General features: G+C 61.0%; 51 protein-coding genes and 1 pseudogene (1 of these 52 only partly in view). 38 read left to right on the top strand and 14 right to left on the bottom strand.

Features of this window, described 5'->3' with window-relative positions; translation table 11 throughout:
* Positions 1 to 189: 189 nt before the first annotated feature.
* Together ACYQ1P_RS15630 and ACYQ1P_RS15625 are read left to right on the top strand one after the other, a co-directional pair.
* Entirely contained in the window at positions 190 to 1,113 is a 924-nt protein-coding gene (locus tag ACYQ1P_RS15630) for an EDSAP-1 family PEP-CTERM protein (protein WP_460021271.1), read from the top strand.
* Positions 1,114 to 1,540: 427 nt separating this feature from the next.
* Positions 1,541 to 2,464: an EDSAP-1 family PEP-CTERM protein gene (locus ACYQ1P_RS15625; RefSeq protein WP_460021271.1), complete on the top strand. Its 924-nt coding sequence runs from the start codon at positions 1,541 to 1,543 to the stop codon at positions 2,462 to 2,464.
* A 70-nt stretch (positions 2,465 to 2,534) separates the two neighbouring features.
* On the opposite strand, the gene ACYQ1P_RS15620 is transcribed toward ACYQ1P_RS15625, so the two are convergent.
* From ACYQ1P_RS15620 to ACYQ1P_RS15610, 3 genes are all read right to left on the bottom strand, one after another.
* The gene (locus ACYQ1P_RS15620; RefSeq protein ID WP_460021270.1) at positions 2,535 to 3,986 is read right to left on the bottom strand and encodes a lipopolysaccharide biosynthesis protein; all 1,452 of its coding nucleotides are present in this window, start codon (positions 3,984 to 3,986) and stop codon (positions 2,535 to 2,537) included.
* Positions 3,987 to 4,114: 128 nt separating this feature from the next.
* Positions 4,115 to 5,011, bottom strand: coding sequence for a response regulator (locus ACYQ1P_RS15615; protein WP_460021269.1), 897 nt, complete (start codon positions 5,009 to 5,011; stop codon positions 4,115 to 4,117).
* 307 nt (positions 5,012 to 5,318) lie between these two features.
* On the bottom strand, positions 5,319 to 7,505 hold the full coding sequence (locus ACYQ1P_RS15610) for a cyclic nucleotide-binding domain-containing protein (RefSeq protein ID WP_460021268.1): 2,187 nt from the start codon (positions 7,503 to 7,505) through the stop codon (positions 5,319 to 5,321).
* 459 nt (positions 7,506 to 7,964) lie between these two features.
* Here ACYQ1P_RS15610 and sat point away from each other — a divergent pair, with 459 nt between their 5' ends.
* On the top strand, positions 7,965 to 9,146 hold the full coding sequence (sat, locus tag ACYQ1P_RS15605) for a sulfate adenylyltransferase (RefSeq protein WP_460021267.1): 1,182 nt from the start codon (positions 7,965 to 7,967) through the stop codon (positions 9,144 to 9,146).
* Between the two features lie 52 nt (positions 9,147 to 9,198).
* On the opposite strand, the gene ACYQ1P_RS15600 is transcribed toward sat, so the two are convergent.
* Positions 9,199 to 12,324, bottom strand: a complete 3,126-nt coding sequence (locus tag ACYQ1P_RS15600) for an EAL domain-containing protein (RefSeq protein ID WP_460021266.1) — start codon at positions 12,322 to 12,324, stop codon at positions 9,199 to 9,201.
* A 343-nt stretch (positions 12,325 to 12,667) separates the two neighbouring features.
* Between ACYQ1P_RS15600 and aprB the strand changes: the two genes are divergently transcribed.
* From aprB to ACYQ1P_RS15575, 5 genes are all read left to right on the top strand, one after another.
* Complete coding sequence (gene aprB / locus ACYQ1P_RS15595) at positions 12,668 to 13,093, top strand: adenylyl-sulfate reductase subunit beta (protein WP_460021265.1); 426 nt, start codon at positions 12,668 to 12,670, stop codon at positions 13,091 to 13,093.
* A gap of 27 nt (positions 13,094 to 13,120) precedes the next feature.
* On the top strand, positions 13,121 to 15,013 hold the full coding sequence (gene aprA, locus ACYQ1P_RS15590) for an adenylyl-sulfate reductase subunit alpha (protein WP_460021264.1): 1,893 nt from the start codon (positions 13,121 to 13,123) through the stop codon (positions 15,011 to 15,013).
* A gap of 17 nt (positions 15,014 to 15,030) precedes the next feature.
* The gene (locus tag ACYQ1P_RS15585) at positions 15,031 to 15,867 is read left to right on the top strand and encodes a YkgJ family cysteine cluster protein (protein WP_460021263.1); all 837 of its coding nucleotides are present in this window, start codon (positions 15,031 to 15,033) and stop codon (positions 15,865 to 15,867) included.
* 120 nt (positions 15,868 to 15,987) lie between these two features.
* On the top strand, positions 15,988 to 17,154 hold the full coding sequence (locus ACYQ1P_RS15580; protein WP_460021262.1) for an NnrS family protein: 1,167 nt from the start codon (positions 15,988 to 15,990) through the stop codon (positions 17,152 to 17,154).
* Positions 17,155 to 17,189: 35 nt separating this feature from the next.
* Positions 17,190 to 17,690, top strand: coding sequence for a C-GCAxxG-C-C family protein (locus ACYQ1P_RS15575; protein ID WP_460021261.1), 501 nt, complete (start codon positions 17,190 to 17,192; stop codon positions 17,688 to 17,690).
* A 93-nt stretch (positions 17,691 to 17,783) separates the two neighbouring features.
* Here the strand turns inward: ACYQ1P_RS15575 and rpsU are convergent, their stop codons facing one another.
* The gene (rpsU, locus tag ACYQ1P_RS15570) at positions 17,784 to 17,987 is read right to left on the bottom strand and encodes a 30S ribosomal protein S21 (protein ID WP_460021260.1); all 204 of its coding nucleotides are present in this window, start codon (positions 17,985 to 17,987) and stop codon (positions 17,784 to 17,786) included.
* Positions 17,988 to 18,148: 161 nt separating this feature from the next.
* On the opposite strand from rpsU, the gene def reads away from it, so the two are divergent.
* Entirely contained in the window at positions 18,149 to 18,691 is a 543-nt protein-coding gene (gene def, locus ACYQ1P_RS15565) for a peptide deformylase (RefSeq protein WP_460021259.1), read from the top strand.
* Positions 18,681 to 19,367: a COQ9 family protein gene (locus ACYQ1P_RS15560; protein WP_460021258.1), complete on the top strand. Its 687-nt coding sequence runs from the start codon at positions 18,681 to 18,683 to the stop codon at positions 19,365 to 19,367. Before def ends, ACYQ1P_RS15560 begins: the two co-directional genes overlap by 11 nt.
* Here ACYQ1P_RS15560 and ACYQ1P_RS15555 read toward each other — a convergent pair.
* Together ACYQ1P_RS15555 and purE are read right to left on the bottom strand one after the other, a co-directional pair.
* Positions 19,351 to 20,445, bottom strand: coding sequence for a 5-(carboxyamino)imidazole ribonucleotide synthase (locus ACYQ1P_RS15555; protein WP_460021257.1), 1,095 nt, complete (start codon positions 20,443 to 20,445; stop codon positions 19,351 to 19,353). The genes ACYQ1P_RS15560 and ACYQ1P_RS15555 overlap by 17 nt on opposite strands.
* A 2-nt stretch (positions 20,446 to 20,447) precedes the next feature.
* Positions 20,448 to 20,942, bottom strand: coding sequence for a 5-(carboxyamino)imidazole ribonucleotide mutase (purE, locus tag ACYQ1P_RS15550; protein WP_460021256.1), 495 nt, complete (start codon positions 20,940 to 20,942; stop codon positions 20,448 to 20,450).
* A gap of 105 nt (positions 20,943 to 21,047) precedes the next feature.
* Here purE and ACYQ1P_RS15545 point away from each other — a divergent pair, with 105 nt between their 5' ends.
* Positions 21,048 to 21,803: a GGDEF domain-containing protein gene (locus tag ACYQ1P_RS15545; RefSeq protein ID WP_460021255.1), complete on the top strand. Its 756-nt coding sequence runs from the start codon at positions 21,048 to 21,050 to the stop codon at positions 21,801 to 21,803.
* Here the strand turns inward: ACYQ1P_RS15545 and ACYQ1P_RS15540 are convergent.
* Together ACYQ1P_RS15540 and ACYQ1P_RS15535 are read right to left on the bottom strand one after the other, a co-directional pair.
* A complete protein-coding gene (locus tag ACYQ1P_RS15540; RefSeq protein ID WP_460021254.1) occupies positions 21,793 to 21,993 on the bottom strand; it encodes a YdcH family protein in 201 nt (66 codons plus the stop codon). The genes ACYQ1P_RS15545 and ACYQ1P_RS15540 overlap by 11 nt on opposite strands.
* Positions 21,994 to 22,205: 212 nt before the next feature.
* Positions 22,206 to 22,805 carry a PEP-CTERM sorting domain-containing protein gene (locus ACYQ1P_RS15535; protein WP_460021253.1) on the bottom strand — a complete coding sequence of 200 codons (600 nt, stop codon included), beginning with the start codon at positions 22,803 to 22,805 and terminating at the stop codon, positions 22,206 to 22,208.
* 431 nt (positions 22,806 to 23,236) lie between these two features.
* Here ACYQ1P_RS15535 and nhaA point away from each other — a divergent pair, with 431 nt between their 5' ends.
* A complete protein-coding gene (nhaA, locus tag ACYQ1P_RS15530) occupies positions 23,237 to 24,409 on the top strand; it encodes a Na+/H+ antiporter NhaA (protein WP_460021252.1) in 1,173 nt (390 codons plus the stop codon).
* Here nhaA and megL read toward each other — a convergent pair.
* Complete coding sequence (megL, locus tag ACYQ1P_RS15525; RefSeq protein ID WP_460021251.1) at positions 24,406 to 25,635, bottom strand: methionine gamma-lyase; 1,230 nt, start codon at positions 25,633 to 25,635, stop codon at positions 24,406 to 24,408. The genes nhaA and megL overlap by 4 nt on opposite strands.
* A 108-nt stretch (positions 25,636 to 25,743) precedes the next feature.
* Between megL and ACYQ1P_RS15520 the strand changes: the two genes are divergently transcribed.
* Positions 25,744 to 26,226: an Lrp/AsnC family transcriptional regulator gene (locus ACYQ1P_RS15520; protein WP_460021250.1), complete on the top strand. Its 483-nt coding sequence runs from the start codon at positions 25,744 to 25,746 to the stop codon at positions 26,224 to 26,226.
* Between the two features lie 113 nt (positions 26,227 to 26,339).
* Positions 26,340 to 26,513: a hypothetical protein gene (locus ACYQ1P_RS15515; RefSeq protein ID WP_460021249.1), complete on the top strand. Its 174-nt coding sequence runs from the start codon at positions 26,340 to 26,342 to the stop codon at positions 26,511 to 26,513.
* 54 nt (positions 26,514 to 26,567) lie between these two features.
* On the opposite strand, the gene ACYQ1P_RS15510 is transcribed toward ACYQ1P_RS15515, so the two are convergent.
* Together ACYQ1P_RS15510 and ACYQ1P_RS15505 are read right to left on the bottom strand one after the other, a co-directional pair.
* Positions 26,568 to 27,026: a hypothetical protein gene (locus ACYQ1P_RS15510; protein WP_460021248.1), complete on the bottom strand. Its 459-nt coding sequence runs from the start codon at positions 27,024 to 27,026 to the stop codon at positions 26,568 to 26,570.
* A 71-nt stretch (positions 27,027 to 27,097) separates the two neighbouring features.
* Positions 27,098 to 27,568 (bottom strand): thermonuclease family protein, encoded by a 471-nt coding sequence (locus ACYQ1P_RS15505; RefSeq protein WP_460021247.1) that lies wholly within the window; start codon positions 27,566 to 27,568, stop codon positions 27,098 to 27,100.
* Between the two features lie 184 nt (positions 27,569 to 27,752).
* Here ACYQ1P_RS15505 and ACYQ1P_RS15500 point away from each other — a divergent pair, with 184 nt between their 5' ends.
* Together ACYQ1P_RS15500 and ACYQ1P_RS15495 are read left to right on the top strand one after the other, a co-directional pair.
* Positions 27,753 to 28,778: a TAXI family TRAP transporter solute-binding subunit gene (locus tag ACYQ1P_RS15500; RefSeq protein ID WP_460021246.1), complete on the top strand. Its 1,026-nt coding sequence runs from the start codon at positions 27,753 to 27,755 to the stop codon at positions 28,776 to 28,778.
* A gap of 50 nt (positions 28,779 to 28,828) precedes the next feature.
* Entirely contained in the window at positions 28,829 to 30,901 is a 2,073-nt protein-coding gene (locus ACYQ1P_RS15495; protein ID WP_460021245.1) for a TRAP transporter permease, read from the top strand.
* A gap of 28 nt (positions 30,902 to 30,929) precedes the next feature.
* Here ACYQ1P_RS15495 and ACYQ1P_RS15490 read toward each other — a convergent pair whose 3' ends face one another.
* Together ACYQ1P_RS15490 and ubiG are read right to left on the bottom strand one after the other, a co-directional pair.
* Positions 30,930 to 31,913 (bottom strand): MDR family oxidoreductase, encoded by a 984-nt coding sequence (locus tag ACYQ1P_RS15490; RefSeq protein ID WP_460021244.1) that lies wholly within the window; start codon positions 31,911 to 31,913, stop codon positions 30,930 to 30,932.
* 3 nt (positions 31,914 to 31,916) lie between these two features.
* Positions 31,917 to 32,672: a bifunctional 2-polyprenyl-6-hydroxyphenol methylase/3-demethylubiquinol 3-O-methyltransferase UbiG gene (gene ubiG / locus ACYQ1P_RS15485; RefSeq protein ID WP_460021243.1), complete on the bottom strand. Its 756-nt coding sequence runs from the start codon at positions 32,670 to 32,672 to the stop codon at positions 31,917 to 31,919.
* Positions 32,673 to 32,784: 112 nt separating this feature from the next.
* On the opposite strand from ubiG, the gene ACYQ1P_RS15480 reads away from it, so the two are divergent.
* The 22 genes and pseudogenes from ACYQ1P_RS15480 to ACYQ1P_RS15375 all read left to right on the top strand — a co-directional run.
* Complete coding sequence (locus ACYQ1P_RS15480; protein ID WP_460021242.1) at positions 32,785 to 34,011, top strand: aspartate kinase; 1,227 nt, start codon at positions 32,785 to 32,787, stop codon at positions 34,009 to 34,011.
* Between the two features lie 4 nt (positions 34,012 to 34,015).
* Positions 34,016 to 35,041, top strand: coding sequence for an NAD(P)H-dependent flavin oxidoreductase (locus tag ACYQ1P_RS15475; protein ID WP_460021241.1), 1,026 nt, complete (start codon positions 34,016 to 34,018; stop codon positions 35,039 to 35,041).
* 3 nt (positions 35,042 to 35,044) lie between these two features.
* A complete protein-coding gene (gene ptsP / locus ACYQ1P_RS15470) occupies positions 35,045 to 37,306 on the top strand; it encodes a phosphoenolpyruvate--protein phosphotransferase (protein ID WP_460021240.1) in 2,262 nt (753 codons plus the stop codon).
* Positions 37,307 to 37,453: 147 nt separating this feature from the next.
* Positions 37,454 to 38,599 (top strand): RodZ domain-containing protein, encoded by a 1,146-nt coding sequence (locus ACYQ1P_RS15465; protein ID WP_460021239.1) that lies wholly within the window; start codon positions 37,454 to 37,456, stop codon positions 38,597 to 38,599.
* A gap of 88 nt (positions 38,600 to 38,687) precedes the next feature.
* Positions 38,688 to 39,914, top strand: coding sequence for a flavodoxin-dependent (E)-4-hydroxy-3-methylbut-2-enyl-diphosphate synthase (gene ispG / locus ACYQ1P_RS15460; RefSeq protein WP_460021238.1), 1,227 nt, complete (start codon positions 38,688 to 38,690; stop codon positions 39,912 to 39,914).
* Positions 39,915 to 39,945: 31 nt separating this feature from the next.
* Positions 39,946 to 41,193: a histidine--tRNA ligase gene (gene hisS / locus ACYQ1P_RS15455; RefSeq protein ID WP_460021237.1), complete on the top strand. Its 1,248-nt coding sequence runs from the start codon at positions 39,946 to 39,948 to the stop codon at positions 41,191 to 41,193.
* A 7-nt stretch (positions 41,194 to 41,200) separates the two neighbouring features.
* Positions 41,201 to 42,478: a glutamyl-tRNA reductase gene (hemA, locus tag ACYQ1P_RS15450; protein ID WP_460021236.1), complete on the top strand. Its 1,278-nt coding sequence runs from the start codon at positions 41,201 to 41,203 to the stop codon at positions 42,476 to 42,478.
* On the top strand, positions 42,475 to 43,536 hold the full coding sequence (gene prfA / locus ACYQ1P_RS15445) for a peptide chain release factor 1 (protein ID WP_460021235.1): 1,062 nt from the start codon (positions 42,475 to 42,477) through the stop codon (positions 43,534 to 43,536). The genes hemA and prfA overlap by 4 nt, the downstream gene beginning before the upstream one ends.
* Positions 43,533 to 44,378, top strand: a complete 846-nt coding sequence (prmC, locus tag ACYQ1P_RS15440; RefSeq protein WP_460021234.1) for a peptide chain release factor N(5)-glutamine methyltransferase — start codon at positions 43,533 to 43,535, stop codon at positions 44,376 to 44,378. Before prfA ends, prmC begins: the two co-directional genes overlap by 4 nt.
* Positions 44,379 to 44,597: 219 nt before the next feature.
* On the top strand, positions 44,598 to 45,068 hold the full coding sequence (locus ACYQ1P_RS15435) for a DUF4167 domain-containing protein (protein WP_460021233.1): 471 nt from the start codon (positions 44,598 to 44,600) through the stop codon (positions 45,066 to 45,068).
* 146 nt (positions 45,069 to 45,214) lie between these two features.
* Positions 45,215 to 47,794 carry an ATP-dependent chaperone ClpB gene (gene clpB / locus ACYQ1P_RS15430; RefSeq protein ID WP_460021232.1) on the top strand — a complete coding sequence of 860 codons (2,580 nt, stop codon included), beginning with the start codon at positions 45,215 to 45,217 and terminating at the stop codon, positions 47,792 to 47,794.
* Positions 47,795 to 47,866: 72 nt separating this feature from the next.
* A pseudogene (locus tag ACYQ1P_RS15425) lies at positions 47,867 to 48,085 on the top strand (tyrosine-type recombinase/integrase); the annotation flags it as partial.
* Positions 48,086 to 48,160: 75 nt separating this feature from the next.
* A complete protein-coding gene (locus ACYQ1P_RS15420; RefSeq protein WP_460021231.1) occupies positions 48,161 to 48,649 on the top strand; it encodes a hypothetical protein in 489 nt (162 codons plus the stop codon).
* Positions 48,650 to 49,125: 476 nt separating this feature from the next.
* Positions 49,126 to 50,071 (top strand): IS630 family transposase gene (locus ACYQ1P_RS15415; protein WP_460018340.1). Its coding sequence is split into 2 segments (ribosomal slippage): positions 49,126 to 49,464 and positions 49,466 to 50,071, totalling 945 coding nucleotides; the frame shifts between segments, so codons are not numbered across the junction.
* 543 nt (positions 50,072 to 50,614) lie between these two features.
* Positions 50,615 to 51,163 carry a flagellar basal body-associated FliL family protein gene (locus ACYQ1P_RS15410; protein WP_460021230.1) on the top strand — a complete coding sequence of 183 codons (549 nt, stop codon included), beginning with the start codon at positions 50,615 to 50,617 and terminating at the stop codon, positions 51,161 to 51,163.
* 59 nt (positions 51,164 to 51,222) lie between these two features.
* Positions 51,223 to 52,347, top strand: a complete 1,125-nt coding sequence (gene fliM, locus ACYQ1P_RS15405) for a flagellar motor switch protein FliM (protein WP_460021229.1) — start codon at positions 51,223 to 51,225, stop codon at positions 52,345 to 52,347.
* A 2-nt stretch (positions 52,348 to 52,349) separates the two neighbouring features.
* Positions 52,350 to 52,919, top strand: coding sequence for a DUF6468 domain-containing protein (locus ACYQ1P_RS15400; RefSeq protein ID WP_460021228.1), 570 nt, complete (start codon positions 52,350 to 52,352; stop codon positions 52,917 to 52,919).
* A 17-nt stretch (positions 52,920 to 52,936) separates the two neighbouring features.
* On the top strand, positions 52,937 to 53,698 hold the full coding sequence (locus ACYQ1P_RS15395; RefSeq protein ID WP_460021227.1) for a MotE family protein: 762 nt from the start codon (positions 52,937 to 52,939) through the stop codon (positions 53,696 to 53,698).
* A 117-nt stretch (positions 53,699 to 53,815) separates the two neighbouring features.
* Positions 53,816 to 54,205, top strand: coding sequence for a response regulator (locus ACYQ1P_RS15390; protein ID WP_460021226.1), 390 nt, complete (start codon positions 53,816 to 53,818; stop codon positions 54,203 to 54,205).
* 75 nt (positions 54,206 to 54,280) lie between these two features.
* On the top strand, positions 54,281 to 55,027 hold the full coding sequence (locus ACYQ1P_RS15385) for a hypothetical protein (RefSeq protein WP_460021225.1): 747 nt from the start codon (positions 54,281 to 54,283) through the stop codon (positions 55,025 to 55,027).
* Positions 55,024 to 55,749, top strand: coding sequence for an OmpA/MotB family protein (locus ACYQ1P_RS15380; RefSeq protein ID WP_460021224.1), 726 nt, complete (start codon positions 55,024 to 55,026; stop codon positions 55,747 to 55,749). Before ACYQ1P_RS15385 ends, ACYQ1P_RS15380 begins: the two co-directional genes overlap by 4 nt.
* Positions 55,749 to 56,965, top strand: partial view of a tetratricopeptide repeat protein gene (locus tag ACYQ1P_RS15375; protein ID WP_460021223.1) — the 5' portion only. 2,191 nt of this gene lie beyond the right edge of the window; only the first 1,217 of its 3,408 coding nucleotides appear in the window; it begins with the start codon at positions 55,749 to 55,751; its stop codon lies beyond the right edge, outside the window. The genes ACYQ1P_RS15380 and ACYQ1P_RS15375 overlap by 1 nt, the downstream gene beginning before the upstream one ends.

The following is a 56,965-nucleotide window of genomic DNA, read 5'->3' as shown; positions in this document are numbered from 1 at the left end:
CCAGTTTGGTCTTGTGTTGGGGGGGTGTTGGGGGTCTGTTTTTCATTAATTCATTGAAATATAATAAGAAACGAAAACTGGCACGGGTCGTGCATTACTGTTGGTGTGGCTCAGGCCAATGGAATTGCTGGCGAAAGAAAAATTCACGCACGCCGGCTGCAACCGACAACGTGATTTGGAGTTTTTGAGATGACCAAGATGCAAAAGACCTTGATGGCCACCGTCGCCGGTGCTTTCGCCCTCAGCATGGCCGCCACCGACGCCAAGGCCGACGCCCTGGCTTATGGTTCGTTCTCCATCAGCAATGCCCAGCTGATCCTCAACACCGATGCGGGTTCGACCCAGCTCGACCTGGGCAACATCATTCCGCTGACCCTGAACAACACCACGGAAGCCGCGGGCAGCATTCCCGGTATGAGCCACTCCACCTCCGACGGCTCCATGGCCTGTGTCGGTTCCTGCGGAAGCATCGCCGAGAACACCTTTGGTCAAGCGGCGACCGGCCCGACCTTCAGCCGCGCCGACACCGACCTGCAAGGGTCGCTGCTGGCCTATTTCGGTGCGCCGAGCGCGGTGAGCGCCTCGATCGTCAGCGAGACCTCCATGGGCGCGTCCATCCCGGCGGTTTCCGGTTCGGCCAATGCCGATACGGGCAACACGTCTCAGATGGTTTTCACCGCTCAGTCCAGCGGCACCCTGACCATGTCGTTCGACGCGACCATGAGCATGGTGGCCGACATCACCGGCGACCGGGCGCGTCCGGGTGAGCTGGCCCGCGTGACCTCGACCTTCGCCGTGACCCTGGTGGATTACTCCACCGGCGAGACCCTGATGAACTACAATCCGAGCGCCTTGAATGTGGGCACCGGTGGTTCTCTGCCGGTTATTGCGACCGCCTTCACCTCGCCGCTGGCGACCTACGATGTGGCGCTGACCCACTTTGAAACCACCTCCAGCCTTGCCCTGCAGCAGGGTCACCTGTATGCCTTCACCCTGACCCAGCAGGTCAACACCAACGCCACGGCCGTTCCGGAGCCCGCCTCCCTGGCCCTGATGGGCATTGGCCTGATCGGTCTGGGCGCCGCCCGTCGTCGGATGAACAAGGCCGCCTAACGGCCCCGCTTCTCCGCACCCAATTCAAAGGCCGGATGTGCAAACATCCGGCCTTTCTCGTTGTCAGGTTCAGGAGGCATCGTCGGGATTCTTGACAGTGTCGAAATTGAGGCCACGCACCCGGAAATCCGGATTTTTGCATGAGCCCGTGCTGTGAAATGTCATTCCAGAGCTAAAACCTATCCTAAAAGTGTAAACCAGGACCGTGACCTACGCGAAGAGAGTGTCAGGATCTTTTCCAGTTTGGTCTTGTGTTGGGGGGGTGTTGGGGGTCTGTTTTTCATTAATTCATTGAAATATAATAAGAAACGAAAACTGGCACGGGTCGTGCATTACTGTTGGTGTGGCTCAGGCCAATGGAATTGCTGGCGAAAGAAAAATTCACGCACGCCGGCTGCAACCGACAACGTGATTTGGAGTTTTTGAGATGACCAAGATGCAAAAGACCTTGATGGCCACCGTCGCCGGTGCTTTCGCCCTCAGCATGGCCGCCACCGACGCCAAGGCCGACGCCCTGGCTTATGGTTCGTTCTCCATCAGCAATGCCCAGCTGATCCTCAACACCGATGCGGGTTCGACCCAGCTCGACCTGGGCAACATCATTCCGCTGACCCTGAACAACACCACGGAAGCCGCGGGCAGCATTCCCGGTATGAGCCACTCCACCTCCGACGGCTCCATGGCCTGTGTCGGTTCCTGCGGAAGCATCGCCGAGAACACCTTTGGTCAAGCGGCGACCGGCCCGACCTTCAGCCGCGCCGACACCGACCTGCAAGGGTCGCTGCTGGCCTATTTCGGTGCGCCGAGCGCGGTGAGCGCCTCGATCGTCAGCGAGACCTCCATGGGCGCGTCCATCCCGGCGGTTTCCGGTTCGGCCAATGCCGATACGGGCAACACGTCTCAGATGGTTTTCACCGCTCAGTCCAGCGGCACCCTGACCATGTCGTTCGACGCGACCATGAGCATGGTGGCCGACATCACCGGCGACCGGGCGCGTCCGGGTGAGCTGGCCCGCGTGACCTCGACCTTCGCCGTGACCCTGGTGGATTACTCCACCGGCGAGACCCTGATGAACTACAATCCGAGCGCCTTGAATGTGGGCACCGGTGGTTCTCTGCCGGTTATTGCGACCGCCTTCACCTCGCCGCTGGCGACCTACGATGTGGCGCTGACCCACTTTGAAACCACCTCCAGCCTTGCCCTGCAGCAGGGTCACCTGTATGCCTTCACCCTGACCCAGCAGGTCAACACCAACGCCACGGCCGTTCCGGAGCCCGCCTCCCTGGCCCTGATGGGCATTGGCCTGATCGGTCTGGGCGCCGCCCGTCGTCGGATGAACAAGGCCGCCTAACGGCCCCGCTTCTCCGCACCCAATTCAAAGGCCGGATGTGCAAACATCCGGCCTTTCTCGTTGTGTCCGGTCAGGATGAGAGCGATTTTTTGATCGTATCCAAGGCGGCTTTCATGTCCCCCAGCAGGGGGTGACGGAACAGGATGACCCCGAGCAGCCATCCTGTGGCGGCGGCGGACACGGCGATGGCGAAATGGGCCAGATAGGTGTCATCGTTGTAGCCCAGGAATAAATAGACCACAGCCGGGCCGGCGATGCTGAGACCCGCGACGGCTAGACTGCGCCAGCAACTGAACAGCAACTCAAACGGCCCCAGTTGCAAATGACGGCGCAGGAAGTAAGCGTAAATCACAAAGCCCAGCAGATAGACGCCGATCAGGCTGGCGGCCACGGCTTCCAGTGAATGGAAGGCCGCAACGAAAATCGCCCCCACCCGAACCCCCTGAATGAGGGCCGTGGCGCGTAAATTGGCGCCCACATGTCCCAGAGCGACCAGCACATGGGTTCCCATGCCGAACAACGGCTTAATCAAGGTCGCGACACACAGGATCTGGACCAGAGGGATGGCGGCATCCCATTGCGGTCCGAACATGATCCGCATCACCGGCATGGTGGTGAGAATCAGGACACCGAAGAAGGGCCAGGCAAATATGGTCAGATACTCGACGGAGCGAACATAAGTCGCCTTGAGGTGTGTGCCTTCGCGATTCTTCGAAGAGAAGGCCGGGAGCATGACCGATTCGACGGCCTCCATGAACCGAATGTCGAACAGATTGATCAGCCCCAGGGCGCGACTGAGCAGACCGACGGCGGTGAAATCAATCAACCGGCCGATGATCAGGTCGTTGGAACTGTTGCCCAGGGTTTCGAAAATCCGCGCCACGCTGACTCTGCCGCCAAACGACAACACATGCCGCCAGTGCTTGAATCCGGGCAGGACCATGGCGGCATCCGGGCGGAACAACATCCCCAACAGCACATTGGCCAGAATTTGCGCCACCGAGGCCCAGGCCAGGCTGTAATAACCGAAGTCCATATAGGCCAGGGTCACCCCGACAGTCCCATGCACGATGGCCGACAGCACGTTAATCTTCAACAAGGCCCCAAAGTTCATGTCCCGGCGCAACAGGGCGAAGACGGGGGAACTGAACGGCAACAGCAGGAAATTGAGGCAGAGAATCTGGATGACTTCCTGGACACCGGCCTCATGGTAGAAGTCGGCCAGAAAACCACTGAACCCGTACAACAGGGCGGCCAGACTCCAGGCGGCGGCGGTGGTGATGCCCAGGGCCGTTTTAACGTGGTCGCGGGTCAGGTTGGGTTCCTGGATCAAATAGGAAACCACGCCGAAGTCTCTTATTGTATGGGCGATGGCGATCACCGCATAGCCGACTGAGAACACGCCGATTTCAGCGGGAGTCAACAACCGGGCCAATATGAGCACCGAGATGGTGCTGATGGCCGTGGCGCTGAATTTGCTCAGAAATGAGGTGGCGACCGCGCGACGAATGCTGCTGCTCATGAAATTCCCTTAAATCCAGGTGTCTGCGGAGGCGGGTCGCACAAAAACAGCGTCCCGAGGCCTTTCGGCCTCAGGAATACGATATTGGGGAATACTAGAAGGTTCTCGCGGTCGTGGAAAGCCTCGCTCTAGGCGGGACGATGGAACGATTGAGCGATTTTTTCCAACAGCAGTTGGAACTGTTGGACATCTTCGCCGGAATGGGCCTCGCCCTTGAGGCGCTGGGTCAACCCGTGCAGGTCGCGGAAAAGGTCGACCTTGTCCGCATGCTCCGTATCCACCACTCGCCGTCCCAGATCCTCGGCTATGGTCGCCATCTCCCTCATTTTGTGGTTGAGGAGGTCGCCGTGCAAACCGGCTTCCAACATGGGCAGGACGGTACCTGAAATTTCGGCGATCTTCTCCACGTGACGCTGGATTTTTTCCCCGTTGACCCAGGTCAACATGGATTGGATATCCAGCCGCAACTGGTTGACTTCGTAAGCCCCGGTGGCCTTGGCTTTGAGAGAATTAGGCACTTTCATCGGCACGACCCTGGACTCGCCACCGCGCGGCTTGGCGCGGCGTTCCGGGCCGGTATAATCGCTGGTCACCACGAAGGGCTTGCGATTTTCGATCAGGCCAAGCAGGCGCTTGAGAATCTGGGCCGGAGATACCGGTTGCAGCAGAACGTCATCCACGCCCGCCTGAATCCAGGCCATGATCTCTTCCGGTTGTGGCGCATCAAGCAGCACCATGATGACCATGAACGGGTTATCACCCAGGCGATGGTTGCGGATATCCTTGATCCGCTCCACGACAGCGTCGCCTTCGAGCTTGCAGTCGACAATCAACAAGTCGGGCATGGTGGCCTTCAGATGCTCCAGAAGGGCCTCCTCACTGGAAAGTCCTTGGATCTCCTTGACCCCTTCGCGGTTGAGGATTCCGTAAATGGTGCGCCGGATTTCCGTGTTGCCGACCCCCAAGGCGCTTTGCACCCGTTGCATCTGGTAATTCTTGCCGGAAACCGAGCTACTCCATGTCACGACTGAATTCAGGACATGTCCTTTTGCTGGATGCGGGTTTGGGCTTTTCTGGAGCATGATGGACCTCTCGGGTTCTGCCTAGGTACCATTATAACACCCGCCGAACCGGGGCCTGTGCGCTGGGTCACAGCACAGTAAAATTTATTTCGAAATAGAAATAAAATATGGCGAAGGACAGACATATTCGGCAGAAAACCTACGATTTCCGAGAGGCAATCACATTTGAGTGATCGGAATCTGAAGGCTGTTTCCCCTTCTCTTTGAGGGAGGGGGCGCGTCCTTGAAGCCGTCCGAGGTCGGAATCGCCTCAGCTCGACGAGCGTTCGTAGGCTTCCAGCAGTTTCCACATGATGATGGGGATCTGGCGCAAGATGTCGGAGGGGATTTCCAGAACGACGACCGGGGATTTGACCTTGAAGGTGGTCGGGCGGGGCGGTTGCGAAATAATGGATTCGCCGCCCATGAAGTCGCCGGCCTTGAGGGTGGTGACCGGCAGGGTGCCGATCATGCATTCCGCTTCGCCGGACTTGACCACGAACAGCGATCCGGCGTGGGCCTCGACGGTGGCGCCGATCGTGTCATAGGTATGGACGATGGTCCGTTCGGCGATGGTGTTGTGGGTGCTGTAGGATACTTCCTCGCCGAACAGCCATGTGCCCTGGAGGAAGGTACGGGTTTCGTGCAGCCGCTCGATGCGATCATGGAAATCGTTCTGATGCACGAAATCGGCATACATAGTGCCCGGGATGCGCAGGGCCTGGACGAAACTGGCGGTGCGGTAGGTGGCGTTGCAGGGCAGCCCGTGCAGGCCGGAATACTCCCCGACCAGAGTGCCTGCCGACAGCGGATAAGCGGTCGGCGAGTCCGACTTGATCATCTCCACGATGCCCGACAGGATGAGCAGGATTTCCGTGTTCTGCTCGCCCTCGCGCATGATGATGGTGCCCGGGTTGAGGGTGAACAATTGGTTGTTCATGATGTTGCGCATGGTATGGCGCACGGCGTCAGGAAAATAGGCGCGCAGATATTCGAAGGCGGTGCGCCGGGAGATGTCCGTATGGTCGGGAATCAGAATGTGGGTGATCCCAAACGGCGCGTCGGAACCGATCTCCTTTTGCCGTGACGTCAGGTCCAGGGAGGTATGGGACAGGATGATCATGTCCGAGGGATCGTCCTTGAAATCCTCCGCCGTGCCGTGGATCAGACCGCCGCCGATATCAATTTTCTTGATGTTGGCCGGATGCAGATAGTCGGTCTTGGTTTTTTGCAGCATTTCCAGGGAGATGCCGATTTCCTGGCCGTCCTTGCGCACCATGCCTTCGAGAATGTTGAAGGAAGAAATGTCGGCGAAATGGGCGTAGGAGCGATGCCCTTCCTCGCCCAGGGTGCGGAACAAGAACAGATTGGTTTCCACCGGATGCGGGGAATGCAGGGGCATGACTTCCATGCCCTCCACGTCGTTCCACTGGTCGAACTTCAGATCAACCACCTCGAAGAAATCGCCAAAGCGTTCCTCGGAGATTCCCAGCAGGGCGGTCAGTTTCTTGGTCACCGAATGACGCACCAACGGCGTGGCGTAATATTTCATCCTGAAACCGGACTGGATCAAGGTGGTGATGCCGGCGAAGTGGTCGTCATGGGAATGAGTGTGGAAAATACCCTTGATCTCGTTGGTGCCGATGCCCAGCGCGGTCAGGCTGTGCAGCAGATTCGGTCCGGCGTCGATGAGATATATATAGCCCTGATACATGAGAATGCTGGCGGTACAGGGCCGGTTGACATCCCAGCCGTCGCCGTCGCCGGAATGGATGATCCCGAAATGCTCGCGCTTGATCTCGTGAAAGCCCATGCGGTAGGGCGGGCGGTAGCGTTCGTCCTCCTTCAGGGTCAGGTCGACAGTGACCTTTTCCTTTTTGTAGGCGAACTCGAAGACGTTGAAGGAAATGCGACGGACCGTCACCCCATTGCGGATTTCCACCGGATCGACGCCGACACAGCGGTGATCCAACAATTCCGAGGAGTCTCGGATTTTGCCAAAAGCGAACTTCAGCTTGAGGTTCATCATGTCACTGGCCTCAGCGGGCGTCATGCCCGCCTGTTCCAGTTCCTCGGTGGAGATCAGGCCGTAGTTGCCGCGGAAGATGTATTCCATCTGCGCCTGAACCTGACGTTCAGAACCCAGCAGGATCGGACGGATGCCCCGATTGTTGGGGTGGTTGGGCAGAATCATGCCCTGACGATAGAGCATCTGAAGCACCGGGAATTCCGCCAGATTGGCGAAATGGCCGTTCTGAATCATGGCGTCGGAAAGCAGAATGGCGTTGGGGCCGGATTCGAACTTCACCCCATCGCGCTCCATCGGCACGATCAGGCCACGCAGCATCAGATGTTTGACGCTGTCGGCCGGAGAGCCGCAGAGCACATAGAGACCCGCCTCAGGAACCTCTATCCAATGAACTCCAGTGGAGACCTGAATTTTTCGCAGAGACGCCATTCGTTCACTTCTCTAGTTCACGACAACAACCACGCCACGGCGGGATATGCCGTAACACATTGGAACAATTCTAACTTATAAGACCCACACTGTCGCATTAAAGGACCATCAATGGTTCCTGACAACCCCTAACAAACACCAAAGAGCTTAATATTTGGTGGCTTTCGGATGAATTGCATGGAGAAAATATGTTGCAGTCCCATATTCGGGGCTCTTCAAGGGATACAGGCCACGATCTCAGCGGCCAAGTGCGGAATTTCCAGCCATTATTCCGACTGGAAAAAAGTGCGAAATCGGCCCGGTATGCCTCAAAAAAACGTTGATTGCGGAGAGTCTTAATTAGAGGAACGTAATTTTCGTGGTGCGCGGGCCGTTGCTTCTGGTATGGTGCCAGTCCGTTGCGCATCGTCCAGTGGGGGGGATGCCACGACCAGCAAAACTAAAGCAGGGGGAATAACCATGTCCACTTTGGTCCCGCCGCATGGCGGTGGAGAGCTCAATCCGTTGTTGATGCCGGAAGTCGAACGCGCCTCCGAGAAAGCGCGTGCCGCAGGCCTCAAAAAGGTGCCCATGAGCAGCAAGGAAACGTCTGACGTCCTGATGTTCGCCATGGGAGCTTACACACCGCTGAACGGCTTCATGAACAAGGCCGACTGGAAAGGCGTCTGCGCCGAAATGAAAATGGCCAATGGCCTGTTCTGGCCGATCCCGATCACCCTTTCCGCCGACAAGGCGCTGGCCGACAGCATCGGCGAAGAAGAGGAAGTCGCTCTGGTCGATGAGGAAACCGGTCTGGTCATGGCGATCATGCAGGTCTCCGAGAAGTACGAATTGACCGATGCCGACAAGGCGTTCGAATGCCAGCATGTCTATACCACCACCGATCCCGAGCACCCTGGCGTGCAGAAAGTCATGGGACAGAAGCCGGTCAATCTGGCCGGTCGGGTGATGGTCGTTGACGAAGGGGACTTTCCGGCCAAGTATGGCGATCTGTACATGCGCCCCGCCGAATCCCGGGCCGCCTTCGCCGAGAAGGGCTGGTCCAAGGTCGCCGCCTTCCAGACTCGCAACCCGATGCACCGTTCGCACGAGCATCTGGCCAAGATCGCGGTCGAAGTCACCGACGGCGTGTTCATCCATCAGGTGTTGGGCAAACTGAAGGCGGGCGACATTCCGGCCGAGACCCGCACCAAGGCCATTCAGGCGATGATCGACAACTACTTCGTCAAGGGCACCGTGATTCAGGCCGGGTATCCGATCGAAATGCGCTATGCCGGTCCGCGCGAGGCGCTGATCCATGCGTTGATCCGTCAGAACTTCGGCTGCTCGCATCTGATCGTCGGTCGCGATCATGCCGGTGTGGGCGACTACTATGGCCCGTTCGATGCCCAGCACATCTTCGATACGCTGTGGGACGGCGCTCTGGTGACCGGCGCTCTGAAGATCGACATCACCTTCTACTGCAACAAGTGCATGGGCATGGCCACGGCCAAGACCTGCCCGCACGACAAGTCCAACCATGTGTCCATCTCCGGTACCAAACAGCGTGAAATGCTGGCCGCCGGTCAGGACATTCCGCCCGAATTCTCGCGGCCGGAAGTGGTGAAGATCCTGCAAGAATATTATGCCGGTTTGAAGTAAGTCCGGTATTTTCCGACAAGGAGGGGGAGAGGCTCAGGCGTCTCCCCCTTTTTCATGCCTCTGACAGGGATTCCTCGCCGTTGAACCGGCGCACGAACTCTTCGAAATCCTGTGGTGGCAGGGGGCGGCTGAAAAAATAGCCCTGGATATGGTCGCAGTTCCTGGCGCGCAGGTAGGCCACGGTTTCGGCGCGCTCGGCTCCCTCGGCTACCACCGTCATGCCGAGACCATGGGACATGGTGATGATGGCCTCTACCAGGGCGGCATCGGCCGGGTCTTCCGCCGCTTCGTCGATGAAGCTGCGGTCGATTTTCACCACATCGAACGGGTAGCGCTTGAGGTAACTGAGCGACGAATAGCCGGTGCCGAAATCGTCGATGGACAGGTGCAGGCCCAGGTCGTGCAGGGCATGCAGAACCCCGGCGCTGCCGCTGGTGTCTTCCAGAATGACCGTCTCGGTGATTTCCAGGGTCAGGAACCCCGGGTCCAGTCCAATGCGTTCCAGAATATGACTGACCCGATCCTCGAATTTGTCCAGGCGGCATTGTTTCGATGAAATGTTGACCGAGACGCGGCCGATGGGCAGTCCGGTGTCCTGCCAACTCTTGATCTGGCTGCACGCGGTCCACAGCACCCATTCGCCGATTTGGGTAATCAGGCCGGTTTCCTCGGCCAGCGGTATGAACTCGGCCGGGTTCATGGGGCCTTTTTCCGGATGGGTCCAGCGCAGCAGGGCTTCCGCCCCGGACACCAGGTTGGCTTTCAAATCGACGATGGGCTGGTAAACCACCGACAGTTCCTCGGCCCCCAGGGCGTGACGCAGGGCGTTTTCCATCTCCAGGCGGACCCGGACCTTCTCGTCGATATCGCCGGTGAAGAAGCGGAAGGCGTTGCGCCCCCCCGCCTTGGCTCGATACATGGCCGAATCGGCGTTTTTCAGCAGGGTTTCCAGATCCTCCGCATCGTCGGGATACACGGTGATGCCGATGCTGCCGGAGATGAAGACATCGGTGTTGTCAATGAGGAACATGGTCGAGAGTTCCTCAAGGATCTTGCTGGCCACCCGTTCCACGTCCCGGGTATGGTTGATTTGCGAGAGGATGACGGTGAATTCGTCGCCGCCGAGGCGGGCCACCGTATCCGATTCGCGAACACATTTGACCAACCGCGCCGCCGCCTGCTGCAAAAGCTGGTCCCCGGCGGCATGACCGAGGGTATCGTTGACCCATTTGAAACGGTCCAGATCAATGAACATCAAGGCCAGCCGGAAACCGCCACGGCGGGCCTGGATCATGGCACTGTGCAGCCGGTCGAGGAACAAAGTGCGGTTGGGCAATTCGGTCAGGGCGTCGAAATTGGCCTGATGGCGGATCACCTCTTCGGCCTGTTTGCGCTTGGTGATGTCGCTGAACAGGGCCACGTATTCGATGATGTTTCCCTGTGGGTCGCGGATGGCCGAGATGGTCATCCATTCGGCATAGATCTCGCCGTTCTTGCGGCGATTCCAGATTTCGCCTTCCCAATGCCCTGTTTCAACAAGGGTCTCCCACATCTGCCGGAAAAACGGGGCGTCATGGCGGCCGGAGTTGAGCAGGCTGGGGTTCCTGCCGAGCACTTCCTCGGCCGACCACTGCGTAATCCGGGAAAAGGCCGGGTTGACGGCGGTGATGCGGTTTTCGCCATCGGTCACCATGATCGCTTCGGCGGAATTTTCAAACACCGCCGCCGACAGGCGCAGGCTTTCCTCGGCTTTCTTGCGTTCGGTGATGTCGGTGATAAAGGCGAAAAACGAGGTCGGGGTCTTGGGATCATCAACCAACGAAGTGGCGCTGAAACGGGTGTGGACCGTCCGTCCGTTGGAGGCATGCAAGGCCAGTTCGAATGAGGCTTGACGATCGCGGTTCAGGCGGGCCAGTTGGGTGGCGAGATGGAGCCTGTCCTCCGGGCTGACAAAATCGGCAAGAGGATGACCCAGCAGCTTTTCCTCCTCGCAATCCAGCATGCGACAGAGGGCCGAGTTGACTTCCTCGGTATGGCCTTCGGGGGTGAAGCGCCAATAGCCCTCGGCCGCCGTGTCGATGATCGTACGATAGAGCCGTTCGCTGGCTTGCAGCGCCTGATTGGCCTGGACGCGGTCCTCTACGTCCTCGAAAATGATGATGGTACCCTGACCGGGATCGTCCGCCTGCACGGCCCGGCTGATCAGGCGGCACCAGAACAGGTTGCCGTCCTGTCGGCGCAGTCGCAATTCGGCGCGATAGCTCCGGTTGACCACATGCAGCCGTTCCGCCTCCTGGACCATGGCCCGATAGGCATCTGGGCCGGAGAACAATTGAGCGACCGGCAGATTCTCCGCCGGAGCGGCCCCGAGCCGGAACAGAAACCGGAACCGGTTGTTGGACCATTGGACGGTATCCCCAACGACCCGGGCGATGCCCACCGAGGCATTTTGCAGAATGGCCTCGCGTTCCGAGGCTATCTGGTTGAGGTGTTCCTGGGTCTCTATGGTCTGCGTGACGTCGGAATAGATCCCCACGATGCCGCCGCCGGGAGTGGCGTGCTCGCTGATCTGCACCCATTGCCCGTTGGGCAACTCCTGCAAATAGCGTTCGGCATGGGTCCGGTGGCGTTGCGTCCGCTCGTCGATCCACTGGTCGCGCTCCGCCTCCTGAGACAGCATGAGAGCTTGCTCCCGGATGATATCGGCGAAGGAGGTGCCTGGAACGAGCAGCGGTTCTGTAGTGGGAAAAAGTTTGCGGTAGTTGTCGTTGCAGAGGACAAAACGATCCTCCGAATCCCACACCACCAGGGCCTCGCCAACGCTGTTGACCGCCTCCGACAGGAGGGTTTCCGCCGTGGAAGCCCGGTTTTCACTGTCCCGCACGGCGCTTTCACTGCGCTGGCGTTCGATGGCGTAGCGCAGGGCGCGGGCGATCAGCCGACCATCGCCATCGCCCTTGACCAGAAAGTCCTGCGCCCCTTTCTGCATGGCTTCCATGGCGAATTTTTCGTCATCGAGTCCGGTCAGCACGACGATCGGCAGATCGGGGGCTTGGGCGATGACTTTTTCGAGGGTGGCGTGACCCTGGGAATCGGGCAGGGAAAGATCCAGCAGAACCACATCGAAGGAGTCCCGGGCCAGATGTTCCAACGCCAGGGCCAGGGTTTGCACATGCACGAAACGAAACGCCTCGCGCCCCCCCCTGGGACTCCTGGACCAGGATTTCGACCAGACGGGCATCCCCCAGATGGTCCTCGACCAGCAGGACTTGAATGGTTTTTGATGTCACGACGTCCCGTATCCCTGCCACACCCGAATTCCACAACAAAGTAAGCGATATCCGAGAATTGGCCTAGCCCGAAAAATCCGCCCTGTCCGTAACAGGCGACAGGACGGGGGGAATTCTCAGTATTTGACAGGCCTTCGGAGGCTCGTATATTGGAGAGATCGAATATATGCGTCTTCGCATCCGTCGCTTCCAGGACCGTATTCATGGGAGCATCGAAACAGGGAGAGCGCGATGCCCACTTTTGTCCATACCGAGAAATGCGATGGGTGCCGGGGGGCCGAAGTTTCCGCCTGCATGTCCATCTGCCCGAACGATCTGATGAAGCTCGATACGGGGCGGATGAAGGCTTTCAATCAGGAGCCCGAGCAGTGCTGGGAATGCCAGTGCTGCGTCAAGGCCTGCCCGCAGCAGGCGATCGAGGTCCGGGCCTGTCAGGATGTGGTGCCGATGGGGGGCGCCTGCATTCCGCTGCGCACTGACAATGCCATCATGTGGACCATCAAGTTCCGCGATGGCGAGGTCAAGCGCTTCAAGTTCCCGGTGCGGACCACGGCGGTCGGCTCCATCGACCCCTATGGCCACAAGCCGCTGGCGGGCAACCTGGACGACCAGTTGTTCTTCACCGAGGTTGGCAAGACTCTGCCGACCCCGGCGTAAGCGGTTCCGAGAATGGAGGAAGACCACATGGCGGGCACCTTCGGAGATCCTGAAGTCATTGAAGTCAAAACCGACATCCTGATTGTCGGAGGCGGCATGGCGGCTTGTGGCGCGGCTTACGAGGCCGTGCGCTGGGCCCCCGAGGGGCTGAAGATCACCCTGGTCGACAAGGCCGCGATGGATCGTTCCGGCGCCGTCGCCATGGGTCTGTCAGCCATCAATACTTATCTCGGCGACAAGGATCCGGCGGATTACGCCCGCATGGTCTCGGCGGATCTGATGGGGATCACCCGGGACGATCTGGTCTATGACGTCGGTCGTCATGTGGATGACAGCGTGCACCTATTCGAGGAATGGGGCCTGCCGATCTGGAAAGACAAGTCCACCGAAGGTATTCCGCTGAAAGAGGGCGGCAAACCTGTCCGTTCCGGCAAGTGGCAGATCATGATCAACGGCGAAGGGTACAAGACCATCGTCGCCGAGGCCGCCAAGAAGGCGCTGGGGATCGAGAACATCATGGAACGGGTGTTCATCGTGAAGTACATCCTCGATGCCAAGGAAGAAAACCGCATCGCCGGGGCGGTCGGATTTTCGGTGCGCGAGCACAAGCTGTATGTTTTCAGAGCCAATGCCATCCTGAACGTGGCGGGCGGCTGCGTGAATATCTTCCGCCCGCGCTCCCTGGGTGAAGGCAATGGCCGGACCTGGTATCCGGTATGGAATGCCGGTTCCACTTACGCCATGGCGGCGGAAGTGGGGGCCGAGCTGACCATGATGGAAAACCGTTTCGTGCCGGCCCGTTTCAAGGACGGTTATGGCCCGGTGGGGGCTTGGTTCCTGCTGTTCAAGTCGCAGGCCACCAACGGCTACGGCGAGGACTATCTGAAAAAGAATGCCGATATGCTGGCCGATTACGCCCCCTACGACAAGTCCTACCCGACCTGTCTGCGTAATCACGCCATGCTCAAGGAGTTGAAGGAAGGACGCGGCCCGATCTATATCGACACGCCGACCGCCATGAGCAAGCTGGCCGAAACCATGACCCCGCAAGAGATCAAACATCTCGAAGCCGAGGCCTGGGAGGATTTCCTGGACATGTGCATCGCGCAGGCCGGTGTCTGGGCGGGCATGAACATCCGCCCGGAGCAGTCCAAGTCCGAACTGATGCCGACCGAGCCCTATCTGCTGGGGTCGCACTCCGGGTGCTGCGGCATCTGGGTTTCCGGTCCGGAAGATATCGCGCCGCCCGAATGGCAGTGGGGGTACAACCGCATGACCACCGTGAAGGGCCTGTTCACCGCCGGGGACGGCGTCGGCGCTTCCGGGCACAAGTTCTCCTCCGGCTCCCATGCCGAGGGCCGGATTGCCGGTAAGGCCATGGTGAAGTTCTGCCGTGACCATGCCGGATACACGCCTGCCTTCCTCAAGAGCGCCACGGATATGGCCGAGGAAATCTATCAGCCGGTGCGCAACTACATCGAGCACAAGGACAAGACCACCGACGAGGACGTCAACCCCTTCTACATTACCCCGAAGATGTTCCAGATGCGGTTGCAGAAGTACATGGACGAGTATGTGGCCGGTGTGGCGACCTACTACCAGACCAACGGCGAAATGCTGAAGGTCGGTTTGCAGCATCTCACCTGGCTGCGGGAAGATGCCAAGAACCTGCGCGGCAAGGATCTACACGAATTGATGCGGGCCTGGGAAAATTACCACCGTCTGTGGGCGGCGGAAGCGCACCTGCGGCACATCCAGTTTCGTGAAGAGACCCGTTACCCGGGCTTCTATTACCGGACCGACCATCTGCCGCTCGATGACGCGAACTGGAAGTGCTTCGTCAACTCGCGCCATGACCCGCTGACCGGCGAATGGGAGATGAAAAAGGTCCCGCACAGGGATCTGGTCGAGAAGCCCTGAGCGGACCGGGGTCTTCCATGAGCGAAGCCGACGGACACCCGATCCAGCCGACCCGGTTGAAGACTGAAGACCGCTTTTGTTTCTCCTGCCACCCTGCGGTGAGCTGCTGGAACAATTGCTGTCACGGGTCCGACATCACTCTGACGCCGGGCGATGTCCTGCGCCTGTCCAAACGACTGATGATGCGCCCGAGCGCGTTTGTGGAAAAATATACGCTGCCCGCCCTGTGGCCCAAGGCCGAACTGCCGGTGGTCAAACTGCGCATGGGCGGCGAGGACGGCCGGGGAGCCTGTGTGTTCCTGCGCGAGAGCGGCTGTTCGATCTATAAGGCACGTCCCGAAACCTGCCGCCTGTATCCCCTCGGACTAGCCTCGGCCAAGATGACGGACGAGGCGCAACAGGTGGATTTCCACTTCCTGATCCAGGAAACCCATTGCCAGGGCCACAAGGCGGCGCGTGAACTGTCGGTCGAGGCCTATCGGATCGAACAGGAGGTGGGGGCCTATGCCGATATTGATCGGGCCTGGATTGATATCCTTATGAAGATGGTCTCCTGGAACGGGGTGGGCGGGGTGAATGGCAAGGCAACCCCGACGCCCACCAAGCGCATGTTCTACACAGTGGCCACCGATCCCGATGCCTTCCGGCGCTTTGTCTTCGAGACCAGATTCCTGCAAACCTACGCGGTGGACGAAGGCATCCTCGACATTCTGAAACGCGACGACCGGGCGCTGATGCGGCTCGGATTCGACTGGATGAACAACGTGCTGTTCAATGAGCCGACCCTTTCCCTCAGGCCCGAGGTGTTGCAGGCGGCGACGGCCAAGGCGCGCGAGGACTACGGCGCCATGTAGACGGTGCTTCCCCCCCCCTGTCGGCCATTGCGGCGGGGATTTGACGAAAATCAATACCTATCGGTTTTTTTTCTTGGCATACTGCCCGGACGTTTTGGACCCTCGAACGGATCTTGCCCCATGCCCCCTATTCCCTTGACCGAACCGAAACCGGATAGCGGGCCAATTCTGTTGCGTGGCGGCTTCCGATTGTTTTTTCCGCTGGCGGCCCTCTATGCCGTGGTGGCGCTGTCGCTGTGGATATTGATTCTCTCTGGAACGGTGAGCCTGCCCCTGGCGTTCGATCCCATTGACTGGCACATCCATGAGATGCTGTTCGGGTTCATCGGCGCGGCGGTGGCCGGTTTTCTGCTCACTGCGGTGCCCAACTGGACCGGCCTGGCTCCGGTTGCAGGCTGGAAGCTGGCCCTGCTGGGGTTGTTATGGCTGGTCGGACGGCTGGCGGTGACCTTCGGCCAGGGGCTGGAATGGTGGCTGGTGGCGGTGCTCGACCTGGGATTTCCGGTACTGCTGGTCTGGCTGATTGCGCGGGCAGTGATTGTGAGCGACAACAGCCGGAATTACTTGGTCGTGCTGGTCCTGTGCCTGTTTCCCGCCGGTTTGCTGTTCTTCCATCTCAATGGCGGGGTGCATATGGCATTGGGGCAGCGGCTGGGCCTCTACAGCATCATCTTTCTATTGAGCATCGTCGGGGGGCGGGTGGTGCCCAACTTCACCGGAAATTGGCTGGCCCGCTACGGCGGCCCCAATGTCCGCCCCTTCGGCACCATCGACATGCTGGCCCTCGGGACGACGTTCCTTGGTGCGCTGCACGACATGGCCTTGAGCGACCATCCGTTGGGCCATTGGCTGCTTGTTTTTGCCGGGCTGCTGCACCTGTTGCGGCTGTCCGGTTGGCAGGGCTGGCGCGCGTTGTCGGAACCGATCGTCTGGGTGCTGCATCTGGGCTATCTGTGGCTGGCCGTGGGGCTGATCTTCCTCGGCCTCTCGGGGGTGTTCGAGCAGGTGCCGCGGGCCGGGGCGATCCATGCTCTGACCGCCGGGGCCATGGCGACCATGATCATCGCCATCATGAGCCGGGCCATCCTGGGCCACAGCGGGCGCGAGATCCGGGCGGCGCGGTTTACCGTCTTCGCCTATGTTCTGCTGTCCATCGGCACCATCCTGCGGATCATGACCGCCTGGATGCCGGAACTGCTGCATGCGTCTGCCGGGGTCTGGATGCTGGCTTTCGTGTTGTTCCTGGTGGTCTATATGCCGGTGGTGACGCAGCCCCGGGCGGAATAAACTACTTCCTTCGCGACTCGCAGGAGATTCTTCCCATGACGACTGACGACAAGAACCCGGACGACCTGAGCCAGAAGGCCTATGCGCGGGCCTTTGAACTGGATGCCAAATACGGCTGTTGTCCGCAATGCGTCCTGACGGCGGTGGCCGAAACCATCGGCGGCGTGTCCGATGAAACCATCAAGGCCAGCCACGGTCTTTCCGGCGGTGGCGGGCTGATGGGGCAGGGGGCCTGTGGCGCCCTGTCCGGCGGTTTGATGGCCCTCTCGACCCGCAAGGGACGGGAGGCGGACAAGCTGGACAAGGGGCGCGGCATGGCCAACTTCAATGCCGGTCGCAAGCTGACCGAACGTTTCGTAGCAGAATTCGGCGGGGTGACCTGCGAGGATCTGCAAAAGCAATTCAGCGGCCGCACCTGGGATTTCTGGAAGCCGGAGGAATACAAGGGGTTCTCCGATGCCCGCGCCGACCGCTGTGCCCACGCCACCGCCACCGTCACCAAATGGGTGGTCGAGATGGTGGGCGACAAGAGCTGACCGCAACCGGACACAAATGACGAAACCGCCGCGCCCCGGGGGCGGGCGGTTCAGTGATTCTGTGGGGAAAACAGGGCCCGAGGGCCGTGCCGTCTAGAAGCCTTCGCGTTCGACGCGCTTGCGTTCCAGCTTGCGGGCGCGGCGGACGGCCTCGGCCTTTTCGCGCGCCTTCTTCTCCGACGGCTTCTCGTAGGAACGACGAAGCTTCATTTCACGGAAGATGCCTTCACGCTGCATCTTTTTCTTCAGCGCCTTCAGGGCCTGATCGACGTTGTTGTCGCGAACGATAACCTGCACGGTTTCCCAACTCCTTACGCGGAATGTCTATGGTCAATATAAGCCCACCCGTCCACAGGAATGGGGACGCGAAGGAGGGCGTTGTCTAGCACAAGCCATTCCGCTTGTGAAGGAAAACCTCGGCATTTGACCCAATTGATTCTCTCAGCCATATTCTAGGCATGGCTATCTTGAAAATCGCTCGCATGGGGCACCCCGTTCTGACCCGCATCGCCGATCCCATCGCTGATCCGATGGCACCGGAAGTGGCCGATTTGGTCGATGACATGATTGATACCCTGGCCGAGGCGGGCGGGGTCGGACTGGCCGCCCCGCAGGTCCATGTGCCGTGGCGGCTGGTGATTTTTCACGTGCCAGCGGCTCGCGCCGAGGATGGGGTGGCGGTGCCGCTGACGGTCTTGATCAATCCCGTAATCACGCCGCTCGGCGAAGCGCAACAGGAAGACTGGGAAGGCTGTCTGTCGCTTCCGGGGTTCAATGGCCGGGTGCCGCGCTGGACCGCGATCCGCTATGCCGGAGTCGGCCCGGACGGTCAGCCGATCGAGCGCGAGGCGCAAGGTTTTCATGCCCGGGTCGTGCAGCATGAATGTGATCATTTGGATGGGCGATTATATCCCATGCGCATGCGGGACTTGAGCCAGTTCGGATTCAGCGAGGAAATTTTGCGGCCTCGGCAGCTACAGGAGACTTCCCATGACTCGTGACATGACGGACATGTTGGCGATTCGCGACGATATCGTCGAGGCCATGTTGCCGCATGTGCTGTTCGACGGCTGGTCCTCGCGTAGCATGGCGGCGGCGGTGGGCGATCTGAAACTGGACCCGAGCCTGACCCTGCGTGCCTTTCCCGGAGGACTGGTGGAGGCGGTGGAACATTACTGCGACTGGCTCGACCGCCGCATGATGCTCGAACTGGAGACCCGCGACCTGGTCAATATGCGCATTCGTGACCGCATCGCTACGGCGGTTCGGGTGCGTCTGGAACTGGTCGCCCCGCACCGGGAATCGGTACGGCGAATCGTCGCTTTTCTGTCTTTGCCGCCCCATGCCATGCTGGCCGCCAAATGCACCTACCGGGCAGTGGACAATATGTGGTACGCCGCCGGAGACACGGCGACCGACTGGAATTTCTACACCAAGCGGGGCCTGTTGGCCGGGATCTATACTTCGACCCTGCTCTATTGGCTGGGCGATTCCTCGGAAGGTTCCGAGGATACCTGGGGCTTTCTGGCCCGGCGGATCGACGAGGTGCTGCGGCTGCCGAAGTTGCAGACGCAGGCGATGAAATCCCTGGGGCGGTTGGTCAATCCCTTGAAGGCCTTCCGTTTGCGGCGGCGGCGCGGCTTCGGCGGGCGGCGGAGTTTCAGCCGCGGCGTTTGAGCCAGGTCACATGACCCATCTTGCGGCCCGGGCGGGCCTCCGCCTTGCCATACAGGTGCAGCTTGGCAGAGGGGTCATGGAGCAGCTTCAGCCACTCGTCGGCCTGATCTCCCAATAGATTGCGCATTTCCGCATCGGAATGACGGAGTGGGCTGCCCAGTGGGAGCCCGCAGACGGCGCGCACGAATTGTTCGAACTGGCTGGTGACGCAGGCATCAAGGGTCCAGTGGCCTGAATTATGCGGTCGCGGTGCCAACTCGTTGACCAGCAAGCGTCCGTCCCCGGTGACGAACATTTCCACCGCCAGCAGTCCGACCAGCCCCATGGCTTCGGCAATGTGATGGGCCATGCGCCGGGCCTCGCGGTCGGTCGCCTTGGAAAGGGCGGCCGGGGCGATGGTGCGGTCGAGGATATGGTGACGGTGAATGTTCTCCACCGGATCGAATGCCGCATGGGTGCCGTCGGGGCCGCGCGCGATGATCACCGAAATTTCCCGTTCAAAACCGACGAAACCTTCCAGAATGCCCTCGCTACCGCCCATTTCGGCCCAGGCCGCTTCGGCATCCTCGCCGCCGCGCAGCAACACCTGACCCTTGCCGTCGTAGCCCAGGCGGGTGGTCTTCAGTACGCTGGGGCATCCCAGTTCGTCGGCCGCCAGGGCCAGGGACGGTGGGCCGTCGATGCGCCGATAGGGGGTGGTGGGAATGCCGATGCGGTTGAGGAAATCCTTTTCGTCGATCCGATGCTGACAAATTTGCAGGCATTCCCAGTTCGGGCGGACGCAGACCCGCTCGGCCAGATGGCGCACCGATTCATGGGGAATGTTCTCGAACTCGAAGGTCACCACATCGACCGCTTGCGCGAAACGTTCCAGGGCGGCGAGGTCATTGAACGGCGCCATGGTGAGGGCGGTGGCGACCTGGGCCGCCGGTTCGTCCGGCGATTGGCAGAACACATGGCTGCGCAGGCCGAGACGGGCCGCCGCCAGGGCTGTCATGCGGCCCAACTGGCCGCCGCCGATGATTCCCAGGGTGCCGCCCGGAGGAACGGGCGTTGTCAGGTCAACAGGAGGTGCCATGGTCAATCCCGTTTCGGCTTCTCGGCCACCGCCGCCGTCTGCGCGGCCCGGTAGCCGTCCAGGGCCTTGGCCACCGTCGGGTCGCTCAGGGCCACCACTGCCGCCGCCAGCAGCGCCGCATTGACCGCTCCGGCACGCCCGATGGCCGTGGTCCCGACCGGAACGCCGGCCGGCATCTGGACGATGGACAGGAGGGAATCCATGCCCTTCAGGGCCTTGCTTTCCACCGGCACGCCGAACACCGGCAGTGGGGTCAGGGCTGCCGCCATGCCCGGCAGATGGGCTGCGCCCCCGGCTCCGGCGACAATGCAACTCAGGCCCCGTTGGCGGGCCGTCGAGGCGTAATCGAACAGCCGCTGCGGGGTGCGATGGGCGGAGACAATGCGCACCTCGTGGGGAACCTTCAGTTTCTCCAGGATCTCGACCCCGTGGCGCAGAGTGTCCCAGTCCGATTGGGACCCCATGATCACGCCGACTTTCGGCTGCTGGTCTGTCATTGGTTCGACCTCCTCGGGGCGCGAAAGGGCGCCATTATAGGGCTGCGCGATCCCGGCGCAAGCCTTGCCATTCCGAAACAGCGGATCTCATGCTACCTTTGAGCCATGACCGAGATTACGCCCACCTTTGGCATCGCTCCGTCCCGCCCCCCCGGCCAGCGCCGACAACGGGAGCCTTCCGGCGATCCCTATCGCAAGCCGGGGCAGGAGGCGGACCCGCCGGAAGTGAAGTTGGAGGACGTCAAGGTGGAGGCCTCGGTGCTTGGCATCGCCGCCGAGGACCTGACTCCAGAAGTGGTGGTGGCGATCCGCAGTCTGATGGAGGAAGCTGAGGGGTTGCGCCGGGAACTGGCCGCCACCCGCCGCCACGAGGCCCATCTGGGGCGGCTGGCCGACAATCACTCTTATCTGCCCCTGTACAACCGCCGGGCCTTTCTGCGCGAAATGTCCAAGGCCCTGGTGCGGGCCGAACATGCGGGGGTGCACTGTACCTTTCTTTATCTTCATTTGGCCAACCTGCGGGAGATCCGCGCCGTGCATGGCCGGGCGGCGGGGGATCAGGCGATGGTCCATGCGGCCTGGATTCTGCGCAATCACCTGCGCGATTCCGATCTGTTGGGCAGCATGGATGGCTACGACTTCGTGATCCTGTTGATGCTGACCGGCGGCGAAGCGGCGGCGGAAAAGGCGCAGACCCTCATCTCGGCGGTGGAGGCCGATCCCTTTCGCTGGTTCGATACCTATCTTCCGCTACGCCTGAAGCTCGGTATGCATTGCTTCCAGGCCGGGGAGAGCGTCGATCAGGTGATCGACGCGGCGGAGGGCGACCTGCTGCGACAGGAGGTCAGTCTCAAGCGATGATATCCGGAGTCAGCCGGTCTTCCAGGCGGGCAATCTCATCCTTGAGCAGCAATTTGCGTTTTTTCAGCCGCTGAATCTGCAACTGGTCCACCGGTCCACTGTCGCCCATATGCACGATGGCGGCATCCAGATCCCGATGCTCGGTCTGAAGGTCGACCAGCTTGCGGCGCAGTATTTCTGTTTCTTCCATCGGGGTTCCGTCTCCTGGAGGGCGGAAGTTTAGCAAAGGGAAAACCCTTTGGGGAGCCCTCCCGGACCGGCTTGAGAGAATTGTTTCTCTGGGGGCTGATCTGACGAGAGTTGTTTTGCACAGTCTGCCGTCTGTCGGTGGCATGAAGCAGGCGCAAAAAAAGGAGGCCCCTTCTGGAGCCTCCCCTGATATTTTCCTTATTTGGAAATCCGTTATGCGGCGGTCTTGGCACTGCGGCGGCGGGCAAAGCCCAAACCGGCGAGGCCCGCACCGAACAGGGCCAGGCTGGCCGGTTCGGGAACTGCCGTGCTCGGGGTCGCGTTGGTGGTGAACTGATAGGTGCCCGCAGAACCCAGGGACGACAGGGCCAGGGAGTAGGTGCCCGCACTCAGAAGCGAGGTAAAATGCGGGTCGCCGAAGGGGCCGCCCAAGCCATCGTCGTGGCTGTCATCGTAGTAGGTAACATAGGTCAGATTCGAGTTGTAGGCTGCCGCGCTGGAATAGCTGAACCAACCTCCGGCCCCGGCGGCAACATAATCAAAGCCGGTGGTATCGCCCCGGTACAGCCCGGCGATCAGGTCGGGGGCCGCCACGGTGCGGTCAAACCAGAAGCTGATGGCGTTGACCCCATCGGACTCAAACACGAACCAATCCACCCCATCCACGTCGGAGGCTTCTCCGACGGAAAATCCAGTGTTCAGGCCAGGACCAAAGCTTTGAGGTACGACCGGCGTGGCCTGAGCGGTCAGGGTGACACCAAAAGTCATGCTTGTGGCAAGCAGTGCTGCTCCGAGGATTTTCTTGAATGCCATTTCTTGGTTTCCTTATTGAGAAGAAATTTTTGTTTCTTTGTTGAGTGAAGCCTGTCCCGAGAATCAGCAAGAGTTATGCCAAAAATAATTATTTGTTATATCTATTTGATTTATAAGTGAAAATATTGTGTATGCGGAGGGTAGTCTTATGTATTCGTATGGTTGGTGTAAGAAAAGTTGACACTCTGATTGATCTGGCGTCATGCTTTTGCGGCAGGTTCATCCAAATCCCTTGGAAAATAGCCCTTTTTCAAGGTGTCGGCGATTGTGACCGTTGGTGTTTAAGAGCTTTTTCTCGCTATCATCACGCCCTTGATATCCATGGAACCGCTGAAAATATCTTGCAAAAAAGCCTCTTGGACTTATCAACGCGGCGATTTTAAGTATGATGGGCAAGAACAACTATCGACGCCGGTAAGGAGAGACCCGCTATGCCCGTTTCCGCAATCCGTGAATTTCTCAAGCTTGAGGCGGCCGGGGGGATCATGTTGATCATCGCTTCTGCGTTCGCCCTGATCCTGGCGAACTCGCCGTTGAGCAGTCTGTATAGCGCGACGCTCGATATTCCGGTTTCCGTCCAGGTGGGGGCGCTCATCATTGCCAAGCCTTTGATTCTTTGGATCAATGACGGGTTGATGGCGGTTTTCTTTTTTCTTGTTGGTTTGGAGATCAAGCGGGAATTCATGGAAGGGGCCTTCGCCAGTGCGGCGCAGATCCTGCTGCCTGCCATGGCGGCTCTTGGGGGGATTGCCGTGCCCGCCCTGATCTATTTGGCGATCAATCAGGGCGATCCGGTTCATATGGAAGGCTGGGCCATTCCGACAGCCACTGACATCGCCTTTGCCCTGGGGATTCTAGCGCTGGTTGGCAGTCGTGCCCCCCTGTCCCTGAAAATTTTGCTGACCGCCATCGCGATCATCGACGATTTGGCGGCCATCGTCATTATCGCGATTTTCTATACGGACGGCCTGTCTCTGCCGGTGCTGATGCTGGGCGGGGGATTCGTGGTCGCTCTGTTCATTGCCAATCGGCTGCGCGTGGCCCGTCCTGCTGTCTACATTCTGCTCGGGATCGGATTATGGGTTTGCGTTCTGAAGTCCGGGGTGCACGCCACCCTGGCCGGGGTGATTACCGCCTTTGCCATCCCCATGCGGACAGGAGACGCCGATGGCCCCTCGATGCTCGAAGACCTCGAACATATTTTGCATCCCTGGGTCGCCTACTTGATTCTGCCGGTATTCGCCTTTGCCAATGCCGGGGTGTCCTTCGTTGGTATCGGCCTGTCCAGCTTTATTGAGCCGGTCAAACTGGGCATTTCCCTCGGGTTATTCTTTGGCAAGCAGATCGGAGTGTTCGTCATGCTCTGGCTGGGCATCGTTCTCGGCCTTTCGCCCATGCCGGAGGGAACCTCTTGGCGACAGCTCTACGGATTGTCCCTGCTGTGCGGCGTCGGCTTCACCATGAGCCTGTTTATCGGCTCGTTGGCTTTTGAACATAGCGCCTTTGATGTGCCGATCCGGCTCGGGGTGCTGAGTGGATCCATCGCCTCAGCTCTGTGCGGATATCTGCTCCTGAAGTCCGGACCGCCTGCCGAAGGGGCTTAAAACCACGCCGATTTGCTTGATGTGCTGAGGCGGTCCAGGGCACCCAGGATGTCCGAGAGAATATCCGCATAGTCTTCCAGGCCGACGGAGATGCGGATCAAACCATCCGTAAAGCCATGAAACTGGCGCTCTTCGGGGCTGTAGGTCGAGTGGGTCATGCTCGCCGGGTGCTGCACCAAGGTTTCCGCGTCGCCCAGGCTCACGGCCGAGGTCACCAGGGACAGTCCATCCATGAATCGTCGGCCCGCCTCGATACCGCCTTTGAGCTCCAGTGCGATCATGCCGCCAAAACCCGACATTTGGCGTCGGGCAAGGTCGTGATAGGGGGACGACGGTAGACCTGGATAGTAGATTTCCTGGACCATCGGATGCGTTTCCAAGGTCTGTGCGAGTTTAAGCGCGCTGTCAGAATGCCGATCCATGCGGAGACTAAGTGTTTTCAAGCCACGAAGTAACAAGTAGGCATCGAAACTGGAAATCACGGCCCCGGTCAGTTCCTTGATTCCGACGAAGCGGATTTGATCAATCATTTCCTGTTGGCCTAAGACGACGCCCGCCAGCAGGTCCCCATGTCCCGACAGATACTTGGTCGCGGAATGCACGACCAGATGGGCTCCAAGGTCGATCGGACGTTGCAAATAGGGGGTGCAATAAGTGTTATCCACGATGAAGGTGGCCCCATGCCGGTTGCAGATATCGGCTGTTGCGGCAAGATCGCACAGGCGCATATTCGGATTGGCCGGGCTTTCACAAAAGACAATCTTGGTCTTTTCGCTGATGGCCGACGCCAATTCGGCGGGGTTGGACAGATCAATGAAACGTGTGGTGATGCCAAATTTTTTGACGTGGTGGCGCAACAAAGAATAGGTGCAGCCGTATAGGGTTTTGTCTGCAATGACCTCATCTCCGGATTCCAACAAGGTCCAGAAAACAGCCGTGATGGCTCCCATTCCCGAACTGGTGGCCAGACCGGCTTCCGCGCCCTCCAGGTCGGCCAGACGCCGTTCCAGGATGTCAACGCCAGGGTTTCCAACGCGATGATAGATATATCCTTGCTGGGTTCCGGCGAACCGCTCACTGCCCTCGATGGAGCTGCTGAAAGAAAAGGTTGAGGACAGGAAGAGCGGGGGGTTGATCGCGCCATGATATGCCGCCGAGTCATAGCCATAATGGATGGCGCGGGTCGAGAAGCCGGATTTCTCAGGATGTGTCTTGGATGAGGTCATGATGGGTTCTCCTTGACACTATAATACCTAATAAAATTGCTTTTTGTCCCCTAATATGACTATGTTATCCGTAATAATTGGTGATATTAGCTAATTTTATGGACTGAAATGGTTATTATGAGCTTAGACAGAACCGACTTGAAAATCCTCGACGCCCTGCAAACGGATTCCCGACAAACGAATCTTGCCTTGGCGGAAAAGATTGGCCTTTCCCCGACCCCGTGTGCTCGGCGTGTGCGACGCCTTGAGGAGGAGGGGGTTATCAAACGCTATAAAGTTGATATTGATCTGGCGCGTGTCGGACTCAACCTGACAATATTCGTTGGCGTGAAAGTGGAGCGTCACCAGGATGACGAGGCCAATTCTTTTGTCGATGCGGTCACCAGTTGGCCGGAAGTGATCGCCTGCCACCTGGTTTCGGGAGATATTGATTTCCTGCTCGAGGTTGTGACCTCGAATATGGAAGTCTACGAGCGATTTGTCTTGCAGCGTCTACTAAAAATAAAAAGTGTCAAAGACGTTCGTTCAAATTTTGCCATGAGGACGTATAAGACAAACGGACATCTGCCCGTCCATCTCTTGCATGATTAATTTGAGGGCTAGGGATTTTATTTTGGCAAATAGTCTCGCAATATGGGAAGACGTATCCCATATGACTTCTACGGCGGTCCCACTTTGTCCCCTTGACCGCCAAGGAGTTACCCATGACCACTCCCCATTGTGCCCTTGCTACAGAATCCGTTCGCAAGGAGTCCGGTAAAATTCTTTCCGCCCTCCGTGCCAAAGGGACCAAGGATGCCCGCGGACGGATCGACGAATCCGCCGTGGCCGTTGAAATGAAAATCTGGTGGACCGCTCAAGGGTATCGTTACCCGTAAGCGCTTCCCCATGTGAAGCAAGCCGGGGCGTCCTTTGGGGCGCCCCCTTTGTGTCTACTCCCGCACCGTCACCGGATAATCCGGGGTCGGGTTGAGCGGGCAAGAGAACAGATAGTCGCCCGGTTCCAGAGTGACCGCATAGTCCTGGGAAACGCCGGTCGTCAGTCCGCCGCCGGAGACGCTGACCTTGGTCAGTTTATGCAAAGGATTGCGCCAGTCGTAGTCCTTGTCGCGGAACCAGAATCCCAACTCGTAGGGGACGTTTTGGTTTTTCACCCGGAAAACATAGTTACCCGGTTTGAGTTCCAGCGGCTTGAAGGCGGCGCGTCGGGCCTCTCCTCCGGTAGCATTGATCTTTTCGCAATCGGCCTTGGAGGTGCTGGTATAGCCGTGATCGGCTTCGGTCTCCAGGAACTGACAGGGCACCTGGGTCAGGTCGATGACGGTGGGGGACTCGGCGGCCCGGGCGGGTGCGGCGACGAGCAGCGCGCCAAGGATGAGCAAACGGAACATGGGCGGATCTCCTATGATGTCTGTTGATGAGACCATAGGCGGAACGCCCGGCGACGGCCAATCAAGCGGGCTCACTTGTCGGTGATCGGGCCGCCATTGGTCCAGATGCCATACCCTTTTTCACGGGCCTTCGACTCATATTGCAGGAGGTGCGGGGCGGTCAGCGGATCGGCCTTGGCCCAGCCCGTGTAGACCATGCCCTCGGACAGGTCGCGGCGACCGACGGCACAACGGGCCAGCGGACAGCCGTCGGCCCGGCGGTCGCCGAAGGAACGGCAGGTGACCTGGGCTCCGGCGGTCAGATCCATCAGACCGGTGGCGGCGATTCTGCCGCAATCGAAGGTCTTGCCCGAGGGGATATAGCAGGACTGGCCCGGTTCCGGGGCCCGCACGCCGATCAGGCAAAACACCTGACCGTTGACCCGCAGCACATCTGGGCCAAGCACCTGGGCTCGCCCGCTGGCAACGGAAATATCCATGGCAGAGGCCGCGCCGGAGGCCAGGCCCAGCCACAGAAGAGTGAGACTCAAAAATCCGCGCATGATCCATTCTCCTCTTTGAACGTCACATCCTTATTCTGAACCTCGGGTCGGAAAAAATCCACAGTCCAGGCCCGGAAAACATGACAAGTTTGCTTCGGTGCGTGTAGAATTCCCCCACACTGGCGGAAAAACCCACCAAACAAGTGTGGGCCGCCCCCCGATCAATGCTTGGGAGGACTCTCATATGACATTTTCCACATCCTTGAAGACTCTGGCCGGTGCGCTGACCGCTCTGTCCGTTCTGACCGTTGGGCTGACGGCGCAGGCGGCGGACGAGCGCAACTATCTGCTGGCCACCGCCAGCACCGGCGGCACCTATTATCCGGTCGGCGTGGCCCTTTCGACCCTGGTCAAGGTGAAGCTGCAACCAAAAGAGAAGATCGGCATGTCGGCCATCAGCTCCGCCGGGTCCGGGGAGAACATCAAGCTGCTGCGCGACAACGAGGTGCAGTTCGCCATTCTCCAGGGGCTCTATGGTCACTATGCCAAGACCGGCACCGGGCCGATCGCCGCTGACGGGCCGCAGAAGGACCTCCGTTCAGTGTCCATGCTGTGGCAGAATGTGGAGCATTTCGCCGTTCAGCGCGAGTATGCCAAGACCGGCACCATGGACGACATGGCCAACGTCAAGGGCAAGACTCTGGCCATGGGCAAGAAGAACTCCGGCACCATCGGATCCAATCAGACGCTGCTGATGAATCTCGGCTATGACATGGAGAAGGATTACAGCCTTATGTACGGCGGCTACGGCCCAAGTGTCGACGCCCTGCAGAACGGCCAGGTGGCCGGATTCGGGATTCCGGCCGGCGTGCCCGCCGGGGCGGTGACCAAGGCGATGGCCAACATGGCCGACAAGATGGCCATCCTCGACTTCACCGACGATCAGGCGGTGAAGGCCGACGGCGGCATGAACTTGTGGACCCGCTACGTCATCCCGGCGGGCACCTACCCGAACCAGGCCAAGGACATCAATACCATCGCCCAGCCTAACTTCCTCGCCGTGCGCAGCGACGTGGACGAAGATGCGGTCTATCAGATCACCAAGGCGACCTACGAAAATCTCGCCTTCCTCAATGCCATCCACGGGGCGACCAAAGCCATGGCCATTGAAAAGGCCATCGCCGGATTGCCGCTGCCGCTGCATCCGGGAGCGTTGAAGTACTATCAGGAAGTGGGCCTCAAGATCCCCGATCACCTGATCGCCAAATAAGAAGGCGTGGGGGGGACGGTGCGCACCGTTCCCCCAGCTCCGATTATTTCATGACGACGACCACTTTCGCCGCCCCCCGATGGGCCGACCAGAGCCAGCGCGAGCGCCTCCTGATGGTGTTGGGGGTCTGCATCTCGTTGATGCACATCTGGTTCAATGTCATCTCCCTGTTGTCAAATCTGTGGCAGAATGCCCTGCATTTTGCCGGGTTTGCCCTGATGGCGGTGATCCTCTATCCGCTCAAAAAAGACGGCGGCCCTGCCTGGCGGGTGAGTGACGCCGTGGTGGGTCTTCTGGCTGCGTTTGCAGCGCTGTACATGATTGGCATGGAAGACGCCATCTATGCCCGCGGGGTACGTTTGGCTCTACCTGAATGGATTCTCGGCATTGCATTGATCCTGGTCGCCATCGAACTGACCCGGCGCACCACCGGCTGGATCATTCCCATCCTGATCATTCTGGCCCTGAGTTACGTCGGCTGGTGGGGCGGCCTGATTGGCGGGGTGTTCAAGTTCGCCGGTCTGACCCCGGAAACCATTTTGTTCCGTTCGGTCTACGGGGATGATGCGCTGTTCGGCAATATCGCCCGCATTTCCTCCACCTATGTCTTCATGTTCATTCTGTTCGGGGCCTTCCTGCTGCGTTCGGGGGCCGGGGAGTTCGTCATCGACATGGCCCGCGCGGTGGCCGGAAAGACGGTCGGCGGGCCGGGGCTGGTGGCGGTGATGGCCTCGGGGCTGATGGGCACCATTTCCGGCTCGGCGGTGGCCAATACGGCCTCCACCGGGGTCATCACCATCCCGTTGATGAAACGGGCCGGGTTCCCCGGGAAATTTGCCGCCGGGGTCGAGGCGGCGGCCTCCACCGGCGGTCAATTGATGCCGCCGATCATGGGAGCCGGGGCCTTCGTCATGGCCACCACGACACAGATTTCCTACAACACCATCGTGCTGGTGAGCATCCTGCCGGCCATTCTGTATTTCGCCACCGTGGCCTTTTTCGTCCGCATCGAGGCCCGGCGCAGTCAAGCCACCCTGGTTGATGACGAACAGGTCTCTCTGATGCAGATCATGCGCCAGGGCGGCTTGTCCTTCGTCATCCCCGTGGCGGTGCTGATCGGCCTGTTGATCTATGGCTTCACGCCGACCTATGCAGCAGGACTGAGTATCGTTGCCGTGATTCTCGCCTCCTGGCTCGGTCCCAACCGCATGGGGCCGATAGCGATCATCGAGGCGCTGGCCCTGGGGGCGCGCAACATGGTGATGACGGCGGTTTTGCTCTGTGCCGTCGGCCTGATCGTCAATGTCATCGCCACCACCGGCATCGGCAATACTTTTTCGTTGATGATCACTCAATGGGCCGGGGACAGTCTGGTCATCGCCATCGTCCTGATTGGCTTGGCCTCCTTGGTGCTCGGCATGGGCCTGCCGGTGACCGCAGCCTATATCGTCCTCGGCACTCTGTCGGCCCCGGCGCTCAATGCGTTGATTTCCGACGGCCAGATGTTGCAGGCCCTGATCGCCGGGAACGTCCCCGAGGAGGCCAAGGCGCTGTTCATGCTGGTCGCCCCGGACCGGCTGGCGGAACTGGGGCTGCCCATGTCCGAAGAGGCGGCGCGCAGTCTGATGGCGCTCATCCCACAGGATCTGTCGAGCACCCTGCACGAGATGATTCTCGGCCCGCAGGCGCTGCTGTATTCCCTGTTGTCGGCCCACTTGATCGTGTTCTGGCTCAGTCAGGATTCCAATGTCACTCCGCCGGTGGCACTGGCTGCCTTCACCGCCGCCGCCATCGCCCGAACGCCGCCCATGGCCACCGGGATGCAGTCCTGGAAGATCGCCAAGGGCCTTTATATCGTGCCCCTGCTGTTCGCCTATACACCGTTGATCGGCGGGACCTGGAACGAAGTGTTCCTCATCTTCGGGTTCGCCCTGCCGGGACTCTATGCTTTTTCGGCGGCCATCCAGGGACATATGGAAAATCCGCTGTCCTGGCCCCTGCGCGGGGTGACCCTGGGGGCCGCCGCGGCCCTGCTTTGGCCGACGACGCTTGTGGTGCATGGAGCCGGATTGCTTGTATTCGGCGGGGTTTTATTCTTGAACATCCGTAAAAAAATGGTCTGAGGGCAGCCCCGACTTTCGTTTCCGCGACCTATCGCAGCTTGATCACCGTGCGGCCCTGAATGCCGCCCTTGAGGATCTTCCCGGCCAATTCTGGAAGGTCCTCCAGTTTGGCCTCGTGGGTGAGCTCGTCGAGCTTTTCCAGCGGCAGGTCGTGGACGATCCGCTGCCAGGCTCTTTTCCGTCGCTCCAGGGGGCAGAGCACCGAATCGATGCCCAGCAAATTCACCCCGCGCAGCAGGAACGGAATAACCGTGGTCTCCAAGGTGCTGCCACCAGCCAACCCAACGGCGGCCACGGACCCCCCGTGTTTGACCTGAGCAAGCACCCGCGCCAGGGTGGTGCCACCCACCGAGTCGACACAGCCCGCCCAGCGTTCCTTGTCCAAGGGCCGTTGCGGCGGCTCGGCCAATTCGGTCCGGTCGAGAATCGTTGTCGCGCCAAGATCTTTCAGGTAGGCGTGGGTCTCCGCCCGACCAGTGGAGGCCGCCACCTGATAGCCCAACCGGGCCAGGATCGCCGTCGCCACCGAGCCGACGCCGCCCGCTGCGCCGGTGACTAAGACTTCGCCCTGATCCGGGTTCAGTCCCTGTTCCTCCAACCGCAGGATCGCGAGCATGGCGGTGAATCCGGCGGTGCCCACGGCCATCGCCTGTTTCAGGCTCAGGCCTTCGGGCAGTGGCACCAGCCAATCGCCGCGCACCCGCGCCTTTTCCGCGTAGCCGCCCCACTGGACTTCGCCGACCCGCCAGCCGGTCAGCACCACCGCATCACCGGGCTTGTAATCCGCATGATCGCTATCGATGACCGTGCCGGAAAAGTCGATGCCGCCCACATGGGGATAGTCGCGCACCAGCCCGCCCAAACCGTTGAGGACGAGTCCGTCCTTGTAATTGAGTGTGGAATAATCGACCGCGACGGTGACATCACCCGCCGGAAGCGAGGCCTCATCGAGCTCGCGGAGGCTGTTGGTGACCGTTTTGCCGGTCCGATCGGTGATCAGGGCTTTGAACATGGCTCAATCCTTTGTGCAGAAGGCGAGATAATTGACATCCAAGTCGTCGGTCAGGTCCCAACGGTCGGACAGCGGACGGAAGCTCAGACCTTTCAGCGCCCGGATGTGGACTCCGTGAGGGCGCAGGCCGTGGGCCAATTCAGACGGGCGGACGAACTTGCGCCAGTCATGGGTTCCGGCGGGCAGCCAGCGTAGCAGGTATTCGGCCCCGATCTTGCCCAGCGCCAGCGCCTTCAGGGTGCGGTTCATGGTCGCCAGGGTCATCGCCCCGCCGGGGCGGATCAACGCGCAGGACAGGGCCAGGAAATGGGAAGGATCGGCCACATGCTCAATCACCTCCATGTTGGTCACCAGATCGAATTGCAGCCCCTCGGCGACCAGATCCTCGGGCAGGGCATGCCGGTAGGTGATGTCCAGCCCCAGACTCTGCGCATGAGCGGCGGCGATGCCAATGTTCTTTTCAGCGGCGTCAATTCCGGTGACGCAGGCCCCCAGACGGTGCAACGGCTCGCAGAGCAGCCCACCACCGCAGCCGATATCGAGCACCCGCAATCCGGCCAGCGGGCGGTCACCCAGAGGATCTCGCTCGAAGTGGGCGGCCACTTGGTCGCGGATAAAGGTCATGCGGGTCGGGTTGAAACGGTGCAGGGGACGGAACTTGCCATCCGGGTCCCACCAGGCCTCGGCCATGGCGGCGAAGCGCGCGACCTCCTCGGGCAGGGCGGTGCTCGGATGGGCGGCGGGGGCGGGTTCGGTCATCGGCTGTCTCCGGTCGGGCACGCGGCGGACTTGCCTCGCGCTGTTGTGCAGAGTATGTATAGGCCGCCGCCGCCCGGCAACGGGTTCGCGGAATTTTTTTGCGGGAAGGATCATGGCACTCATCGTTCAGAAATTCGGCGGCACGTCCGTCGGCGATATCGGGCGCATCAAAAACGTCGCCCGCAAGGTCAAGGCTGAAGTGGATGCCGGGCATCAGGTGGCGGTCGTCGTCAGTGCCATGTCCGGGGTGACCAATCAACTGGTTGATTTCACGAAACAGATCGGCGCGTCGGTCGATCCTCGGGAATATGACGTGGTGGTCGCCACCGGCGAGCAGGTCACCACCGGTTTGCTGGCCATGGCCTTGCAGGAACTGGGGTTGCAGGCGCGCTCCTGGCAGGGCTGGCAGATCCCGATTAGAACCGATGACGTGCACGCCAAGGCGCGCATCAGCGCCATTGACGTGGAGCACTTGAAAAATCGGCTGATGGACGGTGAAATAGCCGTGGTGCCGGGCTTTCAGGGCCTCAGCGAGGAGGGGCGGGTGACCACCCTGGGGCGCGGCGGCTCAGACACCAGCGCCGTGGCTCTGGCGGCGGCGTTGAAGGCGGATCGTTGTGATATCTATACGGACGTGGATGGGGTATATACGACCGATCCACGGATCGTGTCGAAAGCCCGCAAGCTCGACAAGATCACATACGAGGAAATGTTCGAACTGGCCTCCCTGGGGGCCAAGGTATTGCAGACCCGGTCGGTGGAAATGGCCATGAAGCATGGGGTGCGGCTACAAGTCCGGACCAGCTTCGAGGACACTCCCGGAACCCTGGTCGTGAACGAGGACGAAATCGTGGAAAAGGAACTGGTAAGCGGAATCGCCTATAGCCGGGATGAGGCCAAGATCACCGTGGTGGGACTGGAGGATCGTCCGGGCGTCGCCAGCGCGGTGTTCGGCCCGCTGGCCGAGGCCAACGTCAATGTGGACATGATCATCCAGAACATCTCCCAGGACGGCAAGACGGCCAATGTCACCTTCACGGTGCCGGAAGGTGAACTCCGCCGCGCCTTGCAGGTTCTGGAGAGTCGCAAGGAAACCCTTCGATTTGACAAATTGGTCAGCGATTCCAGCGTGGTCAAGATCTCGGTCATCGGGGTCGGCATGCGCAGTCATGCCGGTGTGGCCCAGTTGATGTTCAAAACCCTGGCCGAAAAAGGCATCAACATCCAGGTCATCTCGACCTCTGAAATCAAGGTCAGCGTGCTGATCGCCGAGGAGTATACGGAATTGGCCCTGCGCGCCCTGCACACGGCCTATGAACTCGACGCGGCGGTGGCGTGAGATCATGGATGATCTGAGCCCACGGCTGAAACTGAATGACCTGTGGCAGCGCGGCCGGGACTTTCTCGGCACCGAGACCGCCATCATGGGCGGTGCCATGTCTTGGATTTCCGAGCGTCATCTGGTCTCGGCCATTTCCAATGCCGGGGGCTTCGGGGTCATTGCCGGGGGCTCCATGGGGCCGGATCTGTTGGCGGCGGAAATTGCCGCCACCCAGGCCCTGACCGACAAACCTTTCGGCGTCAACCTGATCACCATGCATCCCGAGTTGGAGGGGCTGATTGACGTCTGCACCGCTCAGGGAGTGGGGCACGTGGTGCTGGCAGGCGGACTGCCGCCCGGCGGGGCGATCAAGAAAATCAAGGATGCCGGGGCCAAGGTCATCTGTTTCGCTCCGGCGCTGGTGCTGGCCAAGCGGCTCGTACGCAGTGGCGTTGATGCGCTGGTCATCGAAGGGGCCGAGGCGGGCGGACATATCGGCCCGGTGGCGACCAGCGTGCTGGTGCAGGAAATTCTGCCCCATATTACCGAGATCCCGGTGTTCGTTGCCGGAGGTATCGGGCGCGGCGAGGCCATGGTGAGCTACCTGGAAATGGGGGCCGCCGGTTGCCAGTTGGGCACCCGCTTCGTCTGTGCCACCGAATGTATCGCCCATCCCAAATTCAAGCAGGCCTTCCTCAAGGCCGGGGCGCGCGATGCCGTGCCGACGGTGCAGGTGGACCCGCGGTTCCCGGTGATTCCGGTCCGGGCGCTGACCAACAAGGGCAGCGAGGTTTTCATGGAGACCCAGCGGCAGATGATCGCCAAGGTCGATGCGGGCGAATTGGAACTCAAGGAAGCTCAGTTGCAAATCGAGCATTTCTGGGCCGGGGCATTGCGCCGGGCGGTGATTGACGGAGATGTGGAATACGGTTCCCTGATGGCCGGACAGAGTGTCGGTCTGGTCACCCGGGAACAATCGACGGCGGAGATCATCACCGAGATGGTGACCCAGGCCGAGGCCACCCTGGCCGGTCGTGCCGGAGGCTGATAGATGGCACCTGCGACCATGAACTACACAGGGTCGCGCAGGCTTTTGTCCCGAATGCGGGATGTCATGGCCGGCCAAGGGTCGGACCCGGACAAGCTGGCCCGGATCGTCACCCTGATCGCTGTCGATCTGGAAGCCGAGGTCTGCTCGGTCTATCTGCAGCGCGCCGGTGAAGTGCTCGAACTGTTCGCCACCCAGGGTCTGGAACTGTCGGCGGTGCACCAAACCCGGCTGCGGGTCGGTGAAGGTCTGGTCGGTTTGATCGCCGCCCAGGCCCGTCCCCTGGCCCTGAGCGAGGCGCAGGAACATCCCAATTTCGTGTTTCGACCGGAAACCGGCGAAGAGGCCTTCCATTCCTTCCTCGGGGTGCCGGTTTTGCGCGGCGGTCGGGTGCTCGGCGTGCTGGCGGTGCAGAACGTCACCCCGCGCGACTACGTCGAAGAGGAAATCGAGACCCTGGAAACCGTGGCCATGGTGCTGGCCGAACTGGTGGCCGGGGGAGTGCTGGTCAGTCGCGATGAAACCCGCATCGTCGATGGCATCGGCCTGTTGCCGTTGCGGCTGGAGGGGATGCGGCTCAATGGCGGCGTGGCCATCGGTCAGGCGGTGCTGCATCAGCCCAACATCGAAGTGCACAAGCTGGTGGCCGAGGACCCGGAAGCGGAACTCCGGCGGCTGCGGCTGTCGGTGGACGACATGCACGGGGCGCTGGACAACATGGTCCAAAACTCCGAGGGGGAACATCGGGATATTCTCGAAACCTATCGCATGATTGCCGAAGACGCCGGATGGTTGTCGCGTATCGAGGAGGCGGTGGCCAGCGGCCTGACCGCCGAGGCGGCGGTGCGCAAGGTGCAGTCGGACGTCCGCGCGCGCATGGATCAGGTCAGCGATCCCTACTTGCGCGAACGGGTGCATGATCTGGACGATCTGGCCAACCGGTTGTTGCAGCATCTGACCGGCGAGATCCATCGGGTCGGCAAGGTCGATGGAATCGCCAGCATAATCCTCGTGGCCCGCTCCCTGGGTCCGGCGGAATTGATGGATTACGACCGCGAGTTGATCAAGGGGCTGGTTCTGGAGGAAGGGTCACCGACCAGCCATGCCACCATTCTGGCCCGGGCGGCGGGCATTCCGGTGGTCGGTCGCATGCGCGATCTGTTCAGCCGGGTTGAAAATGGCGATCTGGTCATTATTGACGGCGATCATGGTCAATTGTTCGTCCGTCCCGGCGACGACGTGCTGACCGCTTTCACCGAGACCGTCACCCTCCGCAACCGTCGTCTGGTCGCCCAGGCCGCCCTGCGCGATGAACCGGCTGTGTCCCTGGATGGGGTGCGCATCGAATTGTTGATGAATGCCGGGGTGCAGGCGGATATGACTCACTTCTCCGAAACCGGGGCCGACGGGGTCGGCCTGTATCGGACCGAAGTGCCTTTCATGGCCCGACCGTCGCTGCCCAATGTGGAGGATCAAACGGGGCTCTATGGCCGGGTTCTGGATCTGGCGCAGGGCAAGCCGGTGGCCTTTCGCACCCTCGATGTGGGCGGCGACAAGCTGCTGCCCTATTGGGACCCGGGGGAAGAGGAAAACCCCGCCATGGGGTGGCGGGCCGTCCGCATGTCCCTGGACCGGCCGATGATGTTGCGCCATCAGTTGCGGGCCCTGGTCCATGCCGCCGCCGAGCGGGAGCTCAAGGTCATGTTCCCCATGGTGACCGAAATCGCCGAATTCGAGGCCTTGCGTCGGCTGCTGGATATGGAACTGGAGCGGGCGCAAAATCGGGGTGTGCCCCTGCCGTCGCAGCTTGCGGTGGGCGTCATGCTGGAAGTGCCGGCGCTGGCCTATCAGTTGCCGGCGCTGTTGGAACGGGTCGATTTCGTGTCTGTGGGCAGTAACGATCTGTTTCAATTTCTGTTTGCCGCCGATCGCGGAACGCCGTTGATGGCCGAGCGCTACGATGTGTTGTCGCCGCCCGCCCTGAATTTCCTGCGCACCTTGCTGTTGCAGGGGGCGCGGGCCAATGTGCCGGTCTCCATCTGCGGCGAAATGGCGGGCAAGCCCTTGGAGGCCATGGCCTTGGTCGGCCTGGGATTCCGCCATCTTTCCATGTCGCCGTCGGCGGTTGCTCCGATCAAGGAAATGATCCGCAGCATGGAAGTCGCGCCCATGGCCAGCTATCTGCGTTCGCAAATGAAGGGCATAGATCACAGCCTGCGCGAAAGGCTGCGGGTGTATGCCATGGATCATCACATCGCGCTCTGAATGCGGCACCCAGGCTGTTTTTTTACCACTCATTTGGGAAATTGGCGCTTTAGCTCCTTGTGAACCTCTGATATTTACCGTCACGTAAGGTTTTTCCGCTAGTCAGGGTGGAGGAACGGGATCGGAGCCGATAGGGCGACACCAACCATGAGCCAGAAACAGACCGTCCAGGAACAAGCACAAGGGCAAGCCAAGGGGCCGCGCGTCGGAGAACTGCTCCGGGCGGCGCGGCTGAAGCATGGCGATGAGCTGGGGGATGTGGCACGGAACCTGCGCATCCGTCAGTTCTATCTGGAAGCCATCGAACAAAACCGCATCGTCGATCTGCCGGGCATGGCCTATGCCACCGGCTTCATTCGCAGCTATGCCGAATACCTGGGGCTCGACGCGGACGAGGTGGTGCGCCGCTTCCGTCAGGAATCCGGGCCGGGACCGCAGTCCGACCTGAAACTGCCGACACCGATCACCGAACGGGGCGTGCCCAGCGGGGCCATTTTGCTGGTGGGTCTGGTCATTGCCTTGATTGGCTACGGGGCCTGGTTCGTCAGTTCTTCCGAGGACCGACCGGTGGTCGATCTGATCTCGCCGCTGCCGGACCGCCTGTCCGCCCTGTTGCCGCCCACGGAGGGGGAGCAACCGCCAAGCGACGTCCAGGAGCCGACCCCGACCGAGACCCCGACCCCGACCGTGATCGAACAAACAACTGAACCGGAGACTGCTTCGGCCACCCAGGAGGAGGTCGTGGAAGTGACGGCGGAGCCGGTCGCCCCCGAGCCGGTCCAGGAACCCGAGGCCGCGAAGGTCGCGCAACCGACCCCTGAGCCAGCCCCGGCACAGGTTCCGGTCGCCGAAATCCAGCCCGCCCCGGCGACGGTGGCGGCAGAGGAATCCGAACCGACGCCGCCGGAGGCGCAGTCGGACATTCCCAGTGCCCCCGAGGCCACCCAACAAGCGGCGCAGCCGGTGATCGGCGGCGAACAGGAAGCGGCCCGCATTCAGGTCAAGGCCCGGGTGGATAGCTGGATTCAGGTGCGCGAGAATACCACCAACCGTCTGGTGGTGACCCGCCTGTTGCGGGCCGGAGATACCTTCCATGTGCCCGATGAGCCGGGGCTGCGTCTGGTCACCGGCAATGCCGGAGGGTTGGAAATCTCCGTCGATGGGGAGGTGGTGCCGGATATCGGACCCATGGGCGCGGTGCTGCGCAATGTGGCCATGGACCCGGAAAGGCTCAAGGACGGGACCGCCGTGGTACAGAAAAAGCCCGAGGACAACAGCCCAACGGTCAACTGAATCGCCGGTCAGCGCAACGTCCTGTTGACCTCAAGGGTCGGCTTGGGGCATGACTGCCCGGCAACCCCATTTTACAAAGACACGTCTCATGGATGCCATCGTACGCCAACCCACCCAGCCCGTGCGGGTCGAAGATGTGATCATCGGCGGCGGCGCGCCGGTGGTGGTGCAGTCGATGACCAACACCGATACCGCCGACATCGACCGTTCGGTGGCCCAGGTGGCCGATCTGGCGCGCGCCGGATCGGAACTGGTGCGGCTAACCGTCAACAATGACGAGGCGGCCAAGGCCATCCCCCAGATCCGCGAGAAGCTGGAGGCCCAGGGGGTTTTCGTGCCGCTGGTCGGCGACTTTCATTACAACGGCCACCAACTGCTGACTCGCCATCCGGCCTGTGCCGAGGCGCTGGCCAAGTTGCGCATCAATCCCGGCAATGTGGGCTTCGGGCGCAGCAAGGACGACAAGTTCGCCACCATGATCGAGGTCGCCGCAAAATATGGTAAGGCGGTACGCATCGGCGTCAACTGGGGCAGCCTGGATCAGGCCCTGGCGACCCGCATGATGGACGAAAACGCCAAGCTGCCGCAGCCCAAGTCGGTGGAGGAAGTGACCCAGGACGCGCTGGTGGAATCCGCCGTTTCCTCTGCCTTGCGGGCCGAGGCATTGGGCCTGGGCCGGGATCGCATCGTGCTGTCGTGCAAGGTCTCCGAGGTGCAGAGCCTGATTGCCGTCTATCGCAAGCTGGCCCGGCGCGGCGACTGGGCGTTGCATCTGGGGCTGACCGAGGCGGGCATGGGCTCCAAGGGCATCGTCGCCTCCACCGCCGCCCTGGCGGTGCTGTTGCAGGAAGGCATCGGCGACACCATCCGCGTCTCGCTGACCCCGCAGCCGGGCGGGGCGCGCACTGAGGAAGTGCTGGTGGCCCAACAGATCCTGCAAACCATGGGCCTGCGCGCCTTCATGCCGATGGTCACCGCCTGTCCCGGTTGCGGTCGGACGACATCGACCCTGTTTCAGGAACTGGCGGCGGAAATCCAGGACTATATCCGTGACAGCATGCCCATGTGGCGAGAGACCTATGTGGGGGTGGAAAACTTCACCCTGGCGGTGATGGGCTGCGTGGTCAACGGCCCCGGCGAGAGCAAGAATGCCAGTCTGGGGATCAGCCTGCCGGGCACCGGCGAGGAACCCTCGGCCCCGGTCTATGCAGACGGCAAGAAGCTCACCCTGCTCAAGGGGGCCGACCTGGGCGGCCAGTTCAAGACTCTCGTTGACGATTATATCGTGCGTCATTACCCGTTGAAAAATCCCTAGCCCCAGGCGTCATCTTCCCCGAGGACTCATTATGGCCAAACTGCAACCGGTTCGCGGAACCAAGGATCTTCTGCCCGAGGAAACGCGCCGTCACCGCCATGTGGAGGAGACCGCCCGCCGGGTGGCCGAATTGTACGGGTTCGGCGAGATCGTCACCCCGATCTTCGAGTTCACCGAGGTGTTCAAGCGCACCCTGGGGGACACCTCGGACATCGTCACCAAGGAGATGTATACCTTTGCCGACCGGGGCGACGAATCTTTGACCCTGCGTCCCGAGGGCACGGCGGGGGTGGCGCGGGCCTTCATCTCCGGCGGGTTGCAGCAACAACTACCACTGAAGCTGTTTTATCGCGGCCCGATGTTTCGCTACGAACGCCCGCAAAAGGGGCGTCAGCGGCAATTCCATCAGGTGGGGGTCGAACTGCTCGGCGTCGAGACTCCGCAGGGCGATGTGGAAATGATCGCCCTGGCGGCGCAGTTCCTCGGGGCCTTGGGGCTGGGCGAGCGAGTCACCCTGGAACTGAACAGCCTCGGCGACGCCGAAAGCCGGGCGGCCTATCGCGACACCCTGGTTGCCTATCTGAGCGGCCACAGGGACAAACTCTCCGAGGACAGCCGCGAGCGATTGGAGCGCAACCCCTTGCGGGTACTCGATTCCAAGGACGAGGGTGACAAGCGGGTGGTGGCCGATGCGCCGCTGCTGTCGGACAGTCTCAATGCCGCCTCGAAGGCTTTTTTCGATCAGCTTCTGGCCGGGCTCGATGCGGTGGGGGTGGCCTACAACCTCAATCCGCGTCTGGTGCGCGGCCTGGATTATTATTGCCATACCGCCTTCGAATTCACCACCACCGACCTGGGCGCCCAGGGCACGGTGCTGGCCGGCGGGCGCTATGACGGCCTGATCGGTCAGATGGGCGGGCCGCCGACCTCCGGCATCGGCTGGGCCGCCGGGGTCGAACGGCTGGCTCTGATGCTTGCCGATATTCCCGACCCGGCCCGTCCGGTGGCGGTGATTCCGGTGGGCGAGGCGGCGCAGGGGGTGGCCCTGACCCTGACTCAGCAGTTGCGTGCCGCCGGAGTGGCCGCCGACCTGGGCTTTTCCGGCAATCTGAAAAAGCGGATGAAGCGGGCCAATGGCGTCAACGCCCGAATAGCGGTGATGCTTGGTGATGACGAACTGGCGCGCGGCGCGGCAACCCTGCGCGATCTGGACAGCGGCGAACAGTCCGAGGTGCCTCTGGATCAGGTGGCGGCCCGGCTGATGGAAAAGGACGCATGACGACCCCATGAGCATGGACTCAAGCCGCCCCGTTTTGCGCCCCCTGGTGGTCGGTGCCAACCATAAATCCAGTTCCCTGGGTTTACGCGACAAGCTGTTTGTCGAGGATGCCCAAGTTGCCGAATTCCTGGACCGCGTCGCGGCGCTCGGGATGCCGCAGAGTCTGGTGATTTCCACCTGTGACCGGGTGGATATTCTGGTTCTGGTCGAGGACCCGACGGCGGCCATCGGCCCCTTGCGCCAGTTGCTGGCCGGGCGGGCCGAGCAGTCTGAGGGGGAACTGGTCCCGTCGCTTTATGCCCATGTGGACGAGCAGGCGGTGCGCCATCTGTTCGCCGTGGCCTCTTCGTTGGACTCTCAGGTGGTCGGTGAGCCGCAGGTGCTCGGCCAGGTCAAGGCCTGTCACCGGCTGGCCAGGGATTCCGGGCATACGGCGGGGGAGCTGGAAAGCCTGATCCAGGCGGCCTACGCGGCGGCCAAACGGGTGCGCACGGAAACCCCGATCGGGCGGCGGCCGGTCTCCATCGCCTCGGCGGCGGTGGAACTGGCCCGTGATCTGCACGGCGATCTGAGCCGTTGCCGCGCCCTGATGCTCGGGGTCGGCGACATGGGCGAGCTGGTGGCCGGGAGTCTGGTCCAGGGAGGATTGGCCCATTTGACTCTGACCCATCCCAAACCCGGTCGGGCAGATCATCTGGCGCAGCAGATGAATTGTCATTTGCTGCCCTTCGAGGAGTTGTCGGAACAACTGCCCGAGGCCGATATCCTGATTACCGCCCTGTCGGCCCGGGTGCCGAGCGTCGATGCGGACATGCTGCGCGCCGCCCTCAAGCGTCGCCGCAGCAAACCCATATTCCTCATCGACACCGGCATTCCCGGAGATGTAGACCCGGCGGTCAATCGGCTGGACGAGGCGTTCCTCTACGATCTGGGGGATCTGGAACGGGTCGCCCTGGATGGGATGATCGAGCGCGAGGCCGATGCGTTGACCGCCTGGCGCATTCTTGACGAGGAAGTCACCCGCTTCCGGCGCGGACAAGAGGAGCGCGAAGCGGTGTCGGCGCTGACCACCTTGCGCGACACATTCGAGGCGGCCCGGATGCAGGCGCTCGACGATGCCCGCAACGATGCCGCCAAGGCGACGCATTTGCTGGTCGCCCGATTGCTGCACGGCCCCAGCGAGGCGCTGCGCGCCGCCGCCGCCAACGGCGAGGATCTGGTGGAGATGGAACGGCTGTTGCGCCGCCTGTTTGTCACTCCGGAAGCGCCGGAGGGCAAATCGTGAGTCTCGACGAAAAACTGCAACAGATTGTCTCGCGACATGAGGAATTGGGTGCACTGATGTCGGCGGGCGGCGATGGGGATGGCTTCGTCAAGCTGTCCAAGGAATATGCCGAACTGGACCCGATCGTCGCCGCGATCCACGAACTCCGGGACCTGCAAAAGGAAAAGACCGACTTGCAGGAGATGGCGGCAGACGGGGATCGTGACATGCGGGCGCTGGCCGAGGCGGAACTGCGCGACCTCAAGGAACGTCTTCCGGGGCTGGAGCAGCAAATCAGGATCCTGCTGTTGCCGCGCGACGAGGCGGACGAAAAGAACGCCATTCTGGAAATCCGGGCGGGCACCGGCGGCGACGAGGCGGCGCTGTTCGCCGCCGATCTGTTCCGCATGTACCAACGCTATGCCGATGCCCACCGCTGGACCTTCGAACTACTGGAAGCCAGTGAAACCGGTATCGGCGGCTTCAAGGAAGTGCTGGCGACCATCCGGGGGCAGAATGTCTTTGCCCGCCTGAAGTTTGAATCCGGGGTGCATCGGGTGCAGCGGGTCCCGGCCACCGAATCCGGGGGGCGCATCCATACCTCGGCGGCCACGGTGGCGGTACTGCCCGAGGTCGAGGATGTGGACGTGGAACTGGACGAACGGGATTTGCGCATCGACACCTACCGCTCCCAGGGGGCCGGGGGACAGCATGTGAACACCACCGATTCGGCAGTGCGGCTGACCCACCTGCCGACCGGCATCGTGGTGGCCTGCCAGGACGAGAAATCCCAGCACAAGAACAAGGCCAAGGCGATGAAGGTCATGCGCGCCCGGCTCTATGAAGAAGAGCGGCGCAGACTGGACGACGAACGGGCCGCCGACCGCAAGAGTCAGGTCGGCTCCGGCGATCGCTCGGAACGCATCCGCACCTACAATTTCCCGCAAGGCCGGGTGACCGACCATCGCATCAATCTGACCCTGCACAAGCTTGACCGGGTGATGGAGGGGGATTTGGACGAGTTGCTCGATGCCCTGATGGCCGAGGATCAGGCGGCCCGGTTGGCCGAAGTTCAATGACCCTTGGCACGGCCTTGGCCGAGGCCACGGCCCGTCTGGCGTCGGCCGGAATTGACAATCCACGCCTGGAGGCCCGGCTGCTGCTGGCCTGGGCCTTGGATCTCACGCCGGAAATCGTGTTCGGCTATCCGGAGCGCCCGCTCGACCCGGCGGGGCGGGATCGCTTGCGGGATGCCCTGGACCGTCGGGTGGCCCGTCAGCCGCTGGCCCAGATCATAGGTCAGCGGGAATTCTGGAGCCTGCCGTTTCGGGTGAACGAACAGACGTTGATCCCCCGGCCGGACTCGGAAACCCTGATCGAGACGGTCCTGGACTTGCCCCTGTCTCCCCGTGCGCGGCTGCTCGACCTGGGAACCGGGAGCGGTTGCCTGCTGCTGGCCCTGTTGCACGAGTTGCCCGAGGCGACGGGCCTGGGGGTGGATCTGTCCTTTGGCGCGGTGGCGGTGGCCCGCGACAACGCCGAGGCGCTGGGGCTGCAAGATCGTGCCGATTTCGTGGTCGGCGACTGGTGGGCCCCGGTGCGGGGGCGCTTCGATGTGGTGATTTCCAATCCGCCCTATATCCGCCGCGACGATCTGGCCGGGCTGGCCCCCGAGGTGCGACAGTATGAGCCCCGGCAGGCGTTGGACGGCGGCCCGGACGGCTTGGATTTCTATCGACGGCTGGCGGCGGAAGTCCCCCGCTATCTGGTTGACGGCGGATGGCTGGCAGTGGAAGTGGGGCAGGGGCAGGCCGATGACGTGACCGCATTGTTCCGCCGCGCCGGATTGCACGGTCTTTCGATGCGGCAGGACCTGTCCGCCATCCCCCGTTGTGTGTTCGGACAGCGAAAAAGCACTTAAACGGTTAAAAAAAGGCTTGGATTGCGCACGGTTCCCGACTAGTTTGGTCGCAGGGCCTTGTACGTCTTGGACGCGCAGCCCCATGGACCGGACCGGGGGGACTTTTTTCGGGTCTGGTCAGCCATCTTTCGCGACATCGGTTACGTCATCGAACCTGAACATGGCCCGAGGGCCGTTCGCGCGAAGGCCGTGAAACGTATTCAACATTTGTATCAAGGTATGATGAACAAGGGCCCCACCAATAACAAACGTCCCCGCGCACGGAACGGCAAGCGCCATCCCGGGGGAAACAAGAATCAGAGCTTTGACAGCAACGGACCCGAGGTCCGGGTTCGGGGCACGGCCCATCAGGTATTGGAAAAATACCTGTCTTTGGCACGGGACGCCTCTTCGGCGGGCGACCGGATCACCGCCGAGGGCTATTACCAGCACGCGGAACATTATTATCGGATCATCAGCGCGCAGGCCGAAAATGCCCAGAACCGCCCGCCGCGCACCCCCGGTCAAGACCGCATGATGAGCGAACCGCTCCCCGAGGAAGTGGGGCAGACCACCCATGGTAAATCCAACCTTGACGAGTCCGACAGCGACGACGAGTCCGAGGATCGGGACGACGACAGCGATAACGATAACGACGACGATGCCGATCAAGGCAACGAGGATGGCGATAGTACCGTCTCGGCAGCCTGATATCGGGTCAGTCACGATGATCTCAGGGGCGGTCTTGCGACCGCCCTTTTTCATGACATATCTGTATAAGAACGTGCCAAATCACGAGGATGGTTGCATCGGCTCCTGTAGAGGTGCGACCATTCGTCGAACGAAGGATCAGGCCCATGGACTACGACAAGCTCACCGAGCGGGTGCGCGGCTTCCTGCAAAACGCTCAGGCGTTGGCGGCCCGCAACCACCATCAGCAACTCACACCGCTGCATATTCTCAGTGTCTTCCTGGACGACAAGGAAGGCCTCGCCGCCACCTTGATTGCAGCCGCCGGAGGCGATGCCAAGGTGGCCCGCAAGGAATGCGCTGCCGAACTGGCCAAGCTGCCCAAGGTCGAAGGGGCCGGGGCCGGTCAGATGTATGTGAACAATGACACGGCGCGGCTGTTCGATCAGGCGCGGCAGATGGCCGACAAGGCGGGCGATGAATTCATCACCGCCGAACGACTGTTGCAGGCCATGACCCTGACCTTCGATACCCCGGCCAACGAGGTACTAAAAAAGGCCCGTGTCACGCCGCAGGCCCTCAACCGCGCGGTGGAGGACATGCGCAAGGGGCGCACCGCCAGTTCGGCCACCGCCGAGGACAACTACGACGCCTTGAAGAAATACGCCCGCGACCTGACCAGCGCCGCCGAAGAGGGACGCATTGATCCGGTGATCGGTCGCGACGAGGAAATCCGCCGCACCGTGCAGGTGCTGTCCCGGCGCACCAAGAACAACCCGGTGCTGATCGGCGAGCCCGGCGTCGGCAAGACCGCCGTGGTCGAGGGACTGGCCCAGCGCATCGTCAGCGGCGATGTGCCCGAGGCGCTGCTCACCAAGCGGCTGTTGGTGTTGGATCTGGGAGCCCTGGTGGCCGGGGCCAAGTTCCGCGGCGAGTTCGAAGAGCGCCTGAAGGCGGTGCTGACGGAAGTTCAGGCAGCGGCGGGCGAGATCATTTTGTTCATCGACGAGATGCATACCCTGGTCGGGGCGGGCGCGGCGGAAGGCTCCATGGATGCCTCCAACCTGCTCAAGCCAGCCCTGGCCCGGGGCGAACTGCACTGTGTTGGCGCAACAACTCTGAACGAATACCGCAAGCATGTGGAAAAAGACGCCGCCCTGGCGCGCCGGTTCCAGCCGGTGTTCGTCGCCGAGCCGTCGGTGGAGGATACCATTTCCATCCTGCGCGGCATCAAGGAAAAGTACGAGATGCATCACGGAGTGCGGATCGCCGATAGTGCCCTGGTGGCGGCGGCGACCTTGTCGCACCGTTACATCGCCGACCGTTTTTTGCCCGACAAGGCCATCGACTTGATGGACGAAGCGGCGTCCCGGGTGCGCATGGAGGTGGATTCCAAGCCCGAAGAGGTGGATGAACTGGACCGCCGCATTATCCAGATGAAGATCGAGCGCGAGGCCTTGAAAAAAGAGCCGGACAAGGCGTCCCGCGACCGGCTGCAACGTCTGGAAAGTGAACTGACCCAACTGGAGGCCCGCACCGGGGAGTTGACCGAACGCTGGCGCTCGGAAAAGGGGCAGTTGGCCGAAGCCACCAAGCTGAAGGAAAAGCTCGATCAGGCGCGCATCGCCGCCGAACGGGCCATGCGCGAAGGCCAGTTGGAACAGGCCTCGGAACTGCAATACAGCCTCATTCCCGAGCTTGAGCGCCGTCTTGCCGAGGCCGAGGAACAGGGCACCTCGCGCATGGTGCAGGAGGCGGTGGGGGATTCCCACATCGCCGCCGTGGTATCCCGCTGGACCGGCATTCCGGTGGACAAGATGCTGCAAGGCGAACGGGAAAAGCTGTTGTCCATGGAAGACGCCCTGGGCCGTCGGGTGATCGGCCAGCACGAAGCCCTGGTCGCCGTCTCCGATGCGGTGCGCCGGGCGCGGGCCGGATTGCAGGACAGCAATCGTCCCATTGGCTCGTTCCTGTTCCTCGGGCCGACCGGTGTCGGCAAGACCGAACTGACCAAGGCGCTGGCCGGGTTCCTGTTCGACGACGAGCAGGCAATGGTCCGCATCGACATGTCCGAATATATGGAAAAGCACGCCGTGGCGCGGCTGATCGGCGCCCCGCCAGGCTATGTGGGTCACGACGAGGGCGGCATGTTGACCGAGGCGGTGCGCCGCCGTCCCTATCAGGTGGTGCTGTTCGACGAGGTGGAGAAGGCCCATCCGGACGTGTTCAACGTGCTGCTACAGGTGCTTGACGACGGGCGTCTGACCGACGGCCAGGGCCGCACGGTGGACTTCCGCAACACCTTGATCATCCTGACCTCCAACCTGGGGGCCGACATTCTGGCCGAGCAGGAGGAAGGGCACGATTCCGACGAGATTCGTCCGCTGGTCATGGAGCGGGTACGGCAGGCTTTCCGCCCGGAATTCCTCAACCGCCTGGACGAGGTGATCCTGTTCCATCGGCTGTTCCGCGAGCATATGGGCGGTATCGTCGATATCCAGTTGGCGCGCCTGCGCAAGCTGCTGGAAGATCGTAAGATCACCCTCGAACTGGACACCGCAGCCCGCGACTGGTTGGCCGATGCGGGCTACGACCCGGCCTATGGGGCGCGTCCTCTGAAGCGGGTGATGCAGAAAAACCTGCAAAACGCCCTGGCCGGGATGATCCTGGAAGGACGGGTGCTGGACGGCCAGACGGTGCGCGTCTCCGCCGACGGCAAGGGTCTGACCCTGGATGCCGGGGGATAAAATTTTGGGGCTCACAGGCGAAGGACAGGGTAACCCGCAGAGCAAAAATTTCGTGCACTGTCACCGTAAACCAATACGCTCTGCCAGTTGTTCGGTGAACTGTACAAAAAGGCAGGGATTGACGGAGCCAGCAGCCATAGCGGACGCCGTTCGTTCATCACCAAGCTCGCCCACAACGGCGTTTCTGCGAAGGTGATTATGACGCTGGCTGGACACAAGCACCTGAGCACCACCCAGCGCTATATCGACGTCAACGACGAGATGCTGCGGCAGGCCGTTGAGGTGGTTTGACGCGAAAGCACTTGATCTAAAATGTATTGTACCTCCAAAGTGAGTTGATCGATTTCTCGTTTTGGAGGAGTGAGCGTGATGCCACAAAAGGACTATGGGCAGTCAGACCCAAGCCTGTTGAACAAAATCCCGCATCTATCAAATACGGAATTGAAGACGCTGGCGGAGAATGCTGACCGATACGAGGCGCACTGGCTTGCAGAGGCTATAGCGGACGAGCAAATTGCACGTGGTGGGGCGGGAAATATGACGGCACTTTCTGTTAGAGAGGTTCTGATCAGAAATGCAAAGTCTGACCAAGTAACTACGTATAAAAAAGTAGCTGCTGAGTTCGGTGTAAAGTGGGGATTGACCGCATTTGTTACGTTAAAGAAAGTGCTTGGGGATGTTGTCGACTTAGATCACAGTGAGGGCACGCCATTTCTTAGCTCTCTAGTGATGAGTGAAAAAGATAATGTTTGCGGAAAAGGTTTCTTTACTAAGGCAAAATCACTAGGGCGAACCGTTAATGACGAGAATGCGTTTATGAAGGAAGAACAGCAGAAAGTTTTTGATCACTGGTAAAATGAAAAAAAGATGATCAGAAAATTCCTCTTCAAGCACCCGCTCTTTGGGCGCGGCGACTGGCGTAACGAACCATCGCGCATTAGACAGACGAAGACGGGCGTTCGCTGGAACAAGAGCGTTTACTATTTCTGGTTTGAGTACCTTCGCCGCAATGAGGATTACCGCCAAGCCTGCATTGGTTACGGTGACAGTGCATTAATTGACGACCAAAGTGTTTCTGTCCGTCCAAAGAGACGTTGAATCGGATGAGTCGGATGTGATTCAAGGGTCTTGTCAGAGAATGGGGGACAAGATGGATGTGGGCAACGGAAAATCGCGGCTCCTATGACCGCAACCGACTTCGCTCGCCGAGTGAGCTGACGGATGCCGAATGGGGTCCTAGAGCGGGATGAAGCCGGAGTGAATCGAAAGGGGATTCCCAAAGTCTCGCAATTCTGATTCAACATACTGGCTGGAAAAGGAGGCCAGTATGGATGACGAAACCCTATTCGAACGATCTCCGCGAGCGTGTGGTCGCCGCCGTTGAGGAAGGCGGCCTCTCTCGGCACCAGGCCGCGGCGCGGTTTGCCGTTGGTGTCAGTTCGGTCATCCGCTGGGTGACCCGTTTCCGCGAGACGGGCAGTGTTGCGCCCGACAAGATGGGAGGGAACCGGCCGAAGACAATCCGAGGAGAACACCGTGATTGGCTTATCCAGCGGTGCAAGGAGAAGGACTTCACGTTGCGTGGGTTGGTGGCGGAACTGGCCGAGCGCAAGGTGATGGTCGACTACCGCAGCGTCTGGGAATTCGTGCATGCCGAAAAACTGAGTTTCAAAAAAAAGCGTCCTTCCCAGGGAACAGGATCGGCCCGACGTGGCGCGTAAGCGTGAACAGTGGAAGGCGTATCAGGACCGGGTGGCCATTGATCGCCTAGTCTTCATCGACGAAACCTGGACCAAGACCAACATGGCGCCGCTCCGGGGATGGGCGCCGGTCGGCCAAAGGCTCGACGCCAAGGTGCCGTATGGCCACTGGAAAACCATGACCTTCCTCGCCGCGCTCCGCCACGACCGCATTGAGGCGCCCTGGGTTCTCGACGGGCCGATCAATGGCGAACGCTTCCGGGTCTATGTCGAGAAGGTGCTCATCCCCACCCTCAAGCCCGGCGATATCGTGGTCATGGACAATCTCGGCAGCCACAAGGGCGAAGCCATCCGCCGCCTCATCCGAGGCGCGGGTGCCAAGCTGTTCTTCCTGCCGAAATACTCCCCCGACCTGAACCCCATCGAGCAGGTCTTTGCCAAACTCAAGCATCTGCTGCGCAAGGAGGCCGCGCGCACCGTCGATGCGCTCTGCGAGGCCATCGGAAGGCTACTCGATGCCTTCCCGCCGCAGGAATGCGCCAACCTCGTCAGAAACGCCGGATATGGACCAACCTAAATTCATCCCGCTCTAACGCGCCGCTGATTCCTCCGGCCAGCCGAGACCGGGCTATGGCAGCTTCTCTACGCTAAGTGGAGGTAGAATTTTCGCTTATTGGGAGCGGGGCATTCCACATGAATCGTCGAAGGGCAAAATTTATTGAATTCGGCCTTGCCATGGCAAATAAAGTAACGTTATAATGTCTCATCACTTGGGGATCGTGTCTCGCCCCTAGGTGTTCCCAACCGGACCTGAACCTCAGGTTTATCTTTACCCTTCCGGCTTGCCGGGAGGGTTTTTTTATGGGCAAGGCCGGAAGCCCGAAGGGCTGCTTCTCTCCGTAGGGTCGGTCCGCGAGCTGTCCCTGTGACAAAAAATACCGCTGGACCATTCCCCCTGGCCTAGGCCGACGCACGGCGCAAAAACCTTCCATAACATATTGAATATATGAAACAAAGCATCGGTTTGCATTTAACCTGTTATTAACGCACCGGCTTTAGTCTAGAGTGCGGGTTGCTCTTGAGGGGGCGCCGCGACGCAAAAAAGAATGGAAGACGGAATATGGCCGACGACGATCTCGAAGACGAAGCCGATGCCGAAGAAGAAGGCGGCGGCGGTGGCGGTGGTGGCAGCAAGAAGATGCTCATCATCATTGCCATTCCCCTGTTGCTGATTTTCGGGGGCGGGGCTGCGGCTTATTTTCTGGGGCTTCTGGACCCGGTGATTGCCATGGTGACCGGCGAGGAGTCCGCTGAAGGGGAGGCGGGAGCCGACGGAGCCGAGGGTGCCGGACCGCAAGTGGAGCAGGCGGTGTTTTACGATCTGCCTGAACTGCTGGTGAATCTGAGCGCCGGGGGGCGTCGTCCGGTATATCTCAAGATGCGCATCAGTCTGGAACTGGCGACCCTGGCCGAACAGACGCAGATCGAAGGCGTCATGCCGCGCGTGGTGGACAGTTTCCAGGTTTATCTGCGCGAACTGCGAATGGATGACTTGCAGGGCTCGGCGGGGATGTACCGCCTGGAAGAGGAACTGTTGACCCGCGTCAATGCGGCGGTGGCCCCGATCAAGGTCAAGGATGTCCTGTTCAAGGAGATGTTGATCCAATAGGGCGTGAAAAATGTTAGAATTGAGTTGTGCCATGAAACCCGTACGAAAGGCCCTGTCCCATGACTAGTCCGGCCGACGACGATTTAGCCTCGGAGTGGGATGCCGCTCTGGCCGATGACGGCGCCGCGGGCGGTGGCGACGAAGACGACGGTCTGGCTGCCGAATGGGAGGCCATGATTGGCGGGGGCGAGGAAGAAGCCGCCGCCGGTCCGGGGGCGGAATCCACCCGTGTGCTCAATCAGGACGAAATCGACAGTCTTTTGGGCTTCGATGAAGACCATGAGGACATGGGTGAAAAGTCGGGCATTCAGGCCATTCTCAACAGTGCCCTGGTGTCCTACGAACGCCTGCCCATGTTGGAAGTGGTGTTCGACCGTCTGGTGCGCATGATGTCCACCTCGTTGCGTAATTTTACTTCCGACAACGTCGAGGTGTCGCTGGATAACATCGTTTCGCTGCGTTTCGGCGATTATCTGAATTCCATTCCGCTGCCCGCCATGCTGTCGGTGTTCAAGGCCGAGGAATGGGATAACTACGGCCTGATCACCGTTGATTCCTCGCTCATCTATTCCATCGTCGATGTTCTGCTCGGCGGACGCCGGGGCACGGCGGCCATGCGCATCGAGGGACGTCCCTACACGACCATCGAACGCAACCTGGTCGAACGGATGATCCATGTGATGCTGGGCGACCTGTCCGCCGCCTTCGAACCGTTGAGTCCGGTGACGTTCCGCTTCGACCGCCTGGAGACCAACCCGCGCTTCGCCACCATTTCCCGTCCGTCCAACGCCGCCATCGTCGCCAAGCTGCGCATCGACATGGAGGATCGCGGCGGACGCCTGGAACTGCTCATTCCCTACGCCACCCTGGAACCGGTCCGCGAATTGCTGTTGCAGATGTTCCTGGGTGAAAAGTTCGGTCGGGATTCCATCTGGGAAACCCACTTGGCGGAAGAACTGTGGATGACCGATCTGGATCTGGAGGCGGTGCTCGATACCCAGACCATGCGTCTGAGCGAGGTGTTCGACCTGCGCGTCGGCTCCCGCATTATGCTCAACGCCACCCCCAACTCTCCGGTATCGCTTCATTGCGGAGAGATTCCGCTGTATCGTGGCCGCATGGGGCGCAAGGGCGACCATATCGCCATCCGCATTGATGGCCGCATGCGAAAGGAGAAACACTAGCCGTGACGTTATCGCTGTTTCTCGATGTGCTTGTTGCGGTGCTGCTGGCGCTGACCATCGGCTATGCGGTGGTGCTCAATCGTCGGCTGGCCGTGCTGCGCCAGGACCGCGACGAACTGGAGCGTCTGGCGACCGAATTCGCCAGCGCCACCGTGCGGGCCGACGAGGGGGTGCGGAGACTGAAGGCGACGGCGGACGAACTTGGTGCTATGATGGATAGCCGGATCGTCAAGGCCGAGGGGCTGAAGGAAGACCTCATGTTCCTCATCGACCGCGGCGATACGGTGGCCGACAAGCTCGAGTCCACGGTCCGTTCGACCCGCAAGGAGATGCCGATGGAGACCCCGTCGGAAGCGGAGGGGGACGAGGATGAGGATGTGGAACCGCCCGCCGCCAAGCGCGCGGGGCGGGTCAAGGGCAAGGCGGCCCGCGGCAAGCCGAACAAGGGGGGGCGGCTTGAGGAGAGTCTGTTGGCCGAAGGCCTGATGGAGGAGGAGCCGTCGGAAGACGAGAGTCCGGCCCGCTCGGATGCCGAGTTGGAGCTGCTCAAGGCCTTGCAATCGGTCAAGTAGCGTATTAGGTGAATGGTATGGCCGAAAACAATAAATTCCCCCGCTTGAGGCTGTTGCCTCTGACCATTTTCGCCGCCGCCCTGATGTTGACCGTCCGGGTCGGTGATATCGTGGATGACGTCAAGGGCCTGCCCAGCAGTCCGCTGGCGGTCAGTGGGGCCGAGGCCCAGGAACAGCAGGGCCAACCCCCGGCCGCCGATCCGGCGATGACCGATGCGGCGGACCCACAGACCGACACCGAAGGAACGCCGGTCGATCCGGCGGTTCAGGACGAAGAGGCCATGCGCAGCGCCGACGCGATGCAGGAAATCCGCCGTCGCCGTCCGTCCCTGGCCGATGATCCGACCCTGTTCACCCAAACCGAAATTGATCTGTTGCAGCAATTGGCGGAACGCCGCGACCAGTTGGATGGCCGCGAGACCGAACTGGATCAGCGCGAAGCCATGATGCGCGCCGCCGAGACCAAAATCGACACCAAGGTCGAGCAGTTGCAGACCCTCAAGGCGACCATTGAGGGACTGATCAAGAAATACGACGGTCAGCAGGATGAGAAGCTGATCAGCCTGGTGAAGATCTACGAGAACATGAAGCCGAAGGATGCGGCGAAGATTTTCGAGCAGTTGGATCTGGACACCTTGCTGCTGGTCGCCGAGCGCATGTCGGAGCGCAAACTGGCCGGGATCATGGCCAAGATGACCCCCCTGAAGGCCAAGGAAGTGACCGAGGAACTCTACCGGTTGCGGCAATTGCCCCGCACCGGGGCTGAAATTGGCGGCTGAACCCCTTTTTTTTCAGGGGCTTTCGTCTTGCGTTTCGGGTTCGAGGTGGACTATCAACGGACATGGGGTTGTGACGGGCCGGGGGCCTGTCCGACAAACAAGAGGTTGGGGTGATTGATGTCCGTCGACAAGGATATGAAGGTGCTGGTGGTCGATGACTACAAGACCATGCTCCGCATTCTCCGCAATCTCCTTTTGCAACTCGGGTTCAAGAATGTCGCCGAGGCCATGGACGGGTCTCAGGCCCTGCAATACCTGCACAAGAATCAGGATTGCGGCCTGATCATTTCGGACTGGAACATGGAGCCCATGAGCGGCTTGCAACTGCTGCGCGAGGTGCGGGCCGATGCGAAGCTGAGGCAAATTCCCTTCATCATGGTCACCGCCGAGAGCAAAACGGAAAACGTCGTGACCGCCAAGCAGGCGGGCGTTTCCAATTACATCGTCAAGCCGTTCAACGCCGAAACCCTGCGCGGAAAAATGGCCAGCGTGATTGGAGAATTTTAAGGTTTTCGGGGGAAAATGGAAACCGGGCGCGGAATTTGTCCGTGTCTTGACCCTGAAGATGAGGCGAGACGGCCGGTGCAGGACTTAGATAATTTCGACGTGATGCGGGCAATGAGCGCCAAGGGGGGCGGGCAGGGCAGTATTGCCTTGTTCCTGGGGCTATATTTGCTGGTGCTGGCGTTTTTTATCATTCTGGTCAGTATTTCCACCGTCGAGGATGTGAAGTCGAAGGCCGTGATGGACAGCCTCACCTCCACATTTTCCTCCATCCTGCCGCCGGACATGGACTTGCAGGATTTGACCTCGAAGACCGGTTATGTGATCGGGGCCGAGGAGTTCCAGGGCGAAATCGAGGGCGTTTTTACCACTTATATCAAGGCGGTGAAGGTGGAAATCGTGCAGCCCGGTGAATCCATGCGCCTGTCCCTGGCCGCCGAGGAGCTGTTTTTGCCCGATGAAGCAAAGATCCGCCCGGCTCAGGGGGCCTTGCTGGATCGTCTGGTTTCGTCGATCAGCGGGCGACCGGAGGCTTTGCGCTTCGACATGGATTTCCTGATCGGGAGTCCATATACCGACGGCACGTCGCTGCCCATCGGCCAGACCCTGCAAATGCGGCGGGCCGGCGAATTCGCCCGGGCCATGCTCAGTCGCGGGGTGCCGCCGGATAGCCTGTCGGTGGGGCTGCAACCGGGCGACAACGACCAAATCGTCATCTGGTTTTACGTGCGGGGACGCCACGAGGCGCAGGTGCGCTTTGACGAGGATCAGATGGTCCGCGATGCCGATCCGTCGGCCACCGCTGGCACGGAGGGCGGACCATGAGCTATCGCGCCCCGGTGGACGAATGGGCCCCGCCGCACAAGGCCCCGGAAAATTCTCAGGCCTGGCTGGTGACCTTCACCGACCTGGTGTCCTTGATGCTGACCTTTTTCGTCATGCTGTTTTCCATGTCCAGCGTGCAGGTGGATAAATGGAAGGAAATGATTGATACTCTCAGCCAGTCGCTCAACCCGACCCGCGAGGAAGTGACCATCAAGCCCACATCCAGCTATAACATCCGCATGGTGCTGCGGGAGCGGGCCATTGATCTGGATTATCTGTCGGCCGTGCTGGAGCAAAAGATGGTACAGGACAAGGTGCTGGCCAGCAGCCGCCTGCTGTCGCTGTCCGACCGGCTGGTGGTCTCGCTGCCCGGTGACCTGCTGTTCGGCCCCAGCAGCGCCTTGCTGTCGGAGAAGGCCCAGGCGGCGCTGTTCGAGTTGGGCGGCGTGCTGCGCAATATCAACAATCAGGTGACGGTCCAGGGGCATTCGGACCCGGTGCCACCTGAAGGAGGCCCCTATACCTCCAACTGGGAGCTGTCCATGGGCCGCGCCGTGGCCGTGGCCAATGCCCTGCGCCGAGCCGGATATCCGGAAAATATCCCGGCCCAGGGGTTTGCCTCGTCGCGCTATAATCTTTTGCCGCCCCTGCCGGAGGCGCAACGGCGCTCTCTGGCCCGTCGGGTGGATATCGTCATCATGCCCAATGTGGGAGAGAATTGATGCCCTTTCGTCTCCTTCCTTGGCTGTTGTCGCTGCTGTGTCTGTGGATCGCCCTGCCGTCCGCCCAGGCCCAGGAAGTGACCCTGAAGGCGGCCATGCATCCGGGCTATGGACGCATGGTGCTGACCGCCGAATTGCCGATCCCCTATCAGGCCAATATCGAGGGGGGCAGCCTGTTCCTGCAATTCGGCCAGCCGGTGCGGGTGGATTTTCGTCCCGTGGTGCGGACGCTGAACAAATACCTGCGCCGGGCCACCCCGAGCGACGACGGCATGAATGTCCGTTTCGACCTCAAAGGGACGCCTTCCCTGCGCTCCTTCTATATCGGCAGTTCCGTGGTTGTCGATCTGCTCGACTCAACGGAGGAGGCAGCGACACCCGACGCCCCGGCCAAGGTCGCCACACAGGCGCCGCCGATTGGTGTGCGCGGGGGTGAGCACAAGGAGTTCAGCCGCGTGGTGTTCGACTGGCCGCGCGCCGTGGATTACAAGGTCTCCGGCGACGGGGACAAGGTGACTCTTTCCTTCGCCAGCCCGGCAGACTTTGATCTGGCGGGGCTGCGCCGCGACCTGCCGCGTCATGTGAAGAGCGTCAGCGGCAGCACCGAGAAGGAGCAGTCGCAGGTCACCCTGACCCTGGTGCCCAATGTGGGGATCAAGCATTTCCTGGCCGGACCGAAGGTGGTGCTCGACATCGCCCCCGGACTGCCACCGCTGACCCCGCCCGAACAGAAACCGGCTCCGGAACCGGAAGTGGCGGCCCAGCCTGCCGCCGAGACCCCGGCCACGGAGACCCCGACCGCCGCGCCGCAACAAGAAGCCGCCGCTGCGCCGCAACAAGAAGCCGCCGCTGCGCCGCCCGCGCCGGAAGCGGCACCGGTTGTTGAAGCAACGCCTGCGCCAACGGCGGAAATGACTCCGGATCAGACGGCGGAGGCCAATCAGCCGACCCCCCTGGTGCCGACGGATCTGGTGACTCCCCCGACGGCCGAGACCTCTGCTGACGCCCAATCCGGGTCAATGGCCGCCGATATGCCGGCTGGGCAGGGAGCGGGTCCGTTGCCCGGAATGGCCACCTTGCGCTTCGAATGGAATGAGCCGGTGGCGGCGGCGGTGTTCCGCCGCGCCGGGATGGTTTGGGTTGCCTTCGACCGTCCGCAGGGGGCCGATCTTCCGCTGTTGCGGGAAATGGGCCAGGGCAAGATCCTTGATTTGGA

The organism is Magnetospira thiophila (assembly GCF_054657015.1).
Note: the sequence above shows the minus strand (reverse complement) of the source record. Positions and strands in the feature narration are given on the sequence as shown.

Bases quoted from the DNA above. Each gene is read 5' to 3' on its own strand.
- ACYQ1P_RS15630 (WP_460021271.1), top strand. From the start codon at position 190: ATGACCAAGATGCAAAAGACCTTGATGGCCACCGTCGCCGGTGCTTTC.
- ACYQ1P_RS15625 (WP_460021271.1), top strand. From the start codon at position 1,541: ATGACCAAGATGCAAAAGACCTTGATGGCCACCGTCGCCGGTGCTTTC.
- ACYQ1P_RS15620 (WP_460021270.1), bottom strand. From the start codon at position 3,986: ATGAGCAGCAGCATTCGTCGCGCGGTCGCCACCTCATTTCTGAGCAAA.
- ACYQ1P_RS15610 (WP_460021268.1), bottom strand. From the start codon at position 7,505: ATGGCGTCTCTGCGAAAAATTCAGGTCTCCACTGGAGTTCATTGGATA.
- sat (WP_460021267.1), top strand. From the start codon at position 7,965: ATGTCCACTTTGGTCCCGCCGCATGGCGGTGGAGAGCTCAATCCGTTG.
- aprB (WP_460021265.1), top strand. From the start codon at position 12,668: ATGCCCACTTTTGTCCATACCGAGAAATGCGATGGGTGCCGGGGGGCC.
- aprA (WP_460021264.1), top strand. From the start codon at position 13,121: ATGGCGGGCACCTTCGGAGATCCTGAAGTCATTGAAGTCAAAACCGAC.
- ACYQ1P_RS15585 (WP_460021263.1), top strand. From the start codon at position 15,031: ATGAGCGAAGCCGACGGACACCCGATCCAGCCGACCCGGTTGAAGACT.
- ACYQ1P_RS15580 (WP_460021262.1), top strand. From the start codon at position 15,988: ATGCCCCCTATTCCCTTGACCGAACCGAAACCGGATAGCGGGCCAATT.
- ACYQ1P_RS15575 (WP_460021261.1), top strand. From the start codon at position 17,190: ATGACGACTGACGACAAGAACCCGGACGACCTGAGCCAGAAGGCCTAT.
- def (WP_460021259.1), top strand. From the start codon at position 18,149: ATGGCTATCTTGAAAATCGCTCGCATGGGGCACCCCGTTCTGACCCGC.
- ACYQ1P_RS15560 (WP_460021258.1), top strand. From the start codon at position 18,681: ATGACTCGTGACATGACGGACATGTTGGCGATTCGCGACGATATCGTC.
- ACYQ1P_RS15555 (WP_460021257.1), bottom strand. From the start codon at position 20,445: ATGGCACCTCCTGTTGACCTGACAACGCCCGTTCCTCCGGGCGGCACC.
- purE (WP_460021256.1), bottom strand. From the start codon at position 20,942: ATGACAGACCAGCAGCCGAAAGTCGGCGTGATCATGGGGTCCCAATCG.
- ACYQ1P_RS15545 (WP_460021255.1), top strand. From the start codon at position 21,048: ATGACCGAGATTACGCCCACCTTTGGCATCGCTCCGTCCCGCCCCCCC.
- ACYQ1P_RS15540 (WP_460021254.1), bottom strand. From the start codon at position 21,993: ATGGAAGAAACAGAAATACTGCGCCGCAAGCTGGTCGACCTTCAGACC.
- ACYQ1P_RS15535 (WP_460021253.1), bottom strand. From the start codon at position 22,805: ATGGCATTCAAGAAAATCCTCGGAGCAGCACTGCTTGCCACAAGCATG.
- nhaA (WP_460021252.1), top strand. From the start codon at position 23,237: ATGCCCGTTTCCGCAATCCGTGAATTTCTCAAGCTTGAGGCGGCCGGG.
- megL (WP_460021251.1), bottom strand. From the start codon at position 25,635: ATGACCTCATCCAAGACACATCCTGAGAAATCCGGCTTCTCGACCCGC.
- ACYQ1P_RS15520 (WP_460021250.1), top strand. From the start codon at position 25,744: ATGGTTATTATGAGCTTAGACAGAACCGACTTGAAAATCCTCGACGCC.
- ACYQ1P_RS15515 (WP_460021249.1), top strand. From the start codon at position 26,340: ATGACCACTCCCCATTGTGCCCTTGCTACAGAATCCGTTCGCAAGGAG.
- ACYQ1P_RS15510 (WP_460021248.1), bottom strand. From the start codon at position 27,026: ATGTTCCGTTTGCTCATCCTTGGCGCGCTGCTCGTCGCCGCACCCGCC.
- ACYQ1P_RS15505 (WP_460021247.1), bottom strand. From the start codon at position 27,568: ATGCGCGGATTTTTGAGTCTCACTCTTCTGTGGCTGGGCCTGGCCTCC.
- ACYQ1P_RS15500 (WP_460021246.1), top strand. From the start codon at position 27,753: ATGACATTTTCCACATCCTTGAAGACTCTGGCCGGTGCGCTGACCGCT.
- ACYQ1P_RS15495 (WP_460021245.1), top strand. From the start codon at position 28,829: ATGACGACGACCACTTTCGCCGCCCCCCGATGGGCCGACCAGAGCCAG.
- ACYQ1P_RS15490 (WP_460021244.1), bottom strand. From the start codon at position 31,913: ATGTTCAAAGCCCTGATCACCGATCGGACCGGCAAAACGGTCACCAAC.
- ubiG (WP_460021243.1), bottom strand. From the start codon at position 32,672: ATGACCGAACCCGCCCCCGCCGCCCATCCGAGCACCGCCCTGCCCGAG.
- ACYQ1P_RS15480 (WP_460021242.1), top strand. From the start codon at position 32,785: ATGGCACTCATCGTTCAGAAATTCGGCGGCACGTCCGTCGGCGATATC.
- ACYQ1P_RS15475 (WP_460021241.1), top strand. From the start codon at position 34,016: ATGGATGATCTGAGCCCACGGCTGAAACTGAATGACCTGTGGCAGCGC.
- ptsP (WP_460021240.1), top strand. From the start codon at position 35,045: ATGGCACCTGCGACCATGAACTACACAGGGTCGCGCAGGCTTTTGTCC.
- ACYQ1P_RS15465 (WP_460021239.1), top strand. From the start codon at position 37,454: ATGAGCCAGAAACAGACCGTCCAGGAACAAGCACAAGGGCAAGCCAAG.
- ispG (WP_460021238.1), top strand. From the start codon at position 38,688: ATGGATGCCATCGTACGCCAACCCACCCAGCCCGTGCGGGTCGAAGAT.
- hisS (WP_460021237.1), top strand. From the start codon at position 39,946: ATGGCCAAACTGCAACCGGTTCGCGGAACCAAGGATCTTCTGCCCGAG.
- hemA (WP_460021236.1), top strand. From the start codon at position 41,201: ATGAGCATGGACTCAAGCCGCCCCGTTTTGCGCCCCCTGGTGGTCGGT.
- prmC (WP_460021234.1), top strand. From the start codon at position 43,533: ATGACCCTTGGCACGGCCTTGGCCGAGGCCACGGCCCGTCTGGCGTCG.
- ACYQ1P_RS15435 (WP_460021233.1), top strand. From the start codon at position 44,598: ATGATGAACAAGGGCCCCACCAATAACAAACGTCCCCGCGCACGGAAC.
- clpB (WP_460021232.1), top strand. From the start codon at position 45,215: ATGGACTACGACAAGCTCACCGAGCGGGTGCGCGGCTTCCTGCAAAAC.
- ACYQ1P_RS15410 (WP_460021230.1), top strand. From the start codon at position 50,615: ATGGCCGACGACGATCTCGAAGACGAAGCCGATGCCGAAGAAGAAGGC.
- fliM (WP_460021229.1), top strand. From the start codon at position 51,223: ATGACTAGTCCGGCCGACGACGATTTAGCCTCGGAGTGGGATGCCGCT.
- ACYQ1P_RS15395 (WP_460021227.1), top strand. From the start codon at position 52,937: ATGGCCGAAAACAATAAATTCCCCCGCTTGAGGCTGTTGCCTCTGACC.
- ACYQ1P_RS15390 (WP_460021226.1), top strand. From the start codon at position 53,816: ATGTCCGTCGACAAGGATATGAAGGTGCTGGTGGTCGATGACTACAAG.
- ACYQ1P_RS15380 (WP_460021224.1), top strand. From the start codon at position 55,024: ATGAGCTATCGCGCCCCGGTGGACGAATGGGCCCCGCCGCACAAGGCC.